This is a genomic window from Paracoccus ferrooxidans, assembly GCF_029909815.1.
Lineage (GTDB): Bacteria > Pseudomonadota > Alphaproteobacteria > Rhodobacterales > Rhodobacteraceae > Paracoccus > Paracoccus versutus.
On record NZ_CP038202.1, the window covers coordinates 1,186,779 to 1,242,937 of the forward strand.

The window sequence follows — 56,159 nt, forward strand, 5'->3', positions numbered from 1 at the left end:
GGAGCTGATGCAGACCGACAGCGTGATCTCGATCCAGGACATGGGCGCGGCCGGGCTGACCTGCTCGGCGGTCGAGATGGGCGACAAGGGGGGCCTGGGCATCAAGCTGGTGCTGGACGCCGTGCCGCAGCGCGAAACCGCCATGACCGCCTATGAGATGATGCTGTCCGAGTCGCAGGAACGCATGCTCATGGTGCTGAAGCCCGAGAAGGAGGCCGAGGCGCGGGCGATCTTCGAGAAATGGGACCTGGACTTCGCCATCGTCGGCGAGACCATCGCCGAGGACCGTTTCCTGATCGTCCACGGCAACGAGGTCAAGGCCGACCTGCCGCTGTCCAAGCTTTCCTCCAGCGCGCCGGAATACGACCGTCCCTGGGTGGAAACGCCCGCCGCGGCCGAGATGCCCGCCCTGCCCGCCATCGGCCCGATCGCGGCGCTGAAGGCGCTGATCGGCAGCCCCAGCTACGCCCACAAGGGCTGGGTCTGGGAACAATACGACACCCAGGTCGGCGCCGATACCATCCGCCGCCCCGGCCTGGGCGCCGGCGTGGTGCGGGTGCATGGCACGAAGAAGGCGCTGGCCTTCACCAGCGACGTGACCCCGCGCTATGTCCGGGCGAACCCCTATGAGGGCGGCAAGCAGGCGGTGGCCGAGGCTTACCGCAACCTGACCGCCTGCGGCGCCCTGCCGCTGGCCACCACCGACAACCTGAACTTCGGCAACCCGGAAAAGCCCGAGATCATGGGCCAGCTGGTCGGCGCCATCAAGGGCATCGGCGAGGCCTGCGCGGCGCTGGATTTCCCCATCGTCTCGGGCAACGTCTCGCTTTACAACGAGACCGACGGCAAGGGCATCCTGCCCACGCCCACCATCGGCGGCGTCGGGCTGATCGCCGACCTGGACGGGCTGATCGCCGGCCTGCCGGCCGAGGGCGACCTGGCGCTGGTCATCGGCGAGACGCGGGGCCACCTGGGCCAGTCGGCGCTGGCCGCCGAGGCCTTCGGCATCGAGGCCGGCGACGCGCCGCCCGTGGACCTGGCCGCCGAGCGCCGCAATGGCGAATTCCTGCGCGCGCATGGCGGGCTGGTCCGGGCCGCGGCCGACCTGTCGGATGGCGGGCTGGCGCTGGCGGCCTTCGAACTGGCCGAGGCGGCAGGCCTGGGCGTGACGCTGGACAGCGCCGGGATCGCCCAGCTTTTCGGCGAGGACCAGGCGCGCTACCTGGTCGCCTGCACCGCCGGGAACGCGGCCAAGCTGGCCGAGGCGGCCGCGGCGGCCGGCGTGCCGCTGGCGACGGCCGGCAGCTTCGGCGGCGAGACGGTGGTCCTTGGCGGCGATGCCGCGGCCCTGGCCGAGCTGTCGCAGCTTTATCGCACCGCCTTCGAGAAAAGCCTCAACCTGGAACTCGCCTGAGCCCGGAAAGCGGCCCTTGGCCGCTGCCTCCGGCGGGGAGTATTTGGGGAACAGAGAAAGCGCTAGCCGGCGGTTTCGTCGTGCCGGCGCCGGCCCCTGGCAGGCTGCTGCGTGCGATGGGAGAGCTTGGGCCGGGAACCGGGAAAGTCGCCTCAATCCTGCCGAAAATGCCCGGTTTTCAGGCCGGTCGCCGCCGAATCCAGAACGAATTCCGCCACGGGGCCCCGCCAAAACCCTTTTTTCAGCGGCCTTCTAGAAGACGAAGGGCTCGACGATCCGGCGGCTGCCGAGGGTGAATGCGTCGGCGGTCAGGACCATGGGGGAGAGGTCCACGTCGGAGGCGCCCTTGCGCACCAGCGCCGCCATGCGGGCGTAGAGCGCCGGGTATTCGCCCATGATGCTGGCCTCGCCCGTCGTCGGGCGGCCGTCGATCTCCAGCAGGTTGCCGCCCAAGCGCAGCGCCAGCTGGCCGGCGTCGGTCTGGAACTCCATGTCCCAGGTCTGCGGGCCCTGCTGGCGGAAGTCGAAATCGGCCGCGATCCCATGCGACAGGCTCAGCCGCGCGGCGATGGGGGCCTGGCGGTTCTGCGGAAAGTCCAGCTCGGCCGCGGTGACATGCACCGGCATCGGCAGGATCTCGGTCAGGATCGACAGCGCGTTGATGCCGGGGTCGAAGACGCCCATGCCGCCGGCCTGAAAGATCCAGTCCTGGCCGGGATGCCATTTGCGCACGTCCTCGCGCCAGGTGATCCGGCCCTCGTGGATCACGCGGCCGGCCAGCCACGCCTTGGCCGCCGCCACCGCATGGGCCATGCGCGAATGCCAGCTGGCATACAGCGTCACGCCCTGCGCCTGCGCCAGGTCGCGCAGGATATGCACCTCGGAGAGCGTCGCGCCGGGGGGCTTTTCCAGCATCAGGTGCCGGCCGGCGCGCAAGACCGCCTGCGCCGCCTGAAACCGCGGCACGGGCGGCAGGCACAGGCTGACCGCGCCGATATCGGGGCGGGCCTCCAGCATGTCCTCGATGCGCGCAAAACCCTCGACCCCCTCGACCCTTCCATGGCGGCTGACGGTCGCTGCCAGCTCCCAGTCGGGGCTGGCCGCCAGCGCCGGGACGTGCTGGTCCAGCGCGATCTTGCCGATGCCGACGAGCGCGATCCGCATCAGTGGCTGTCCTTTCCGACCGGGTTGCCGCGGCAGCCGCGCAGGAAATCCAGGTCCGCGCCGGTATCCGCGCCCATGACATGCTGCTGGTGCAGCCAGGCATAGCCGCTGGCGGGCTGGTCGGGCAGCGGCCGCCATTCGGCCAGCCGCGCCGCCAGTTCCGCGTCGGGAATGTCCAGGTGCAGCCGGCGGTTCGGCACGTCGAGCGCGATCATGTCGCCGTCGCGCACCACGGCCAGCGGCCCGCCCGCCGCCGCCTCGGGCGAGGTGTGCAGGACCACGGTGCCATAGGCGGTGCCCGACATGCGCGCATCGGACACCCGCACCATGTCGGTGATGCCCTTGCGCAGCACCTTGGGCGGCAGGCCCATGTTGCCGACCTCGGCCATGCCGGGATAGCCCCTGGGCCCGCAGTTCTTCAGCACCATGACGCAGGTCTCGTCGATGTCCAGCGCCTCGTCCTCGATCCTGGCCTTGTAGTCGTCGATGTCCTCGAAGACGACCGCCCGGCCGCGATGCACCATCAGGTGCGGGCTGGCGGCCGAGGGCTTCAGCACCGCCCCGTTCGGCGCCAGGTTGCCGCGCAGCACGGCGATGCCGCCCTGGCCGGTCAGCGGCCGGTCGGCGGGCAGGATCACCTCCTCGTTCCAGTTCACCACCTCCTTGACCTCGTCCCAGATCGTGGCGCCGCTGACGGTCAGCGCGTCCTTGTGCAGCTGCCCGGCCTCGCCCAGCCGCTTGATGACCACCGGCAACCCGCCGGCATGGAAGAACTCCTCCATCAGGTATTTCCCCGAGGGCATCAGGTTCACGATGGTCTTGACGTCGCGCCCCAGCCGGTCCCAGTCCGCCAGCGTCACATCGACCCCGACCCGGCCGGCCAGCGCCAGCAGATGCACCACCGCGTTGGTCGAGCCGCCGATGGCGCCATTGGTGCGGATCGCGTTCTCGAAGGCCTGCTTGGTCAGGATGTCGCTGGGCTTCAGGTCGTCCTTGACCATCTGCACGATGCGCCGGCCCGACAGCTGCGCCATGGTGCGGCGGCGCGAATCCACCGCCGGGATCGCGGCATTGCCCGACAGCGCCATCCCCAGCGCCTCGGCCATGCTGGCCATGGTCGAGGCGGTGCCCATGGTGTTGCAGGTCCCGGATGAGCGCGACATGCTCGCCTCGGCCTCGAGGAACTCGGCCTGGGTCATCTCGCCGGCCTTCACGGCCTCGGAAAACTTCCACAGATGCGTCCCCGAGCCGATGCGCTCGCCCCGGAACCAGCCGTTCAGCATCGGCCCGCCGGTGACGACGATCGAGGGAATGTCGGTCGAGGCCGCCGCCATCAACAGGCTGGGCGTGGTCTTGTCGCAGCCCACCAGCAGCACCGCCCCGTCGATGGGCTGGCCGCGGATCGTCTCTTCGATGGCCAGCGCCGCGAGGTTGCGAAACATCATCGCGGTCGGGCGGAAGGTGTTCTCGCTGGCCGAGAACACCGGCACCTCGACCGGAAAGCCGCCGGCCTCCCACACGCCCGCCTTCACCTTTTCCGCCAGCTCGCGCAGGTGGCCGTTGCAGGGCGTCAGGTCCGACCAGGTGTTCAGGATGCCGATCACCGGGCGGCCGTCGAACAGGTCATGCGGATAGCCCTGGTTCTTCATCCAGCCGCGGTGATAGATCGTGTCGCGCGAATTGCCGCCATACCAATGCTGCGAGCGCAGCTTGCGCGGCCATGGGGCGGGGGTAAAGGACGGGGTGCTGGACGACATGGGCGACCTCTAGAGAGTGGCGACGGCGACCGGCGCCGCATCGTTGGGCAGCTGGACCAGCGGGTTGCGCAGCGGCAGGCCGAGCGCGGGGGCCTCGATCTGGAACACGTCGCCCGGCCGGGCATGGACGCCGTCGGCAAAGGACAGCGTCGCCGTGCCGAAGAAATGCACATGCACGTCGCCCGGCTGGCGGAACAGCGCATATTTGAAATGATGGTGTTCCAGGTTGGCGATGCTGTGGCTCATGTTCGCCTCGCCCGACAGGAAGGGCCTTTCCCAAAGCGTGGCGCCGTCGCGCAGGATGCGGCTGCTGCCCTCGACATGCCGCGGCAGCGCGCCCAGCAGCATCTCGGGGCCGAAGCTGGCCGGGCGCAGCTTGGAATGGGCGAGCCAGAGGTAGTTGCCCCGTTCGGTCACATGGTCCGAGAACTCGTTGCCAAGCGCAAAGCCCAGGCGAAAGGGCGTGCCGTCGGGGCCGATCAGGTAGAGCCCGGCGATCTCGGGCTCTTCGCCCGCGTCGAGCGCGAAGGCGGGCGAGGCAAGCGGCGCGCCCGGCGCCACGGCGGCATGGCCGTTGCCCTTGTAGAACCATTCGGGCTGCACCCCCGCCTCGCCCGGACGCGGCTTGCCGCCCTCGAGCCCCATGCGGAACATCTTCATGCTGTCGGTCAGCTCGCCCGCATCGGGCGCGCCATGCATCGCATCCCGCGTCGCGGCCGAGCCCAGATGCGTCAGCCCGGTGCCGGTCAGGTGCAGATGCGCGGGGTCGGGATGGTCGACGGGCGGCAGCACCCGCCCCTCGGCCAGGGCCTGGGCCAGGTCGACCGGCGCGCCGCGACCGCGGCCGGCCGCCTCCTCGGCCAGCCCGTGGCCGGCAGCGATGGCGGCCTGCGCCAGGGCGCGGGTGCTGTCCACGCCCGGAACCAGATGCGCGGCATCGCCTTCGCGCAAGGCAACCCCGCGCCCGCCACCCGGCAAAAGCAATTGCGACAGAAACATGGCATGGTCCCCCGCGCAGATCGGCCAGGCGGCGCCGCGCAGCCTGGCGGTTGCGCTTGATCTAGCCATGAAACGACATAATGGTAAAATTACATCGCCTGCAGTCTGCATATCGGAATCGTCATGTCGTTACCCCCTGCCCGCCTGATGCTGAAGCCCGCGCAATTGCGGCTGATCCAGCAGATCGCCGAAACCGGCCAGCTGCAGCTGGCGGCCGAGCGGGTCGGCATGACCCAGCCTGCCGCCTCGCGCATGCTGGCCGAGATCGAGAACCAGGTCGGCGCGCAGCTGTTCCTGCGCCAGCCCAAGGGCATGGAGCCGACCGAGATCGGCCGCGCCGTGCTGCGCCGCGCCCGCGTCATCCTGCGCGAGATGTTCAGCATGGCCTCGGAGGTGCAGGCGCTGCGCGAGGGCTTCGGCGGCGCGCTGCGGGTGGGGGCGGTGACGGGGCCGGCGGTCAGCTACCTGGTCTCGGCCATCCGCGAGATCAAGCAGGGCGCGCCGGATGCCGACATCACCGTGGACGTCATGCCCTCGCGCGAGTTGCTGCTGCACCTGGCGGCCGGAGAGATGGATTTCGTCCTGGCCCGCATCCTGCCGGAATTCGACAGCCAGGATTTCAACATCCTGCCGATGCGGGACGAGAAGGTGGCCTTCCTCGTGCGGTCGAGCCACCCGCTGGGCCGCGCCGCCCCGGTCACGCTGACCGAGCTGGCCGGGCAGGAATGGATCATGCAGCAACGCGGCGCGCCGATCCGCGAGGCGGCGCTGGCGGCCTTTGCCGATGTCGGCCTGTCCGAGCCGAAGAACATCGTCAACAGCCCCTCGCTGCTGCTGACCATCGCCTATCTGGCGCAAAGCGACGCGGTGGCGCCGATGTCCGAGGAGGTGGCGGAGCTGTTGATCCGGCCGCCGGTCGGGGCGGGCTTCGCCATGCTGCAGGTGCCGCATGAGATCCGCGTCTCGCCCTATTACCTCCTGGACCTGAAGCGCCGGCCGCTGTCGCCCTTGGCGCTGCGGCTGCGCGAGAAGCTGGTGGCGCTGTCGAAAAGCCCGGTGCGGGACGCATTCGGCTGAACCGGCGACAGCGCGCGCCGTCGCATGGGTATTTGGGGAACGAAGAAGCCCGGCGCCGCGCCTGCGGGCGGCGCCGGAGCGTCGTCAGGCGTTTTGCAGGCCGCGCTCTTCCCGGCTTTGCAGGACGGCCTTGTCGGTCTGGCCGAGGATCTGCGAGGTGACGGTGCCCGCCGTCATCGAGCCCGAGACGTTGAGCGCCGTGCGCCCCATGTCGATCAGCGGCTCGACCGAGATCAGCAGCGCCACCAGCGTCACCGGCAGGCCCATGGCCGGCAGCACGATCAGCGCCGCCATGGTGGCGCCGCCGCCCACGCCCGCGACCCCGGCCGAGGACAGCGTGACGATGGCCAGCAGCGTCATGATCCAGGCCGGGTCCAGCGGGTTGATGCCGACCGTCGGCGCCACCATCACCGCCAGCATCGCCGGATAGAGCCCGGCGCAGCCGTTCTGGCCGATGGTCGCCCCGAAGGAGGCCGAGAAGGACGCGATGGTCTGCGGCACGCCCAGCCGGCGGGTCTGGATCTCGACATTGAGCGGGATGGTCGCGGCGCTGGAGCGGCTGGAGAAGGCGAAGGTCAGCGCCGGGACGATCTTGCGAAAGAAGGTCAGCGGGTTCACCCCGGTCAGCGTCAGCAGCACGGCATGCACCCCGAACATGATCGCGAGGCCCAGGTAGGAGGCGACGACGAACTTGCCCAGGTTCAGGATATCGGCCGCATTCGAGGTCGCCGCCATCTTGGTCATCAGCGCCATAACGCCATAGGGGGTCAGCACCATGATCAGCCGCACCAGCTGGCCGATCCAGGCCTGCAGGATGTCGATCAGGTTCAGCAGGCTGCGGCCCTTTTCGGGATCGCGGCGCAGCAGGCGGATGGCGGCGACGCCGAGGAAGGCGGCAAAGACCACCACCGCGATGATCGAGGTCGGGTTCGCCCCGGTCAGCTCGGCAAAGGGGTTCCTGGGGATGAAGGACAACAGCAGCTGCGGCACCGTCAGGTCGGCGACGCGCGGGGCATAGGTGGTCTCGAGCGCGGTCAGCCGGGCGGTCTCGGCCGCGCCCTGGGCCAGGCCCTCGGCGGTCAGGCCGAAGGCCAGCGACATGACCACGCCGACGAAGGCCGCGATCGCGGTGGTGCCAAGCAGCGTGCCCAGGGTCAGCACCGAGATCCGGCCGAGCGCCGAGGCGTCGTGCAGCCGCGCCACCGCGCTGAGGATCGCCGCGAAGACCAGCGGCATCACCACCATCTGCAACAGCTGCACATAGCCGTTGCCCACCACGTTGATCCAGTCGATCGTGGTTTGCAGCGCCGGCGCGCCGGTGCCATGGACGAGTTGCAGCCCGATCCCGAACAGCGTGCCCAGGACAAGGGCGATGAAGACCCGCACCGACAGCGTCAGCTGCCCGCCCTGCAGGCGGACCAGCACGACGATCAGCGCGGCAAAGATCACAAGGTTGATGAGGACGGATGCCATCGCGCGTCTCCGGCAATTTCAGATTGACCCATCAAGCCACAATGCACGTCCGGCGTATAGACCATCGGCCGCGCGGCTCTGCGGTCCTTGGCCGATAAAGCCAGGCGGGGCGCGCGCCGCAAGGCCCTTTGGCCGCGGTTCGGGCGGTTATTTCCACGAAATATTGAAACAGCATTCGGATATTCTAGATTATTTTCGCTGCGCCGCCGCGATACCCTTTGCGAAACCGATCCCTGCGGCCGCTTGGGATCGCGCCGCCGGCGCCGGGTCCAATCGCAACAGCAAGGCAGGCCATGCACAAGCTTCTGGCGATCCTGTTCGCATTCGTCCTGGGCGCCGCCAGCCCCTTGCCCGTCCAGGCACAGACCATGCAGGAGACCGCCCTGTTCACCGCCGCGGCCGATGGCGATGCCGCGGCCATCCGCGCACTTCTGGCCCGCGGCGTGCCCGTGGATCCGCGCGACGCCAAGGGGCGCACGCCCTTGCTGTTGGCGACCCATGCCAACCGGGTCGAGGCGGCGCGGGCTCTGGTCGAGGCCGGCGCCGACGTGAACGCCAGGGATGCCATCGAGGACAGCCCCTATCTTTATGCCGGGGCGCGCGGGCATCTGGAGATCCTGGAGCTGACGCTGGCCCATGGCGCCGACCTGGCCAGCACCAACCGCTTCGGCGGCACGGCGCTGATCCCGGCGGCCGAGCGCGGCCATGTCGAGACCGTCCGCCGGCTGATCCAGGCCGGGGTCGAGGTCGATCACGTCAACCGGCTGGGCTGGACCGCGCTGCTGGAGGCGATCATCCTGGGCGATGGCGGCCCGCGCCAGCAGCAGGTCGTCGACCTGCTGGTCGCGGCCGGGGCCGATGTGAACCTGCCCGATGGCGAGGGGGTCTCGGCGCTGGCCCATGCCCGCCGCATGGGCTTCGACGCGATCGCGGCCCGGCTGGTTGCCGCCGGCGCAAGATGAGGGGAAAGGCGATGACCGACAAGGCGAGGCACTATCTGGAACAGGCGGTGATGCTGGCGCATCGCAACGCGCAGGCGGGCGGGCGGCCCTTTGGCGCGGTGGTGGTGCGGGGCGGCGAGGTGCTGGCCACCGGCGTCAACGAAACCGTCGCCACCCACGACCCGACCGCCCATGCCGAGCTGGTGGCGCTGCGCGCCGCCGCGCTGCAATTGGGCTCGCCCGATCTTGCCGGCTGCGCGGTCTACGCCAGCGGCCAGCCCTGCCCGATGTGCCTGGCCGCCATGCGGCTGGCGGGCGTCGCCGATGTGCATTACGCCTATTCGAACCAGGACGGCGCGCCCTATGGCCTGTCCACGGCCGCGCTCTACGAAGAGATGGCAAGGCCCCTGGAACAGCAATCCATCGCCATCCGCTACCTGCCCGTGCGGCCCGAGGGCGCGGGCGACCTATATGCAGGCTGGAAGGCACGGCAGGACCAGGCGTGACGAACCGGCAGCCGCTGATGCTGGCCGTGGTGGCCCTGGTCGGGCTGGCGCTGCGGCCCTTCCTGACCGGGGTCGGCCCGCTGGCGGCGCCGATCTCGGCCGAGACCGGCCTGACCATGCAGGGCCTCTCGGCGCTGACGCTGCTGCCGATCCTGCTGATGGGGGCGGGCGCCTTCCTGGGGCCGGCGATCCAGGCGCGGCTTGGGGCGAAACGCGCCGCCGTGCTGGCGCTGCTGGTGCTGGGCCTGGGCTCGAGCCTGCGGCTGGGGGCGCATTCGGCGCTGGACATGCTGGGCTCGGCCGTGCTGCTGGGCGCGGGCGCGGCGGTGGTTCAGGCAGTGTTCCCGACCATCATCAAGCGCGAATTCCCGCGCGGCATCAACCTGGCCATGGGGCTTTACGCCGCGATGATGATGGGCGGCGGCGCCTTTGGCGCACAGGCCGCCCCGCTGATCGCCGCCTGGTCGGGCAGCTGGCGGCTGGCGCTTGGCTGGCTGGCGCTGCCCGCCGCGCTGACCGCGCTGCTGGTGGCGCTGGCCCTGCCGCCCGAGGCGCGCGCCCCGCAGGGCAGCCGGCAGGGGTTGTGGCACTGGCTGCGCCTGCCGCGGGTCTGGCTGCTGATGGCCTGTTTCGGGCTGATCAACGGCGGCTATTCCTCGTCCGTCGCCTGGCTTGCGCCTGCGTTCCAGGATCTGGGCTGGTCGGCGGGCGCCAGCGGCGGGCTGCTGGCGGTGCTGGCGGTGGGTCAGGCGGTCTCGGCGCTGGCGACGCCGGTCCTGGCCAGCCGCGGTAGCGACCGGCGGCCCTGGCTGGGGATCTGCCTGGCCATGCAGGCGCTCGGCTTCGCCATGCTGGTCCTGCGCCCCGAGGCCGCGCCCTATCCCATCGCCTTCCTGCTGGGCGCCGGGCTGGGCGGCTGCTTTTCGCTGATGATGATCGTGGCGCTGGATCACCTGCCCGATCCCGCCCAGGCCGGGGCGCTGGCGGCGCTGATGCAGGGCGGAGGCTTCCTGCTGGCCGCGATCCCGCCCTGGATCCTGGCGCTGCTGCACGACCTGACCGGCAGCTTCACCCTCGGCTGGGCGCTGCATCTGGCCGCCGTGCTTGCGGTCTGCGCGCTGGCGCTGCGCCTGTCGCCGGCCAGCTACCGCGGCGCCCTGCACCGGCCCGGCCCGCAGCGCAGCGGCGGCGCACCGGCCGAGTGAACGATTTTCGACAAGGAGGAGGAGAAACCATGCTGACCATCACCCGACTGGACCAGGCCGATGCCCGCCTGCTGATCGCCGGCGCCGAGGCCCATGCCCGCGAGATCGGCGTGCCCATGTGCATCGCCGTCACCGACGAAAGCGGCCAGCTTTTGGCCTTTTGCCGCATGGACGGCGGCAAGGTCACGTCGGCGACCATCGCCATCGACAAGGCCTTCACCGCCGCCGCCGCGCGCAAGGCCACGCATGAATACGGCGCCGCCAGCCAGCCGGGCGCCCCGGCCTGGGGCATCTCCTCGGCCATCGGCGGGCGGCTGATGGTGGTGGGCGGCGGCCTGCCGGTCGATCACGACGGCCAGACCGTCGGCGGCATCGGCGTATCCTCGGGAACGCCCGCGCAGGACCAGGCGGTGGCGCAGGCCGGCATCGACCATTGGCGGGCGCATCGCGCCTGACCGCACCCCTTCCGGCCGGTTGCACTTGCGCCCGGCCCCGCAAAAGGCTAGCAGCGCGGGCTTTGCGGACAGGGGCACGGGGATGCTGGACGACAGGCTTGCCATCGATTTCGGAACCTCGAACTCGGCCGCCGCGATCCTGCACGACGGCCGGCCCCGGCGCATCGCCATCGAGCCGGGGGCCGAGACCCTGCCGACCGCCGTCTTCTTCCCGGCGCAGGGCGGCGCCATGCGCATCGGCGCGGCAGCGGCCGAGGCGCTGGTCCAGGGCGCCGAGGGCCGCTACATGCGGGCGCTGAAAAGCGTGCTCGGGACGGCGCTTTTCCACGAATCGCGGCTGATCGCCGGCAAGCGCCGCACGCTTTGCGACATCGTCGCCGCCTTCCTCGCCACCCTGCGCGAGCGGGCCGAGGCGGCGGCGGGCCGGCGCTTTCGCCGCGCGCTTTCCGGCCGGCCGGTGCATTTCCATTCGAACGACCCCGCCCGCGACGCCCAGGCCGAGGCGGACCTGCGCGGCTGCTACCTGGCGGCCGGCTTCGACGAGGTCGCCTTCCTGCCCGAACCCGAGGCGGCGGCGCTGGCCAGCCACGGCCTGGGCCGCGCGGGCGGGATCGGGCTGATCGTCGACATCGGCGGCGGCACCTCGGATTTCTCGGTCTTTCGCAGCAGCGGCGCGGGGGTGCAGATCCTTGCCAATCACGGCATCCGGCTGGGGGGCACGGATTTCGACCAGCAGGTCTCGCTCTGCCATGCGATGCCGGCCCTGGGCCACGGCGGGCAGCTGCGCCGCGCCATGGGGCCGGGGCTGCTGCCGGTACCGAATGCGATCTATGTCGACCTGGCGACCTGGGCCAGGATCCCCTTTCTCTACGTGCCCGAGACGCGGCGCATGGCCGCCGGGATGGCCCGCATGGCGGTGGACCGCAAGGCGATGGACCGCCTCGTCGCGGTGCTGGACGAGGAACTGGGCCATGAGCTGGCCTTTGCCGTCGAGCGCGGCAAGATCGCCGCCAATGCCGGCGAGGGCGCGCGCATCGCCATGGGCTTCGTCGAGCCGGGGCTGGCGCCGGAAATCTCGCCCGCCTCGCTGGAGGCGGCGCTGTCGGATTGCCGCGGGGATCTCGCGCAAGCCGCGGCCGAAACGCTGCGGCTGGCCGGCATCGCGCCCGGACAGGTGGGCAGCGTGATCCTGGTCGGCGGCTCCAGCATGATGGGCTTCGTCGCCGCCGAGGCGCTGCGGCTTTGCCCCGGCGCGCAGCTGCGGCGCGCGGGGGCGTTCACCGCGGTGGTGGACGGGCTGGCGCTGGCGACGGCGGCCTAGCGCTTGCCGGGCTTCGGCCCGGCGCGAAAGGGCCTGTCGCCGCCCTTGCCCGACCCGCCGGCCGCAGGCTTGTGCGACTTGAAGCCGGCGGCGCGCCGGGGACGCGCCTCGGCGCCGTCGCCACGCGCGGGACGGTCGTCGCGCGCCGCGCCGCCATGCGTCTTGAAGCCCGCCGATTTCCCCTCCGCACGCGGAGCGGTTTTCGGCGCAGCCTTGTGCGCCTGCTTCTTCTCGGCGCTCCAGCGGGCCTTGCGCGGGGCTTCAGCCGCCGCTTCCGGCGCGGCGTCGCGGTTGGGCACGGCACGGGGGGCGGGCTTTACCTGCTCCGGGTCGAGCAGCGCCGGACGCCGGGCCGGCTTGGGCTTCGGCTCGGACCTGGGCCCATCTTCCGACCACGCGGGGCGCGCCGCGGGCTGGCCGCGATGCGGCTTCCTGTCCCGCAGGGGCGCGTCGGATGTTTCTCCGTTGTCCAAATACCCATTCCGGCCGGGCCGCCTGTCGCGCACGGGGCCGGTCTCGAAAACCGGCTCGCCCTCGATCCGGCGCATGGCCAGGCCCGGCTCCAGCTCCACCCGCTCGCCGAAATTCGGCGCGGCGGGCGCGGCAATCTGCACGAAGGTCTGGTCGGTCTTGACCCGGATCGCGCCGATCGCGTCGCGGGTGATGCCGCCCGCCTCGCAGATCTTGGGCAAAAGCCAGCGGGCCTCGGCCCGGCCGGAATGGCCGACCGAAAGCAGGAACCAGACCGCCGGCCCGAACTCGCCCCGCTCGCGCGGCGCGGCAGGCGCGGGGGCCACGTTTTCCGACAGCTCCTCGGGCGCCGGGCGCCCCTCGCGCCACAGCCGCACGAAGGCCGAGGCGACACGCTCGGCACCGAAACGGTCGAGCAGCGCGGCGGCCAGTCCCGCCTCGTCGCCCGGCGCCTCGGCCAGGGCGGGATGGTCCAGCATCCGCGCGTCGTCGCGGGCCTGCACCTCGTCGGCCGAGGGGGCCTTGCCCCATTCCGCGACCAGCTTGGCGCGCTGGAGCAGGCGCTGCGCCCGCTTGTATTCCGCCGCCGGCACGATCAGCACCGAGGTGCCCTTGGCCCCGGCCCGGCCGGTGCGGCCGGAACGGTGCAGCAGCGTGTCGGGATTGGTCGGCAGGTCGGCATGAATCACCAGCTCCAGCCCCGGCAGGTCGATGCCGCGCGCCGCCACGTCGGTGGCGATGCAGACCCGCGCCCGGCCGTCGCGCAGCGCTTGCAGGGCGTGGCTGCGTTCCTGCTGGGACAGCTCGCCCGACAGCGCCACCACCTTGAAGCCGCGATTGCCCATGCGCGCCAGCAGGTGGTTCACGTTGGCGCGGGTCTTGCAGAAGATGATCGCCCGGCTGGCCTCGTAGAAGCGCAGGGTGTTGAAGATGGCATGCTCCCGGTCGCGGGTCGTCACCGACAGGGCGCGATAGTCGATGTCGCCGTGCTGGCGCGCCTCGCCCATGGCCTGGATGCGCAGGGCGTCGCGCTGGAAGTCGCGGGCCAGCGCCTCGATGGCCGGCGGCACGGTGGCCGAGAACATCAGCGTGCGCCGTTCCTCGGGCGCGCTGCCCAGGATGAACTCCAGATCCTCGCGGAAACCCAGGTCCAGCATCTCGTCCGCCTCGTCCAGCACGCAGGCGCGCAGGGCGGTCAGGTCCAGCGAGCCGCGCTCGATATGGTCTCGCAAGCGGCCGGGGGTGCCGACGACGATATGGGCGCCGCGCTCCAGCGCCCGGCGCTCGGTGCGATAGTCCATGCCGCCGACGCAGGTGGCGATGCGCGCGCCCGCCTGTTCGTAAAGCCAGCCCAGTTCGCGCGCCACCTGCAAGGCCAGCTCGCGCGTGGGTGCGATGGCCAGCGCCAGCGGCTGCTCTGCGTCCGGCAGCGTGTCGCCCGCAAGGATGTCGCCGGCCATGGCCAGGCCGAAGGCCACGGTCTTGCCCGAACCGGTCTGGGCCGAGACCAGCACGTCGCGACCCCGCGCCTCGGGCGCGAGCGCCGCTTCCTGCACCGAGGTCAGGCTGGCATAGCCCTTGGCCGCCAGCGCCGCGGCCAAGGGCGCGGCAATATCATGTTCGTTCATCTTCTTCGCCAGAAAGGGGATGCGGGAACGCATCCGGTGAAAGGCACCATCCCCTTTGCGGCCGGGCCCTCCCATGGCCCGCCGGCCCGGAATGCGGAGCCAAGCCGCCCGCCTATCCTGTCCCGGCCCGCAAGTCAAAGCGAAACTAGGGCCGCATCAGCTGATCCTCGGTCCAGCCGAGCCGCGCCATGTCCTCGGCCCGCGCCGCCGCATCGTCGCCGACGATGAATTCGTCCAGCTGCGGCGGGACCACGCCGGCCTGCGACAGCAGGCCATGCACCTGCCCGCGATGATGGGTCTGGTGCTGGAACAGATGCGACAGCAGGTCGTCGCGGCGGTCGTGCTGCATGCGCGAGCCGCGATCCACCGGCACGATTTCCGCCAGGGCTTCGGGCGTCAGCGCCGCGACCAGCGCCAGCAGGCGGTCGTCCTCGTGCCCCTGCCATTCGGCCAGCCGCGCAAGGTCCGGGCAGTCCCCCGCCTCGGCCAGCGCGGCCTCGTCCAGCGGCCGGCCCGCCAGCGCATCGATATAGAAGCGGTCGACCAGCAGGACATGGTTCAGCGTGGCGCGGATCGAGCCGAAGAAGGACGGGCGCGGCGCCTCGTATCCGCCGGGCGGCAGGGCGGCGCAGGCGCGATGCAGCCGGGCATTGGCCAGCCGGTTCATCTGCGCCAGCTTGCGCAGCATGCGCAGCATCTCGGTCATCGGGCACCTCCGGTCGCGATGATGCCGCGCGGCCCCCGCCGGGTCGAGCCCTCAGCGCGCCGGCCCGGCCGGATCGTGGCCCAGGCTGCGGCGGATCTCGGCCAGGAACAGCTGCAGCGCCGGCACCGGGTCGCGGTGGTGATAGACGATATAGACCTCGGAAACCGGCGGGTCGGGCCGGATCGGCAGGAAGGTCAGCGGCCCCGCCGTCAGCCTGGCGATGCCCGCCGGCACGATGCTGACCCCGAAGCCCGCCACGATCAGGCTGGGGACCGACTGCGCGTCCACCACCTGCTGCGAGACCCGCGGCCGATAGCCCGAGGCGACGATGCAGGCCATGACATAGGCCGCGAAATCGGAACTGTCGGGGCGCAGCACGACATGCTGGTCCTCGCGCAGGTCGTCGATCGAGACGCAGGTGCGCCCGGCCAGCCGGTGGTCGCTGCGCACCAGCGCCACCATCTCTTCGCGCCAGCCGTATTCATAGGCCAGTTCCTCGTCGCGCGGCACCGAGCGGTTGAAGCTGACGTCGGTGCGCCGGCTCAGCACCTCGGTCAGCTGCGCGGCCGGGGTCTGTTCGTGGACGCGCAGGGTGATTCGCGGGTGCAGCCGGGCGAAATGCGCCAGCAACTCGGCCAGGCCGCCGCGCAGGATCGAGCCGGTTGCCCCGATTTCCAGCAATCCGTCCTGGCCCTGCTGGATTTCACGGATCTCCTGCAGGCTGCGTTCATACTGGTCCAGCATGTTGCGCGCCCTGGGCAGGAACAGCGCGCCCGCCCGCGTCAGCGCCACCTTGCGGCTGGTGCGGCTGATGAGTTCGGCGCCGACCTCGCGCTCAAGTGTCTGGATTTGCGTGCTCAGCGGCGGCTGCGACATGTTCAGCCGCCGGGCGGCGCGGGTGAAGTTCAGCTCTTCGGCCAGAACGACGAAGCAGCGAAGCTGGCGCATTCTCATATCGTCACCCTATGGATTAACGGTAAATCAATATTAGACACGGATGTGCCCTTGGCCAACACTCTTCGGCATGAGGGGACCGGCCGCGGCCATGCGCCCGATGCGCGAGGAGATGCATCGGGCGCATCGCGGCCCCCCTTCCGTCACAGGGAGGAACAGAAAACACATGCCGAATTGGTCCAGGTCCTTGTTTGGACAGGTTTGCGTGGCGCTGGTGCTGGGGATCGTCGCCGGCTTCTTCGCGCCCGAATTCGCCGCCAAGATGAAACCGCTGGGAGACGGGTTCATCAAGCTCATCAAGATGCTGATACCCGTCATCGTGTTCTGCGTCGTCGTGCATGGCATCGCCGGCGCGGGCGACCTGAAAAAGGTCGGCAAGGTCGGCGTCCGCGCCATCGTCTATTTCGAGATCATCACCACCATCGCCCTGGCCCTGGGCATCGCGGTCGCCTATCTGTTCGGCCCCGGCCACGGCATGAACATCGACGTGAGCCAGCTCGACGCCTCGGCGTTGTCGGCCTATGTGGACCGCGCGCATGAAGTCAGCAGCGGCGGCACCGTCGAGTTCCTGATGAAGCTGATCCCGACCACGATGATCAGCGGCTTCGCCCAGGGCGACATCCTGCAGGTTCTGCTGGTCGCGATCCTGTTCGGCTGCGCCCTGTCGCTGGTGGGCGAGCGCGGCAAGCCGCTTTTGCACATGATCGAGCTGACCGGGGACGTCACCTTCAAGATCATGTATTTCATCGTCCGGCTGGCGCCCCTTGGCGTGTTCGGCGCCATCGCCTTCACCGTCGGGCAATACGGCATCGGCTCGCTGGCGCAGCTGGGCTACCTGGTCGGGCTGTTCTATGTCACCATCGCCATCTTCGTCTTCGTGATCCTGGGCTTCGTGCTGCGGCTGGCGGGCTTCAGCATCTTCAAGCTGCTGCGCTACCTGCGCACCGAGGTCGGCATCGTCGCCGGCACCGCCAGCAGCGACGCCGTGCTGCCGCAGACCATGCGCAAGCTGGAACACCTGGGCATCAAGGACTCGACCGTGGGGCTGGTGGTGCCGACGGGCTATTCCTTCAACCTCGACGCCTTCTCGATCTACCTGACGCTGGCGGCGGTCTTCATCGCCCAGGCCACGAACACGCCGCTGTCCACCACCGACCTTCTGGCCATCCTGGGCGTGGCGCTGGTGACGTCCAAGGGCGCGCATGGGGTGCCGGGCTCGGCCATCGTGATCCTGGCCGCGACGCTGGCCGCGATCCCGGCCATCCCCGCCATCGGGCTGGTGCTGGTGCTGTCGGTCGACTGGTTCATGGGCATCGCCCGCGCCTTGGGGAACTACCTGGGCAATTGCGTCGCCACCGTGGTCGTCGCCTCCTGGGTGGGGGACATCGACCGCGACCGCGCCCGCCGCATCCTCGAGGGCGAGGACGTGCCGACGCTGGACGTGCTGGACGAGGACGCGCCGATGTCGCAGCCCCAGCATGGCTGACGAAGTCGCCTCGCGGGGCTGAACGGGGCCCGCGCGACCGGCCCCGCCAGCCCCCGAGAAGACGGCCTGCGCCTTCCCTCCCGATGGCGCAGGCCATTTCACGTCAGGGGATGCCGGCGGCGAAGCCCTCGTCCGTCAGGATCTCGTCCGTCAGGATCCCGATCAGCGCCTGCTGCGCCCGCGTGCGATAGCGCTGCGGATTGGTCAGCAGCGAGAACGGCCGCTCTGCCCCCGGCAGCGGCAGGGTGCGGATCCAGCCGGCGGCGGCGGGCCGCGCCACCGCGCGTTGCGACAGCGCGGCAAGGCATTGGCTGGCGGCCACCGCGTTCAGCACCGCCTCGTTCGAGGGCAGTTCCAGCGCCAGGGGCAGCCCGGCCACGGAAAGCCCCTGCCCGGCCATCCAGGTCTCGAACTCGGACCGGGTGCCCGAGCCCGGCTCGCGCAGGATCCAGTTCTGCGCCGCCAGCCCGGCCAGGGGCACGGCGTCGCGCCCGGCCCAGGGGTGATCGGTCGCCATGACCAGCACCAGCCGGTCGCGCGCCACCACCTGCCGGTGCAACTCGCCATGCGCCACCGCGCCCTCGACCAGCCCCAGGTCGGCGCCGCCCTCCTGCACCGCATCGGCGACCTGGGTGGTGTTGCTGACGGTCAGCCGCAGCTCGATCCCCGGATGCATCTCGCGCAGCGCGACCAGCCGCGGCGGCAGCCAGTAGCTGGCGACGGTCTGGCTGGCATGGACCCGCAGCCGCCCGCGCGGCTCGCGCGCCAGATCCTCCAGCACCATCTCGGCCGTCTCGGCGCGGTCCAGCACCGCGCGCGCCTCGGCCATGAAGGCTTCGCCGGTCTCGGTCAGCACGATGCGCCGCCCCACCCGGTCGAAGAAACGCACGCCATGCCGCGCCTCCAGCGCCGAGACGGCGGCGCTGACCGCCGATTGCGTCAGGTTCAGCGCCTCGGCCGCGCGGGTGACATGCTGCCGCTCGGCCACGGCAAGGAAGATGCGGAGCTGTTCCAGCGTCATGGCCAACTGATAAGTAAAATCGAACGATATGGCAAATATAATGCGATGGATTGAACGTGCATCCGGGACCATGTTCCGCCTTGCAAGCAAGGAAACGCGATCATGTCCTCGACCGAGCAGAACCAGCAAACATCTTCCGCGATCACGGCCTGGCTTTCCGCCACGCTGCCGGGGCTGGGGCTGACCTTCGGCATCGCGGTCCTGGCGACGGCGGTGCAGCGCTTCTCGGGCATCCCGGCGCTCAGCCCGCTGGTGGTGGCCATGGTGCTGGGCATGGCGCTGCGCAACCTGGCCGGCACGCCCGAGGCGGCGCGGCCGGGCATCGGCTTTTCGCTGCGCCGCGTCTTGCGTTTCGCCATCGTGCTGCTGGGCTTCCAGCTGACGCTGGAGCAGTTGCGCGCCGTGGGCCTGCCGGGGGTAGCGGTGATCGCGGTGGTGCTGGCCGCGACCTTCGTCTTCACCAAATGGGCCGGGCGGGCGCTGGGGGTCGAGGCGCGGCTGGCCGAGCTGATCGCGGCCGGCACCTCGGTCTGCGGCGCCTCGGCGGTGATCGCGACGAACACGGTCACGCGCGGCACGGACGAGGACGTGGCCTATGCCATCGCCTGCGTGACGGTCTTCGGCTCGCTCTCGATGATCGCCATGCCGCTGCTGGGCGAGATGATGGCGATGGGGCCTTCGCATTACGGCATCTGGGTCGGCGCCACCGTGCATGAGGTGGCGCAGGTCGTCGGCGCCGGTTTCCAGCATGGCGCCGAGGCCGGGCAGGCCGCGACCGTGGCCAAGCTGAGCCGGGTGATGCTGCTGGCGCCGCTGATCCTGGTGCTGGGCGCGCTGGCGCGCCGCGGCGGCAAGGCCGCGCATGGCTCGGCGCCGACGCCCTGGTTCGTGCTGGGCTTCATCGCCGTCGTGCTGCTGAACAGCGCCCTGCCCTTGCCCGAGGCGCTGCATACCGAGGTGGTCGGCCTGACCGCCTTTCTGCTGACCATGGCGCTGGCGGCGATGGGGCTCGAAACCGACATCCGCAAGCTGCGCGCCAAGGGCGTCCGGCCGCTGGCGCTTGGCGCGCTGGCCTGGCTGTTCATCTCGACCCTGGGCCTGGGGCTGGTCGCGCTGCTGTGACGGCGCGGCATTGAGCCGCCCCGCCGCGATGCCTAGATTGGGCGCGATCCGCCAAAGGACCGCGCCCATGGCCCTAAAGCCCGCCGACCCCCGTCCGATGACCCGGCGCGAGACCGAGGTCCGCCGCTTCGTCCGCGCCCGCTATGGCCCGCGCGGCACGCTGGCGCTGCATCGCCACGCGCTCGGCCTCGACCTGCTGCGTGCGCCGGTGAACGTCATGCTGTCGCCGCTGTTCCTGCTGGTGCGGCTGGCCGCGCCGCTTCTGCGCCGGATCGGGCTGCGGCGCGCTGGCGACTGGCTGTCGCGCCGGCAGATCTTCCTGAAATCCGACGTGGCGCAAAGGATCGAGGCGGACCTGGCCCATTTCATTGACGACCTGGCCGAAAAGGGGCTGGCGCCCCGGGCCGCGCCGCAAAGCGTCGCCCGCGCCGTCTCGGACTATGCCGAGACCCGCAATGCGGTCTCCGAGATCACCACCTCGGTCCTGGTGCTGGGCTCGGGGCTCTTGCTGTTCCACCGCGCCACGCCGGGGGTGATCTCGCTGGCCGGGCCGGTCGCGCATCTGCGGGCGCAGGCGCAGGCGGTCGAGGATTTCGCGCTGGGAAGCTGGGCCGGCCGCATGTGGTATGGCGCCTTCCCACGAGAGCTTTCCAGCGTGGATCTGCTGCTGACCGGGGTGGTGCTGGCCATGCTCGCCTCGGTCCTGACCACCTTTGCCGGGCTGGCCGCCGATCCGGTCCAGCTTTGGACCGGCATCCACAAGCGCCGGGTGCTGCGGCTGCTGCGCCGGCTGGACCGGGCCGAGGACGGGCCGGGGCTGGGGCGCGAACATGTGCTGGCCCGGCTGGGCGACCTGTCGGATGCGGCGCTGAGCCTGTGGCGCAGCTTCAAGGGCTAGGCCAAAGCACGGTTCCATCGATCCCGGCCAGGTCGCGGCGTCCGGTCAGGGCCATGGCGACCTCCAGCTCGGCGCGCAGGATGGTCAGCATATGCGCGACCCCCGCCGCGCCGCCCACCGCCAGGGCATGGATCTGCGGCCGCCCGACCAGCACCGCCGCGGCGCCCGGGCCAGGGCCTTCAGCGCATCGGTGCCGCGGCGGATTCCGCCGTCGCACAGCACCGGAATGCGCCCGGCGACCTGGCGGGCGACGACCGGCAGAGCCTCGGCCCTCGCCGGCAGCGTGTCGAGCGCCCGGCCGCCGTGGTTCGAGACGATCACCCCGTCCGCACCCACCGCCACGGCGCGCTCGGCATCATGCGCCGACATGATGCCCTTCAGGATCACCGGCAACCGGGTCTGCGACTTCCGCCGCGCTCTTTGATCTGGCGCGCGGTCACGACGGTGACGGTCCGTGGCGTGTCGAGCAGCGGCGGGGTGATCTTGTCCGAGGCGCTTTCGGTGGTCTTGTAGCTGGTCTCGGCCTCGCTGCCCTGCTGGCGGCGGATGACCGCCGTGTCCAGCGTCACGGTGTCCTGCGCCTGGGCGGGGCCGCCGACCCCCGCGAAAATGGCAAGGACCGGAAGCAGGCCCAGGGTCGGCAGCAATTGCGCGGCAGACCCCGAGGCTGGCGGTTTGGGATGGGTTTTGTTCATGGGTTATCCCGGCACAAAGATGCCCCGCCTTCCGCCAGCAGGCAGAGGCGACATTAAGTGATGTTTTATCAATAGCTTGCGCTTTATCGCGCCAGAACGGGAACGGGAACGGGAACCCCGGCTCACGTGCGCGCGATCCACGCAAGAGGGCGAATTGTCGCTTTGTCAAACGACGCGACGTCATTCCATGCCATGTCCCCGCGCCTGTTGCCATATTCCAACAGGCCCGCAGGTGGGGCGGTCCGTGGCCGCAGCCCGTCCACCGCCATGGCCCGGCGGCAAATCGAGCCCCTGGCGCGATCCGGGAACCCCACCAGATATTCCGGGCGCGGCCCGGCCATCCACTAAATATGGATTGACCCGGCCCGTGACCCGTGGCTAACTGCCGGGGTCATGGTTGCCCTGGGGCCGACTCGGGGATGAAAAGGGAAGCCGGTGAAAAGCCGGCACTGCCCCCGCAGCTGTAAGCGGCGAGCGACGCTGGAATGCCACTGGGGCCAAGGCTCCGGGAAGGCCGGCTAAGCCGAGACCCGCAAGTCAGAAGACCTGCCATGGCGCGAAAGGACGAAACCGTGCGGCGGGCGCGGGGCTGGAACAGGGTCCGGTGGCACGCCCATCGGCCCGGCCCCCTCTTGCCGACAGAACAGAAGGAGCCGAGCCATGTCCATCACCGTTTACTCCAAGCCCGCCTGCGTGCAATGCACCGCCACCACGCGGGCGCTCGACGCGCGCGGCCTGGCCTATCAACTGATCGACCTGACCGAGGACGACGCGGCGATGGAACTGGTCGTCTCGCTGGGCTATCGCCAGGCCCCGGTGGTCGTCGCCGGCGATGCGCATTGGGCGGGCTTCCGGCCCGACATGATCGGCCGGCTGTCCTGACCGGCGCCATGGGCGGGCTGGTCTATTATTCCTCGGCCTCGGGGAACACCGCGCGCTTCGTGGCGCGGCTGGGGCTGGCGGCCGGGCGCATCCCGGTCTCGCCGTGCGATCCGCTGCCCGAGGCGGCAACGCCCTATGTGCTGATCTGCCCGACCTATGCCGACGGGACCGGCCGGGGCGCGGTGCCCAAGCAGGTGATCCGCTTCCTGAACGATCCCGCCCGCCGCGCCGGCCTGCGCGGCGTCATCGCCGCCGGCAACCGCAATTTCGGGGCGACCTATGCCTTGGCCGGCCGGGTGATTTCTGACAAGTGCAACGTCCCCGTGCTGTATCGATTCGAGCTGGCGGGGACTGATCTGGACATTTCCCGCGTGCAGGCGGGGCTTGAGAAATTCTGGGGGACGGAATGCTTGACGATGGCGTAAAGGCCGAGCTGGACTATCACGCGCTGAACGCGATGCTGAACCTTTACGACGGCGAGGGCCGCATCCGCTTCGACGCGGATCGCAAGGCCGCGCGGCAGTATTTCCTGCAGCATGTCAACCAGAACACCGTCTTCTTCCACTCGCTGGACGAGAAGCTGGGCTACCTGGTGGACGAAGGCTATTACGAGGCCGAAGTCCTGGACCAGTATCCGCGCGCCTTCCTGCACCGGATCTGGGACGCGGCCTATGCGCGCAAGTTCCGCTTTCCGACCTTCCTGGGCGCCTTCAAGTATTATACCAGCTACACGCTGAAGACCCGCGACGGGCGGCGCTATCTGGAACGCTACGAGGACAGGGTGGTCATGGTCGCGCTGGCCTTGGCGCGCGGCGACGAGGATCTCGCCATGCGCTTCATGGAGGAAATCCTGTCGGGCCGGTTCCAGCCCGCGACGCCGACCTTCCTGAACGCCGGCAAGAAATCGCGCGGCGAACTGATCTCGTGCTTCCTGCTGCGGCTGGAGGACAACATGGAAAGCATCGGCCGCGGCATCAATTCGGCGCTGCAGCTTTCCAAGCGCGGCGGCGGCGTCGCCCTGATGCTGACCAACCTGCGCGAGGCCGGGGCGCCGATCAAGGGGATCGAGAACCAGTCCTCGGGCGTCATCCCGGTGATGAAACTGCTGGAGGACAGCTTTTCCTATGCCAACCAGCTGGGCGCGCGGCAAGGCGCGGGGGCGGTCTACCTGAACGCGCATCACCCCGACATCCTGCGCTTCCTGGACACCAAGCGCGAGAATGCCGACGAGAAGATCCGCATCAAGACGCTGTCGCTCGGCGTGGTGATCCCGGACGTGACCTTCGAACTGGCCAAGAAGAACGAGGACATGTACCTGTTCTCGCCCCATGACGTGGAAAAGGTCTATGGCATGGCCTTCTCGGAGATTTCCGTCACCGAGAAATATGCCGAGATGGTGGACGACAAGCGCATCCGCAAGAAAAAGATCAACGCCCGCGCCTTCTTCCAGACCCTGGCCGAGATCCAGTTCGAAAGCGGCTATCCCTATATCATGTTCGAGGACACGGTGAACCGCGCCAACCCGGTCGCCGGCCGCATCAGCATGTCGAACCTGTGCAGCGAGATCCTGCAGGTCAACGAGGCCAGCACCTTCGACGAGGATCTGAGCTATCGCCACCTCGGCACGGATATTTCCTGCAACCTCGGCTCGCTCAACATCGCCGCGACCATGGACGGGCCGGATTTCGGCGCCACGGTCGAGGCGGCGATCCGGGCGCTGACCGCGGTGTCGGAAATGTCGGCGATCGAGGCCGTGCCCTCGATCCGGCGCGGCAACGACGAGGCCCATGCGGTGGGGCTGGGCCAGATGAACCTGCACGGGTTCCTGGCGCGCGAGCGCATCCATTACGGCAGCCCCGAGGGGATCGAGTTCACCTCGGTCTATTTCGCCGCCGTCGCCTATCACGCCATCCGCGCCTCAAACCTGTTGGCGCAGGAAAAGGGCCGCAGCTTCAAGGATTTCGAGACGTCGAAATATGCCGACGGCACGTTCTTCGACAAATACGTGACGCGCGACTGGCTGCCGACGCTGCCCGATGTCGCGCGGGTGTTCGAGGGTGTCGCGCTGCCCACGCGCGAGGACTGGGCCGCGCTGCGGGACGCGGTGATGCGGCATGGGCTTTACAACCGCAACCTGCAGGCGGTGCCGCCCACCGGCTCGATCAGCTATATCAACAACTCGACCAGCTCGATCCACCCGATCGTCGCCAAGATCGAGATCCGCAAGGAAGGCAAGATCGGCCGGGTCTATTACCCCGCCGCCTTCATGTCGAACGAGAACCTGGACTATTACCGCGACGCCTACGAGATCGGCCCCGAGGCGATCATCGACACCTATGCGGCGGCGACCGAACATGTCGACCAGGGCCTGTCGCTGACGCTGTTCTTCCCGGCCGAGGCCACGACGCGCGACATCAACCGCGCCCAGATCCATGCCTGGAAGAAGGGCATCAAGACGATCTATTACATCCGGCTGCGCCAGACCGCGCTGGAGGGCACCGAGGTGCAGGGCTGCGTTTCCTGCACGCTTTGAGGCGGGGGCTGTCTGCCCCCGCACCCCCGAGGATATTTGGACACGAAAGAAAGGGTCTTCGGATGAAGGACCATGCGCCGCGCACGCCCCTGCGGGCCATCAACTGGAACCGGCTGGAGGACGAGAAGGACCTGGAGGTCTGGAACCGGCTGACGGTGAATTTCTGGCTGCCCGAGAAGGTGCCGCTGTCGAACGACGTGCAGAGCTGGGCCACGCTGCGCCCCGAGGAGCGCGAGCTGACCATCCGCGTCTTTACCGGGCTGACGCTTCTGGACACGATCCAGAACACCCTGGGCGCGCCGGCGATGATGCCCGATGCGATCACCCCGCATGAGGAGGCGGTGCTGTCCAACATCGCCTTCATGGAGGCGGTGCATGCGCGCAGCTATTCCTCGATCTTCTCGACCCTGTGCCTGACGCCCGAGGTGGACGCGGCCTTTCGCTGGGCCGAGGAGAACCCGCACCTGCAGCAGAAGGCGCGGCTGGTGCTGGAGGAATACAAGGCCGGCTCGGACCCGCTGAAGCGCAAGATCGCCAGCGTGTTCCTGGAAAGCTTCCTGTTCTATTCCGGCTTCTACCTGCCGATGTACTGGTCGAGCCGCGCCAAGCTGACCAATACTGCCGACCTGATCCGGCTGATCATCCGCGACGAGGCGGTGCATGGCTATTATATCGGCTACAAGTACCAGCGCGGGCTGGAGCGGCTGGGCGAGGCCGAGCGCGCGGCGCTGAAGGATTTCGCCTTCTCGCTGATCTTCGATCTCTACGACGTCGAGGCGAAATACACCGCCGAGCTTTACGACGGCATCGGCCTGACCGAGGACGTGAAGGCTTTCCTGCATTACAATGCCAACAAGGCGCTGCAGAACCTGGGCTACGAGGCACTGTTCCCGCCCCAGGCCTGCGAGGTCAACCCGGCGATCCTGGCCGCGCTGTCGCCCGACAGCGAGAACCACGATTTCTTCAGCGGCTCGGGGTCGAGCTATGTCATCGGCAAGGCGGTCGCAACCGAGGACGAGGACTGGGACTTCTAGGCACGCGGGTTGCGCGCCAGCCGCTGCGCGATGGCCGAGCAGACCAGCAGCTGCGTCATGTGATAGACCATCACCGGCAGCACGATCGCCCCCACCGCCGCGGCCGGGAAGATCGCCGTGGCGATGGGCAGCCCGCTGGCGAGGCTCTTGGTCGAGCCGCAGAAGAACAGCACCGCCCGGTCCTGGGGCGGCAGGCGGAACAGCCGCCCGGCACCGAGCATGGCGCCCATGACCAGCGCCAGCAGCAGCGCCGTGACCAGGAAGCACAGCACCAGCCCCGGCAGCGGGATCGCCGACCAGATGCCCGCCACGGTGCCGGCGCCGAAGGCGGAATAGACGATGAGCAGGATCGAGCCGCGGTCCACCAGCATGGTCAGCAGCCGGTGGCGCTGGACGAAGCCGCCGATCCAGCGCCGCAGCAATTGCCCGGCGACGAAGGGCAAGAGGATCTGCACCGCGATCTTCTGGATGGCGTCGAGGCTGGCGCCGCCGCCGTCGTGGTGCAGCAGATGCGTGACCAGCAGCGGCGTCAGCACCACCCCCACCAGGTTCGACAGCGAGGCCGCGCAGATCGCCGCCGGCACGTTGCCGCCCGCGATCGAGGTGAAGGCGATCGAGCTTTGCACCGTCGAGGGCAGTACGGCCAAAAACAGCAGCCCCAGCGTCAGCTCGGGGCCCAGGACGCCGCCGAACAGCGCGGCCAGCGCGATGCCCAGCACGGGAAACAGCGCATAGGTCGCGCCGAAGGTCAGGCCCTGGAGCCTGAGGTTCAAGAGCCCCGCCCGGACCGAAGCCGCGTCGAGCTTGGCGCCGTAGAGGAAGAACAGCAGCGTCACCGCCCAGAAGGTCGCGCCGCGCAGGGCCTCGGCCGCCATGCCGCGGGCGGGCAGGAACACCCCCAGCAGCACCATGCCGACCAGCAGCAGCATGTAGGTGTCGATGCCGATCCGTTTCAATGCCTGCATGGTCTTCCCCGTCGCGCGCCAGCCCCCTGTCTGATATACATCGCCGCCGGGCACAAGCCGGGCCCGGCCGGGCGCCATGAGGCTTGCCCTGTTGGCGAAAAACGGTCACAGCAGGATCATGCCCGACCAAACCGTTCCGACCATGCGCCCCGCTTTTGCCCCCTGGCTGTCCCGCAGCAACGACGTGACCTCGGTCTTTCTGGCGGCGGGCCAGGTGCCCGGCCTGGTCAACCTTGCCGGCGGGCTGCCCGAGCCCTCGGTCTGGCCGGTCGCGGAACTGGCCGGACTGGCGGCCGAGGCGATCCGCAGCCACCCCGACGAAACGCTGGGCTATGGCCCGATCCCCGGCCTGCCGGCGCTGCGCGACCTGATCGCCGCCCGCTTCTCGACCGATGCGCTGCGGCTTTCGCGCGAAAACGTGCTGATCACCACCGGCGGCATGCAGGCGCTGGAGCTGATGGGCAAGGTGCTGCTGCAGCCCGGCGGGCTGGTCGCGGCACAGAGCCCGGCCTATCTGGGCGCGCTCGACGCCTGGATGCCGCATGCGCCGCGCTATCGCCCGATGCGGATCGAGGGCAACGATTTCGACCCCCATGCCGCGCTGGTGGGGGCGCAATTCGCCTATACGGTGCCGAATTTCTCGAATCCCAGCGGCCGGCTGGTGGCCCTGCCCGAGCGGCAGGCGCTGGTCGCCGCCGCCCATGCCACCGGCACCTGGCTGATCGAGGACGACCCTTACGGCGCGCTCTACTACGAAGGCGAGCCCCTGCCCCGACTGCTCGAACTGTCGGCGGGGGCGCAGCCCGGCCCCTATGACGGGCCGGTGGTCTACATGGGGTCGCTGTCCAAGGAGCTGGCGCCGGGGCTGCGCATCGGCTGGGTGATCGCCGCGCCCGAGATGATCGCGGCGCTGGCCACCGCCAAGCAGGGCTCGGACATGTGTTCCAGCGGCTTGTCGCAGATGCTGGCGCTGCGCGCGCTGCAGGCGGGGATCACCGACCGCATCCGCCCCGAGGTGCTGGCGATCTATCGCGCCCGGCGCGACGCGCTGTGCGCCGCCATGCAGGCGCATCTGGCGGGCGACCTGGACTGGCAGGTGCCGGTGGGCGGCATGTTCGTCTGGGCCACGGCGCGCGATCCGCGGCTGGACACCGACCGGCTGCTGCATCATGCGATGGCCGAGGGGGTCTGCATCTCGCCCTCCAGCGTCTTCGACCCCGAGGGGCTGGACCGCCGTTCGCTGCGGCTGAACTTTACCCTGAACCCGCCCGAGCGGCTGGAAGAGGGCTGCCGCCGCCTGGCCCGCGCCATCCGCGCCGCGCTGGCCGAGACGGGCTGAACCGGCCCGTCACACGGCCCGTCAGACCGCCCGTCAGACCGGCCAGACCAGCAGGATCAGCGGCACGCCGGTCAGCACCACCAGCGCCGACAGCGGCGCCCCCAGCCGGGCGTAGTCGCCAAAGCGATAGCCGCCCGGCCCCATCACCAGCGTGTTGCACTGATGCCCGATGGGGGTCAGGAAATCGCAGCCTGCGCCCACCGCCACCGCCATCAGGAAGGCATCGGGCCGATAGCCGAGCTGGTCGGCAAAGGTCGCGGCGATGGGGGCCATGACCAGCACGGTCGCGGCATTGTTCAGGAAGGGCGTGACCGCCATGGCCGTGACCAGGATCAGCGTCACCGCGCCCCAGACCGGCAGGCCCGTCGCCGCCTGCGACAGCCACGCGCCCAGCAGGTCGGTCACGCCGGTCTTTTGCAGCGCCTCGCTGACCGGGATCAGCGCGCCCAGCATGATCAGGATCGGCCATTCGATGGCCTCATAGGCTTCCTCGGCGCTGATCGCGCCGGTCAGGATCATCAGCACGGCGGCGGCGAAGAAGGCGACGGCGACCGGCACCAGCCCCGCCGCCGTCGCCGCCATGGCGACCGCCAGGATCAGCACCGGCAGCAATTGCTTGCGCACCCCGCCCAGCCGGATATGGCGCTCGGCCAGGGGCAGCAGGCCCAGCACGCGCATCCGCTCGGGCAACAGCTCGATCGGCCCCTGCACCAGCAGCACGTCGCCCGCCGCCAGCACCGTCCGGCTGAGCCGCTGCGTCATGCGATGCCCGGCGCGCGAAATCGCGATCAGGTTCACGCCATGCTGGTCGAACAGCGCGATCCGCCCCACCGTCTGGCCGACCAGAAGCGAGGCCGGAGCGATCACCGCCTCGATCACGCCGATCTTGTCGGCCGGCAGCCCCTCTTCGGCCGCCGCATCCTGCCGGGTCAGCTCCATGCCCAGCTTGGTCACGGCGCGTTCCAGCGCATTCGGCTCGCCGCGCAACAGCAGCGTGTCGCCCATCTCGATCACCGTGTCGGGCAGCGTCACCGCGCGGCGCGCGCCGCCGCGGATCAGCCCGGTCACGGCCACCTCGCCATCGACGGCGCTGAGATACTCGCCCACCGTCATGCCGACGATGCCGGCGCCCTCGGGGACGGTGGCCTCGGTGTGATAGTCGCTGATGTTCACCGCCTCGCTCAGCGAGGCCGTCGCACGGCGGTCGCGCGGCAGCAGCCGATGGGCGAAAAGCAGGAAGACCAGCCCCACCAGCGACAGGCCGAGGCCGACCGGCGCATAGTCGAACATGGTGAAGGGCTGGCCCGTCATCTGCTCGCGCACCCGCGAGACGATGATGTTGGGCGAGGTGCCGACCAGCGTGATCAGCCCGCCCAGGAGCGAGCCGAAGGCCATCGGCATCAGATAGGCCGAGGGCGAATGCCCCGAGCGCCGCGCCATCTTCAGCGCCGCCGGCATCAGCATGGCCAGCGCGCCGATGTTCTTGACCAGCGCCGACAGGCCCGTGACCGAGCCGACCAGCACCAGAAGCTGCCAGCGCAGGGTCCGCAACCGCCCCAGCATCCGGCGCATCACCGCCTCGATCACGCCCGAGCGCGAGATGCCGGCGCTGACCACCAGCGCGCTGCCGACGATGATGACGATGTCGTCGCTGAAGCCGCGGAACGCCTCCTCCGGCTTGACCGTGCCGGCCAGCAGCGAAGCCAGCAGCGCGATCATCGCCACCACGTCGTAGCGCAGCCGCCCCCAGACGAACAGCGCCATCATCGCGCAAAGGATCAGCACGGCCAGGATCTGCGGCATGGCCATCGCTTGACCTTCCCTTCCGTCGGATACCTGACCCAATGCCGCGGCCCGGCGGGCGGTTCCGCGGCCGCGTTCCCGGACAGGTTGTCGCGGCGGCCGGGCGCAGGGCGCATTGCCGCTTGACAGCCGGCGCCCGGCTGCGGCAATGCGGGGCCGCTACGGTTCCGGCGGGCTTGCGCGCCGGATGAAAAGGGAACACCGGTGCGCCCGCCGGCCGCGATGCGGCCAGGGCAAGGCCGGGGCTGCCCCCGCAACTGTAAGCGGTGAGCGACGGTCGAACGTGCCACTGGGATCTCCTGGGAAGGCCGGCCTGAGCAGCGATCCGCAAGCCAGGAGACCTGCCGTGGCGATCACCCATTTCCGGCGCGGGGCGCGTCTGGAAAGCGGCCGTTCCGCAGAGGTGACGATCGTCGTCCTGCGGTCGGGCCTGCCAGCCTTTCCGCAGGGCATTTCTGCAAATCGCGGGCCGCGGGCCCGTGCTGGAAAGGCTTTGGAATGTTCAGAACTCCGGTTTCCCTGCTGGCCGCCACCGCCGCCCTGCTGCCGGCGGCCGCCACCGGCCAGGAAGGCTATCGCCTGGACGAGGTGGTGATCTCGGGCGGGCTGACCGCCGTGGCCGAGGGCGGCTATGCCCGCGCCCATACCGTGCTGACCGCCGCCGAGATCGAGGCCAGGGGCATCGCCACCGTGCAGGACGCGCTGCGCGCCGTGCCGGGGGTTTCGGTCTCGGCCACCGGCTCGACCTTCACCCAGGTCCGCATCCGCGGCGGCGAGGGCAACCACACGCTGATCCTGATCGACGGGATCGAGGCGACGGGCGGGGCCGACGAATACATCCTGTCCGGGCTGGAGACCGCCAATATCGAGCGCATCGAGGTGCTGCGCGGGCCGCAATCGGTCTATTACGGCTCGAACGCCTCGGCGGGCGTCATCAATATCATCACCCGCAGGGGCGGGCCGGGGCTGCATTACGGCGGCTCGGTCGAGCTGGGCAACGGCGCCGCCGCCTCGGCCCATGTCAGCCAGCGCGGCGCGCAGGGCGGGATCGCGCTGACCCTCTCGGCGCGGGACGACCACGGCTATGACCAGTCGGGCGACGGCGGCGAAAAGGACGGGACCAACCGCAAGACCATCGGGCTTTCGGGCGACTGGCAGATCGGCGAGGATCTGCGCCTGGGCACCACCCTGCGCCGCGCGAAGGAGAAATACGATTACGATTCCACCAGCTGGTCCGCGACCAGCGCGCAGGAATATGTGGTGGACGACCCGCACAAATACAGCGAACGCGACGAGTTCCAGGGCGGGATCTGGGCCGAATATTCCATGCTGGGCGGCCGGCTGACGCATCGGCTGGACTATCAGGACACGATCTACAAGCAAAGCTACGAGGGCGGCCCGGTCACGCGCGGCGAGACGCGCAAGCTGAAATACCGCGGCAGCTTCGGCATCGACGGCACGGTGGCCGAGGCGTCGCACCTGCTGAACGTGCTGGCCGAGCGGCAAAGGGACGAAAGCTCCTCGGCCCCGGAAAACCGGCGCGAGATGACCTCGGTCGCGCTGGAGTATCGCGGCTTTCTGGACAACGGGCTGGATGTCCAGGCCGGTGTCCGCCACGACGGCAACAAGGTGTTCGAGGACTTCACCAGCTGGAACCTGGGCCTGTCCTGGCACGTGCCGGACCGGCCCTTCCGCCTGCACGCCTCGGCCGGGACCGGGCTGGTCAACCCGTCCTATTTCGAGCTTTACGCCAATGCGGATTATGGCTCTTCGGTCTACCTGGGCAATCCGAACCTGAAGCCCGAAAAGAACCGCGGATTCGACCTGGGCGTCGAGGCGCAACTTCCCAATGGCATGGGCGTGGTCGACGTCACCTATTTCAACGAAAAGCTGCGCGACGAGATCGAAAGCTATCTGGTCCGCGCCGAGGGCGGCACCAGCTATTACAGCTATCGCAACCAGGCCGGCGAAAGCCCGCGCGAAGGGGTCGAGGTGACGGCCCGCATCAAGGCGACCGACAGCCTGGATGTCGCGCTGAACTACACCTATCTGGACGCCCGCAACCCGGACGGCTCGGTCGAGGTGCGCCGGCCCCGGCATGAACTGGGCCTGTCGGCGACGCTGGCCGTCCTGGAAGGGCGTGGCACCGTCACGGCGGACATTCGCCATGTCTCGGGCAATTGGGATACGCAATATTGGGGTGCCTACCCGACCCGCGAACTGCCCGCCCATACCGTGGTCAACCTGGCGGCGGGCTACGACCTGACCGCGAATCTCCGCGTGACCGGCCGCGTCGTGAACCTGTTCGACAAGGAATATTCCGATGTCTGGGGCTATGCCTCGCAGGGCCGCACCCTTTACGCCGGCCTGACGGCGAAATGGTAAGGCGGCTCGGCCTTGTCGCCGGCCTTCTGGCCGGCCTGATCCTGCCGGGATTTTTCCAGCCCGCCGCGGCCGAGCCGCCGCGCCGAGTGCTGTCGATGAACCTCTGCACCGACCAGCTGGCGATGATGCTGGCGGCGCCGGGCCAGCTGGTATCGGTTTCCTATCTGGCGCAGGATCCCAGCGCTTCGGCCATGGCGGCCGAGGCCGGCCGCCTGCCCGTCAACCATGGCCTGGCCGAGGAAATCTTCCTGATGCGGCCCGACCTGGTGCTGGCCGGGGCCTGGACCACGCCCGAGACCGTCCGGCTGTTGCGCCGGCTGGATATCCCGGTCGAGGTCTTTCCGATCGAAAGCGACCTGGCGGGCATCCGCGCCAATATCCGCCGCATGGGCGCGGTGCTGGGCCGCGAGGCCCAGGCCCGCGCCATGCTCGCGCGCTTCGACGCCGACCTGGCGCGGCTTTCGGATGCGCAGGGCCCGCGGCCGCGCGCCGCGCTCTATGCCGCGAACGGCTACAGCTCGGGCTCGGACAGCCTGGCGGGCGAGATCGTGGCGCTGGCCGGCTTCGACAATGTCGCCGACGAACTCGGCCTGCCCTCGGGCGGGGTGCTGCCGCTGGAAACGCTGCTGCTTTCCGACCCCGACCTGCTGGTCGAGGGCCGCCGCTATGCCGGGCATGCCCGCGCGCAGGAGGTGCTGGACCACCCGGCGCTGAAGGCGCTGGCCCGCGGCAGGCCGGCCGAGGTCATGTCCGATCCCGACTGGGTCTGCGGCAATCCGCATATCCTGCGCGCCGTCTCGCAGCTGCGCGACGCGCGCCTTGCCTTGCAGGCCCGGCCATGACCGGGCCGCGCTATCCGCTGCTGATGGCCGCGCTGTCCGCGCTGGTCGCGGCCCTGTTCCTGGCCTCGCTGCTGACCGGCCCGGCGGGGATCGGGCCGGGCGAAAGCCTGGCCGCGCTGTTTCACGGCGGCGATGACCTGCTGGCGCTGGTCATGCGCGAATTGCGCCTGCCGCGCGCCATCCTGGGCCTGCTGGTGGGCGCGGCGCTGGGGATGGCCGGGGCGGTGCTGCAGGGCTTCCTGCGCAACCCGCTGGCCGAGCCGGGGCTGATCGGCACCAGCGCCTCGGCCGCGCTGGGGGCGGTGCTGGCGATCCAGACCGGGCTTTCCGCCGCCTTTCCCCTGGGCCTGCCGCTGGCGGCGCTGGCGGGGGCCGCGCTGTCGGTGCTGCTGGTGCTTATGCTTGCCGGGCCGCGCGGCGGCACGCTGGCGCTGATCCTGGCCGGCATCGCCATTTCGGCGCTGGCGGGGGCGGCGACCTCGCTGGTGCTGAACCTGTCGCCCAACCCCTTTGCCATCAACGAGATCGTGTTCTGGATGATGGGCTCGCTGGCCGACCGCTCGATGCTGCATGTCTGGATCGCGGCGCCCTTCATGGGCTTGGGCTTCGTGCTGATCTGGCCCATGTGCCGCGCGCTGAATGCGCTGACGCTGGGCGAGGACGCGGCGGCATCCAGCGGCGTGCATCTGGGCCGGCTGCGGCTGATGCTGGTCGCGGGCATCGCCGCGCTGATCGGCGGCGCCACGGCGGTCGCCGGCACCGTGGGCTTCGTCGGGCTGGTGGTGCCGCATGTGCTGCGCCGCGCGGTCGGCGCCAGCCCGGCGCAGCTGGTCCCGGCGGCGGCGCTGGGGGGCGCGGCGGTGGTTCTGGCCGCCGACATCGCGGTGCGGCTGATCGCGCCGGGCCGCGACCTCAAGCTCGGGGTGCTGACGGCGCTGGTCGGTGCGCCCTTCTTCCTGCACCTGATCCTGAAAACCCGGCGCGAGGGGCTGTGACCATGCTCGAGCTTCGCGCCCTTTCGTTCCACCGCGGCGGCCAGGCGGTGCTGGACGGCATCGACCTCAGCATCGGCGTGGGCGAGTTCGTGGGCCTTCTGGGTCCGAACGGCGCCGGCAAGACCACGCTTCTGCGCGCGGCGCTGGGGCTTTTACCGGCACGGGGGCACAGCTCGCTGGCGCGGCTTTCGGCGCGCGAACGCGCCCGCGCCGCCGCCTACATGCCGCAGGGCCGCGAGATCGCCTGGCCGATGCCGGTCGAGGCGCTGGTGGCGCTTGGCCGCATCGCCCATCCGCATTCCGCCGGCGCAACCGACCGCGCCGCCATCGAGCGCGCCATCGCCGCGCTGCGCCTGGATCCCTTGCGCCACCGCCGCGCCACCGAACTGTCGGGGGGCGAGCAGGCCCGCACCCTGATCGCCCGCGCCCTGGCCCAGGAAACCCCGCTTCTGATCGCGGACGAGCCCATCGCCGGGCTCGACCCGGCGGCGCAGATCGACGCGATGCGGCTGTTTCGCCGGCTGGCCGGACAGGGCCATGCGGTGCTGGCCTCGCTGCACGACCTGGGGCTGGCGGCGCGGCATTGCACGCGGCTGATCCTGCTGCACCAGGGCCGGATCGCCGCCGACGGCCCGCCTCAGGCGGTGCTGACCGCCGCGAACCTGGCCCGCGTCTTCGGCATCACCGCCCATCTGGCGCAGGGCCCCGGCGGCATCCTGTTCCAGCCGCTCGACACCATTGAGGGAGAAGACCGATGACCGACATGCTGACCGCCCGGCTTGCCGCGGCGCTGACCGATACCGGCGCCGGCTGGTCCATGGGCTCGTTCGGGGCCATTGCCGAGTTCCACCATGTCGCGGGCGATCCGCCGCCCCAGCCCCTGGGCGAATGCGGCATCGTCACCGCCCGCGGCGGGCTGCGGCTGGACGACCTGGCCGAGGTGATCCCGGTGGCGTGGGAGGCGCTGAGCCCACGGCCGCATCGCTGGCAGCAGGGCGTCTCGCTCTGCCTGCCCCAGGGGCGGCTGGGCACGGCGCGGCGCCAGGTGCTGACCGAGCTTGGCCCCGACGCGGGCGCGCTGCGCGACCAGGATCGCGGGGCGGTGCTGTTCGACCTGGGGCTGGACCAGCCGCAGGTCGATTTCTGCATCCGCAGCGACGATCCGGTGCTGGTCGCGCGGCTGCGGGCGGAATGCGGCCGCTCGGTCCTCGACCCCGAAAGCCGCGCCATGGCGGCGATCCTGCCCGCCCATCCGCATCGCGTGGCGCTGAGCCGCATCGGCCGGATCGAGGTCTACCAGAAGATCGGCGGGCCGGATACCGGCGGCGTCTCGCCCGTCGGGCCGCATACGCATATCCTGCCGCCGCTGCTGCGCGCCGGCCGCACCCATTCGGCGAATACGCCGATCCCACCCGGTCTGGTGCCGGTCGCGGGGCTCCACCCGGCCAGCCCGGTCATGGACAGCCTGGGCCAGGACCGCGATTTCGACGCCGCCACCTTCGCCGGGTTCCAGGCCATGCTGGCCGATTGGGGCGATGCCGAGCGTCATGCGCTGAAGGCGCGGGTCTGGGCGGCGCTGGCGGCGGGCGAGCCGCCCTCGGCCCTGGCCGAGCCGGCCGACCGCCATGCCCGCGCCGCGCTGCGCATCGCCCTGCGCCAGGCCGAGCGGCGGGACGGGCCCTCGGCCCTGCTGTCGCAATGGCGCGCGGCGTTCGACCGCGAGGCGGCTCCGGCGGATGAGGACGCGCCGGGTCATTGACCGCGGCGCGGGCCGATCAGCCGGCCACCTCCATCGTCGCCCTGACGGCGGTTTTCCACCTTGCGTATCGGGCCTCGCGCTCGGGCGCGGGCATGGCGGGGGCGAAGCGGCGCTCCAGCGACCAGGCGCGGGCGAATTCCTCGGGCGGCGGGCACAGCCCCGCCTGCAACCCCGCCAGGTAGCCCGCACCAAGCGCCGTCGTCTCGGTCACCGCCGGACGGTCCACCGGCGCCCCCAGGATGTCAGCCAGGAACTGCATCGTCCAGCCGCTCGACGCCATGCCGCCGTCCACCCGCAACACCCCGCCCGCATCCGGCCAGTCCGCCCGCATCGCCTCCAGAAGGTCGCGGGTCTGGAAACCCACGCTCTCCAGCGCCGCACGCGCCAGCTCCGCCGGGCCCGAATTCCGCGTCAGCCCGAAGACCGCCCCCCGGCACTCCGGCCGCCAATAGGGCGCCCCGAGCCCGGTGAAGGCCGGCACCAGCACCAGGTCCTGGCCGGGATCGGCCGCCTCGGCCAGCGCCTGCGTCTCGGACGCGTGCCGGATCAGCCCCAGGCCGTCGCGCAGCCATTGCACCACCGCCCCGGCGATGAAGATCGAGCCCTCCAGCGCATAGGTCGTCCGGCCCCCCAGCCGGTAGGCGATGGTCGTCAGCAGGCGGTTGCTCGAGGCCACCCGGTCCGCGCCGGTGTTCAGCAGCGCAAAGCAGCCGGTGCCATAGGTCGATTTCATCATGCCAGGCGAAAAGCAGGCCTGGCCCACCGTCGCCGCCTGCTGGTCGCCGGCCACGCCCAGGATCGGGATCTCGCGCCCGAACAGGTCGGCCCGCGTGGCGCCGTAATCGGCGGCGCAGTCCCTGACCTCGGGCAGAAGCTGCATCGGGATGTCGAAAAGCGCGCAGATATCCTCGTCCCAGCGGTTCTCGGCGATGTTGAAAAGCAGCGTGCGCGCGGCGTTGGTGGCGTCGGTGGCATGCACCCGGCCGCCGGTCAGGTTCCAGATCAGCCAGCTGTCGACGGTGCCGAAGGCCAGCTCGCCGCGCCGGGCGCGGGCGCGGGCGCCGTCGACATGGTCGAGCAGCCATTGCAGCTTGGAGCCCGAGAAATACGGGTCGAGCAGCAGCCCGGTGCGGGCGGCGACCATCGGCTCGTGCCCCTCGGCCCTGAGCCGGGCGCAGAGGTCGGCGGTGCGGCGGTCCTGCCAGACGATGGCGCGGTGCAGCGGCTGGCCGGTCCTGCGGTCCCAGAGCAGCGTGGTCTCGCGCTGGTTGGTGATGCCGATGCCGGCGATGTCGCGGGCAGGGATCCCGGCCTTCTCGACCGCGGCCCGCGCCACGCCGGCCACGCTGACCCACAGGTCCGAGGGGTCGTGCTCGACCCAGCCCGAGGCCGGGTAGTGCTGCGGGAATTCGTGCTGCGCCGAGGCGAGCGGCCGCAAACCCGCGTCGAAGACGATCGCCCGAGACGACGTCGTCCCCTGGTCGATCGAAAGAAGATGGGGCATCGGCGGCCTCCGGCCTGTCCTGGTCGCTGGCGGTTCGGCGGAAAGGGGGCGGGGCCCAAGGGCCCCGCCCCCGCAAGGCATCACTGCCAGGACTTGATCAGCTCGTCATAGGAGATCGTCTCGCCCTGCGGCTTTTCGTTCTCCAGCGGGCCGACGGGCGAGCCCTCGGCGGCCAGCCATTCCTGCGGATCCTTTTCCTCGTTCATCTTGGGCCCCAGGTCGCCCTGTACGCCGGCGCGCTCCAGCCGCTCCAGCACCCGCTCCTGCTCGGCGCAAAGCGCGTCCAGCGCCTCCTGCGGGGTCTTGGCGCCGGAAAGCGCGTCGCCGATGTTCTGCCACCAGAGCTGCGCGAGCTTGGGATAATCCGGGATGTTGGTCCCGGTCGGCGACCATTGCACGCGGGCGGGCGAGCGATAGAACTCGACCAGGCCGCCCAGCTGCGGCGCGCGTTCGGTGAAGGACTGGTCCTGGATGGTCGATTCGCGGATGAAGGTCAGCCCGACATGGGATTTCTTCACGTCCACGGTCTTCGAGGTCACGAATTGCGCATAGAGCCAGGCGGCCTGCGCGCGGTCCACCGGCGTCGATTTCATCAGCGTCCAGGAACCCACGTCCTGATAGCCGATCTTGGTGCCCTCGGACCAATAGGCGCCGTGCGGGCTGGGGGCCATGCGCCATTTCGGCGTCCCGTCCTCGTTCATGACCGGGGTGCCGGGCTTGACCATATCGGCGGTGAAGGCGGTATACCAGAACATCTGCTGGGCGATGTCGCCGCGCGCCGGGACCGGCCCCGCCTCGCCGAAGGTCATGCCCATGGCCTCGGGCGGGGTGTATTTCTGCAGCCAGTCGATGGCCTTGGTCACGGCATAGACCGCCGCGGCATCGTTGGTCGCGCCGCCCCGCGCCACGCACGAACCGACGGGGCGGCTGTTCTCGTCGACGCGGATGCCCCATTCGTCCACCGGCAGCCCGTTCGGCTCGCCCTTGTCACCCATGCCGGCCATGGACATCCAGGCATCGGTATAGCGCCAGCCCAGGCTGGGATCCTTCTTGCCATAGTCCATGTTGCCCCAGGCCTTCGCCGGGCCGCCCTCGACATAGGACATGTCGCGGCCGGTGAAGAATTCGGCGATGTCCTCATAGGCGGACCAGTTCACCGGCACGCCCAGGTCGTAGCCGTATTTCGCCTTGAAATCCTCTTGCGTCTTCTGGTCGTTGAACCAGTCGTAGCGGAACCAGTAGAGGTTGGCGAATTGCTGGTCGGGCAGCTGATACAGCTCGCCGTCCGGGGCGGTGGTGAACTTCAGCCCGATGAAATCGTCGAGGTCCAGCGTCGGGCTGGTGAAGTCCTTGCCCTCCTCGGCCATCCACTTGGTCAGGCTGCGCGCCTGCTGATAGCGCCAATGCGTGCCGATCAGGTCGCTGTCGTTGACATAGGCGTCATAGATGTTCTCGCCGGTCTGCATCTGGGTCTGCAGCTTCTCGACCACGTCGCCCTCGCCGATCAGGTCGTGCGTGACCTTGATCCCGGTGATGGCGGTGAAGGCGGGCGCCAGCACCTTGGCCTCGTATTCATGCGTGGTGATGGTTTCCGAGACCACCTTGATCTCCATCCCCGCCAGCGGCTGCGCGGCGTCGATGAACCATTGCATCTCCTTTTCCTGGTCCTCGCGCGAAAGCGAGGACAGATCGCCGATCTCGGCGTCGAGGAATTTCTTCGCCGCCTCCATGTCCGCCCAGGCGGGCGCGCCCATGACCACAAGCGCAAGCGCCATGGCCGTGGTCCTTTGCATCGGTCTCATGTTTTCCTCCCTGATGAGACACCGTTTCCCGATCCCCGTCAGACCCAGCGAAACACCGCCGCGGCATGGACGAGGCAGAGCGCGAGCCCCCACCACAGCGGGGGGCCTACGAAGAACAGCCAGCCCAGGCAGATGAAGGCCGAGCCGAGAAGCGAGATGAACAGCCGGTCGCCGCGCGTCGTCTCGATGCGCAGGATGCCGCGGCGCGGGGTTTCCGGGAAGCGGATGGCCAGGATGGTGAACAGCACCAGCAGGCCCGCGATCACCCAGAAGAACAGCGCCACCGGAAAGGTCCAGGCCATCCAGCCGCCGGGAACCATCGGCGCGGTCCAGTCCCTGGCCCCTTCCTTGACCGGCGTGGCCCAGACCAGCAGGGCCAGGACGGCGCCCATCAGCAGGGCGGCCAGGGCATAGATCGCCGGCCAGGCGATGCGCTTGTGCGTCGGGATGGCGGCGTCGGACATCAGACCCTCCCCAGGGCAAAGCCCTTGGCGATGTAGTTGCGCACGAACCAGATCACCAAGGCGCCGGGGATGATGGTCAGCACCCCCGCCGCCGCCAGCACGCCCCAGTCCATGCCGCTGGCGGAAACCGTGCGCGTCATCGTCGCCGCGATGGGCTTGGCGTTCACCGAGGTCAGCGTGCGGGACAAGAGCAGCTCGACCCAGCTGAACATGAAGCAGAAGAAGGCGGCGACCCCGATGCCGCTGGCGATCAGCGGCATGAAGATCCTGACGAAGAAGCGCGGGAAACTGTAGCCGTCGATATAGGCGGTCTCGTCGATCTCCTTGGGGACGCCGCGCATGAAGCCTTCCAGGATCCAGACCGCCAGCGGCACGTTGAACAGGCAATGCGCCAGCGCCACGGCGATATGCGTGTCGAAAAGCCCGACCGAGGAGTAGAGCTGGAAGAAGGGCAGCGCAAAGACCGCCGGCGGCGACATGCGGTTGGTCAGCAGCCAGAAGAACAGGTGCTTGTCGCCCATGAAGCTGTAGCGGCTGAAGGCATAGGCGGCCGGCAGCGCCACGGCGACGGAAATCACCGTGTTCATCACCACGTAGATGATCGAGTTCACATAGCCCATGTACCAGCTGGGATCGGTCAGGATCACCCGATAGTTCCGCAGGGTCAGGTTGTGCGGGTAAAGGCTGAAGGTGCCGGTGATCTCGGCATTGGTCTTGAGGCTCATGTTCACCAGCCAGTAGATCGGCACCAGCAGGAACAGCAGGTAGATCAGCATCACCAGGGCCGAGGGCTTCAGGCGCATCACATGCCCTCCGGGATGTCGGCCTGGCTGCGGTCGATATTGGTCATGACGGTGTAGAACACCCAGCTGACCAGCAGGATCACCAGGAAATACATGATCGAGAAGGCGGCGGCGGGGCCGAGGTCGAACTGCCCGACCGCCATCTTCACCAGGTCTATGGACAGGAAGGTGGTCGAGTTGCCGGGACCGCCGCCGGTGACGACGAAGGGCTCGGTATAGATCATGAAGCTGTCCATGAAGCGCAGAAGCACGGCGATCAGCAGCACGCCCTTCATCTTGGGCAGCTCGATATGGCGGAACACCGCCCAGCGGCTGGCCTGGTCGATCTTGGCGGCCTGGTAATAGGCCTGCGGGATGGATTGCAGCCCGGCATAGCAAAGCAGCGCGACCAGGCTGGTCCAGTGCCAGACATCCATCACGATCACGGTGATCCAGGCGTCCAGCGGGTCGTTGGTATAGTTGTAGTCCAGCCCCAGCGCCTTGAGCCCGCGGCCCAGAAGCCCGATGTCGGTGCGGCCGAAGATCTGCCAGATGGTGCCGACGACGTTGAAGGGGATCAGCAGCGGCAGCGCCATCAGCACCAGCACCAGGCTGGACCAGAAGCCCTTTTTCGGCATGTTCAGCGCCACGAAGATGCCCAGCGGCACCTCGATCGCCAGGATGATGGCGGAAAACAGCGCCTGCCGCCCCAGCGCCCCGTGCAGGCGGCGCGAATGCACCATCTCGTCGAACCATTCGAGGCCCGCCCAGAAGAAGGCGTTGTTGCCGAACGTGTCGTTCACCGAATAGTTCACCACCGTCATCAGCGGGATCACCGCCGAGAAGGCGACGACGACCAGCACCGGCAGGACCAGGAACCAGGCCTTGTTGTTCTGGGTCTTTTCCATCAGCCGCCCCCCTGTTCCAACGGCGCCACGCGCCAGTCGTCGGCATAGACGTTGATCTTGCCCGGCGCGAAGGCGACCTGCGGCAGGCCGCCGACCGCCATCCCCTCGGGCATGACCACGTTCAGCGGCCGGCCAGCGACCTCGCCGCGCACCAGCCGGTGGCGGCCCAGATCCTCGATCCGGCGGATGGTCAGCGGCAGCCCGCCGCTGGCGACCAGCCTGGCATGTTCGGGGCGGATGCCGATCTGCACCCGGCCGGCGACCGGGGGATAATGCGCCCCCAGCGCCACCACCTCGCCGCCGGGCAGCAGGGCTTGGTCGCCCCGCAGCTCCTCGGCATCGAGGAAGTTCATGCCGGGCGAGCCGATGAAATAGCCCACGAAGCTGTGGGCGGGCTTTTCGAACAGCTCCTCGGGCGTGCCCATCTGCACCACGCGGCCCTCGTGCATGACCACGACCTGCTGGGCAAAGGTCAGCGCCTCGGTCTGGTCGTGGGTGACGTAGATCATGGTATGGCCGAACTGGCGGTGCAGTTCCTTGAGCTGGGTGCGCAGCTCCCATTTCATCTGCGGGTCGATGACGGTCAGCGGCTCGTCGAAGAGGATCGCGTTCACGTCCTCGCGCACCATGCCGCGGCCAAGGCTGATCTTCTGCTTGGCATCGGCGGTCAGCCCCTGCGCCTTGCGGTTCAGCCATGCCTCCATGCCGATCATGCGCGCGATCCGTTCCACCCGCGCCTTGACATAGGCGGCGTCCTTGCCGCGGTTCCTCAGCGGGAAGGCCAGGTTGTCGCGCACGGTCATGGTGTCGTAGACCACCGGGAACTGGAACACCTGGGCGATGTTGCGCTCGGCCGTGGGGGCCGCGGTCACGTCGCGGTCGCCGAACAGCACCCGGCCCTGGCTGGGGGTCAGAAGCCCCGAGATGATGTTCAGAAGCGTGGTCTTGCCGCAGCCCGAGGCGCCCAGCAGCGCATAGGCGCCGCCGTCCTGCCAGACATGGTCCATCCGTTTCAGGGCGAAATCCGCATCGGACCGCGGATGGGGCAGGTAGCTGTGGGCCAGGTTCTGCAGGGTGATCCGCGCCATGTCAGGCCGCCTTCGCATAGGCGGCCGGGGCGGCAAGCCGCCCGGACGCGTCGAACAGGTAGACATGCGCCGGGTCCAGCCAGACCGAAAGCGGCTGGCCGGGGGTCAGCAGATGCACGCCCTCGACCAGCCCGACCCAGCGGTCGGCGCCATGCTCGACATGGACGAAGGTTTCCGAGCCGGTGATCTCGGTCCCGGCCAGCGTGCAGGCGAACGCCACCGCCGCCGGGCCGTGCCGGGCCAGCGACAGGTGGTTGGCGCGGAACCCGGCCAGATAGGCGCCATCCGGCAGGTCGGCGAAACTACCTGCGGCCAGCACGCTGTCGCCGAAGGTGACGGCATCGCCCTGCTTGCGGGCGGCGACGAAATTCATCGGCGGGTCGCTGAACACCCGCGCCGTGGTCGCATCCACCGGCTGGCGATAGACCGTCGGCGTCGGGCCGAATTGCGTCACCCGGCCCTGCCACAGCGTCGCGGTATGGCCGCCCAGCAGCAGCGCCTCCTCGGGCTCGGTGGTGGCATAGACGAAGATCGCGCCCGACGCCTCGAAGATGCGCGGGATCTCGACCCGCAGCTCTTCGCGCAGCTTGTAGTCGAGGTTCGCCAAGGGCTCGTCCAGCAGCACCAGCCCGGCGCCCTTGACCAGCGCGCGGGCCAGGGCGCAGCGTTGCTGCTGGCCGCCCGAAAGCTCCAGCGGCTTGCGCGCCAGCATCGGCGTCAGGTGCAGCATCTCGGCAGTCTCGCGCACCTTGCGGTCGATCTCGTCCCGCGGCCGGCGCAGGATGCGCAGGGGCGAGGCGATGTTTTCATAGACCGAGAGGCCGGGATAGTTGATGAACTGCTGGTAGACCATGGCAATGCCGCGGTCCTGCACCCGCTGGCCGGTCACGTCCCGCCCGTCCCAGAGGATGCGGCCGGTCGTCGGCTGGTCCAGCCCCGCCATCAGCCGCATCAGGCTGGTCTTGCCGGAAAGCGTCGGGCCCAGCAGCACGTTCATGCTGCCCCTTTGCAGGGTCAGGCTGGTGGGGTGGACATGCACCCTGCCCCCGACCGACCGCGATACGCCCTGCAGTTCCAGCAAAGCCTTACCCTCCCCTATTCCGCAGCCGAATGGGCGGCATGGTGCCTGTCCACGAAGGCCGCCAGCTCGCGGCGCTGCGCCTCGGTCATGTGCAGGCCCAGCTTGGTGCGGCGCCACAGGATGTCCTCGGCGGTGGCGGCGAATTCATGGCGGATCAGCCAGATTACCTCGGCCTCGGTCAGCCCGGCGCCGAAATCGCGCCCCAGCGCCGCCATGCTGCCGGCGCCGTCGAGCAGCAGGAACGCCTCGGTGCCATAGGTGCGCACCAGCCGGCGCGACAGGCGCGGCGACAGGAACGGGTGGCGCGCCTGCAACTGGGCCAGCAGATCCTCGACCCAGTCCACCGGGAAGTCGCCACCCGGCAGCGGCACCCGCGCGGTCCAGTCCCCGCCCGCCTGCGGAAAGTAGGGCGCAAGCCTGGCCAGCGCGCCCTCGGCCAGCCGGCGGTAGGTGGTGATCTTGCCGCCGAAGACGTTGAGCAGCGGCGCCCCGCCCGCCTCGCCGTCCTGCAGGCTGAGGACATAGTCCCGCGTCGCCGCCGTGGCCGATTTCGCGCCGTCGTCGTAAAGCGGCCGCACCCCGGAATAGGTCCAGACCACCTGATCGGGCGTCACCGGCCGGGCGAAATAGCGGCTGGCGAAGGCGCAAAGGTAATCGCGCTCTTCCTCGGTGCAGCGCGCCTCGCCGGGGGGACCGCGATGGTCCATGTCGGTGGTGCCGATCAGGGTGAAATCCTCTTCGAAGGGGATCGCGAAGATGATCCGCCCGTCCGTGCCCTGGAAGAAATAGCAGCGGTCGTGGTCGTAAAGCCGCGGCACGACGATGTGGCTGCCGCGCACCAGCCGCACCCCTTCGACCGAGGGGATATGCGCGACGTTGCGGATCACGTCCTCGACCCATGGCCCGCCGGCATTGACCAGCGCGCGGGCGTAGTGGATGCGCGTGCCCCCCGCCCCCTCGGTGGTGATGCGCCACAGCCCGTCCGCGCGCTCGGCATGGGTGACGCGGGTGCGGGTCAGGATGGTGGCGCCGCGGGCCTGCGCGTCGCGGGCGTTCAGCACCACCAGCCGCGAATCCTGTACCCAGCAGTCGGAATATTCCCAGCCCCGCCGGAAGCCCGGCTTCAGCGGCCGGCCCAGCGGGTCGCGGGACAGGTCCAGCCGCCTGGTCCCCGGCAGGATCCTGCGGCCGCCCAGATTGTCGTAAAGGAACAGCCCCAGCCGGATCAGCCAGGCCGGGCGGCGGCCGCGCAGCCAGGGCATCGCCAGCGACAGGATGCGCGAGGTCGGCGTGTCGGCCTCGAAGCGCATGTCGGGCGACCAGGGCAACACGAAACGCATCGGCCAGGAGATATGCGGCATCGCGGCCAGCAGCGTCTCGCGTTCCTCCAGCGCCTCGCGCACCAGCCGGAACTCGAAGAACTCCAGGTAGCGCAGCCCGCCATGGAACAGCTTGGTCGAGGCCGATGAGGTCGCCTGCGCCAGGTCGCCCATCTCGGCCAGCGTGACCGCAAGCCCGCGCCCCGCCGCATCCCGCGCGATGCCGCAGCCGTTGATTCCTCCGCCGATGATGAAAAGGTCGGCCTGGGGCCGCACTGGTGCCGACACGCCGATCCCTCCCCGTCGCTGCGCGTCCGTCGATAGCCGAAAGGTGTAACGGCTTCGTGACCCCGGTCAAGCGAAAATTTTCGTTTATGATCGCTTTTGGAAAAAACGAATGAACATGCGCGGCATTGCAGCATGATCCGCAGGAAAACAGTGCAGATGCAGCAAGAAACCCAGGACAGGATGCGCGGTTTTTCTTGCGCCGCAAGAACGGCGAGCCGCCGTCAAGGCCAAAATCGAACTAAAACGAACATTCGGAAGCGCCGAGAGCGCGGCAACCGCAGGTAGAAAGGCATTTCCACGCCGCCGCGCAGCCATCCGCGACTGCCCGCCGTTGCCGCAATGCAGCAATTTCGCCGTCCATGCGGCAAAGGGACGCCGTTTCCGCCGCGCCGGGCTTGGTCTCGGCGGGAAAATCTGGCAAGGACGGCGCATCCTAAGAACAAGGGCCATCCAGATGAACAGCCAATCCGTCATACATACCGGGGGTCAGGTGGCCACGCTGACCCATCTTCAAAGGCTTGAAGCCGAAAGCATCCAGATCATGCGCGAGGTCGTGGCGGCGGCCGACAACCCGGTGATGCTCTATTCGGTCGGCAAGGATTCGGCCTGCATGCTGCATCTGGCGAAGAAGGCGTTCTACCCGGCCCCGCCGCCCTTCCCGCTGCTGCATGTCGACACCACCTGGAAATTCCGCGCCATGTACGAGCTGCGCGACCGCGCCGCGGCGCAGGCGGGCATGGAGCTGATCGTCCACCACAATCCCGAGGCGATGGAAAAGGGCATCAACCCCTTCGACCACGGCAGCCTGCATACGGACATGTGGAAGACCGACGGGCTGAAGCAGGCGCTGACCAAGTTCAATTTCGACGTGGCCTTCGGCGGCGCGCGCCGCGACGAGGAAAAGTCGCGCGCCAAGGAACGGGTGTTCTCGTTCCGCTCGGCCAACCACCGCTGGGATCCCAAGAACCAGCGCCCCGAGCTGTGGAAGCTCTACAACACCCGCAAGGGCAAGGGCGAATCGATCCGGGTCTTCCCGCTGTCGAACTGGACCGAGCTGGACATCTGGCAGTATATCCACCTGGAAAACATCGACATCGTGCCGCTGTATTTCTCGGACCTGCGGCCGGTGGTGGAACGCGACGGCCTGCTCATCATGGTCGACGACGACCGCTTCCGCCTGCGCGAGGGCGAGCAGCCGATGATGAAATCCGTGCGCTTCCGCACGCTGGGCTGCTATCCGCTGACCGGCGCGGTGGAATCGAACGCCAAGACCCTGCCCGAGGTCATCCAGGAAATGCTGCTGACCACCACGTCCGAGCGGCAGGGCCGCGCCATCGACCACGACCAGTCGGCCTCGATGGAGAAGAAGAAGCAAGAGGGGTATTTCTGAGATGAACCACGAGATGAAAAGCCCCGTCTATGTCACGGACACGCTGATCTCCCAGGATATCGACGCCTATCTGCTGAAGCACCAGCACAAGACCATGCTGCGCTTCATCACCTGCGGCTCGGTCGACGACGGCAAGTCCACGCTGATCGGCCGGCTGCTCTATGACAGCAAGATGATCTTCGAGGACCAACTGGCGAGCCTGGAAAGCGATTCCAAGGTCGTGGGCACCCAGGGCGGCGAGATCGACTTCGCCCTGCTGGTCGACGGCCTGGCGGCGGAACGCGAACAGGGCATCACCATCGACGTGGCCTATCGCTTCTTTGCCACCGACAAGCGCAAGTTCATCGTCGCCGACACGCCCGGCCACGAGCAATATACCCGCAACATGGTCACCGGCGCCTCGACCGCCGACCTTGCCGTGATCCTGATCGACGCGCGCCAGGGCGTGCTGACCCAGACCCGGCGGCACAGCTACCTGGTGAACCTGCTGGGCATCCAGAACGTGGTGCTGGCGGTGAACAAGATGGACCTGGTCGATTACTCGGCCGAGCGGTTCTACGACATCGTCGCGGATTATTCGCATTTCGCCAAGCAGATCGGCATGGACAGCTTCCTGCCGATCCCGATCTCGGGGCTCAAGGGCGACAATATCGTCGAGAAAAGCCCGAACATGCATTGGTACCAGGGCCCGACGCTGCTGGGCCACCTGGAAGAGGCGCCGGTCAGCGACACCCGCATGCTGGACCAGCCCTTCCGCATGGCGGTGCAATGGGTGAACCGGCCGAACCTGGACTTCCGCGGCTTTGCCGGCCAGATCGGCGCGGGCATGGTGCGGCCGGGCGACGCCATCCGGGTGCTGCCCTCGGGCAAGACCACCACGGTCAAGTCGATCGTCACCTATGACGGCGACCTGGACCTGGCCGTCGCCGGCCAGTCGGTGACGCTGACCTTCGCCGACGAGATCGACTGCTCGCGCGGCGATATGATCGTGCAATCCGACCAGCCCTGCGAGGTCGCCGACCAGTTCGAGGCGACGGTGGTCTGGATGGCCGAGCAGGAGATGCTGCCGGGCCGCCCCTACCTGCTGAAGATCGGCACCCAGACCGTCACCGCGACCGTGACCGAGCCCAAGTATGAGGTCAACGTCAACACGCTGGAGCATCTGGCCAGCAAGACGCTGGGGCTGAATGCCATCGGGGTGGTCAATATCTCGACCGACCGGCCGATCCCGTTCGAGGCCTACGCCCAGAACCCCGACCTGGGCGGCTTCATCCTGATCGACCGCATGACCAATGCCACGGTGGCGGCGGGCATGATCCATTTCGCGCTGCGCCGGTCGCAGAACATCCACTGGCAGGCGCTGGACGTGAACCGCGATGCCCATGCGGCGCTGAAGAACCAGAAGCCCGCCGTGGTCTGGTTCACCGGCCTGTCGGGCTCGGGCAAGTCCACCATCGCCAATATCGTCGAGAAGAAGCTGCATGCCCTGGGCAAGCACACCTTCCTGCTGGACGGCGACAACATCCGCCACGGGCTGAACCGCGACCTGGGCTTTACCGATGCCGACCGGGTGGAAAACATCCGCCGCGTGGGCGAGGTGGCGCGGCTGATGACCGATGCCGGGCTGATCGTGCTGACCGCCTTCATCTCGCCCTTCCGCTCGGAACGGCAGATGGTGCGCGACCTGATGGCGCCGGGCGAGTTCGTCGAGGTCTTCGTCGACACGCCCCTGGAGGTGGCCGAGGCGCGCGACGTCAAGGGCCTGTACAAAAAGGCGCGGTCGGGCCAGCTGAAGAACTTCACCGGCATCGACAGCCCCTATGAGCAGCCGCAGAACGCCGAGCTGACCGTGAACACGGTCGAGCTGACGCCCGAGGACGCGGCCGAGCGCATCGTGCAATACGTGCTGCGCGAGATGAGCTGACGCCCCGCCCCTTCGCGGATGAGACAAAAGAACGGCGGCCGGGTTGCGGCCGCCGTTCGCATGTCGGGGTCGGGCTTTTCCTAGCGGCGGCGCTAGGCCCTGTCCGCCAGCGCCCGCGGCCTTGGCCCGCCGGTGGCCCAGTCGAGCAATTCGGCCGTATGGACGACCGGCACCCCGGTGCCCGAGCCGATCTGCATCATGCAGCCGATATTGCCGGCGCTGATCACCTGCGGGGTCAGCGCCTCCAGCGTCTCGACCTTGCGGCGCTTCAGCTCGGCCGAGATCGCCGGCTGCATCAGGTTGTAGGTGCCGGCCGAGCCGCAGCAGATATGCGCGTCCCTGGGCTCCAGCACGGTAAAGCCGGCAGCGGCCAGCAATTCCTTGGGCGCGCTGCGGATCTGCTGGCCGTGCTGCAACGAACAGGCGGCGTGATAGCCGACGCGCAGCGGCTCGGCATGGCCGGGCTCGCGCAAGCCCAGCTCGGCCATGACCTCGGTGATGTCCTTGGCCAGGCCGGCCACCCGCGCGGCATCCGCGGCCAGCGGATCATGCGCGAACATGTGCCCGTAGTCCTTGACCGTGGTGCCGCAGCCCGAGGTGTTGATGACCACCGCGTCCAGCCCCTCGCCCGCGATCTCGGCCATCAGCGCACGGATATTGGCGGCGGCCATGGCGTGGCTTTCGTCGGTCTTGCCCATGTGATGGGTCAGTGCGCCGCAGCAGCCCAGGCCGCGCGGGATCACCACCTCGCAGCCATGCCGGCGCAGAAGCCGGATGGTCGCGTCGTTGATGTCGGTGTTCAGCGCCCTTTGCGCGCAGCCGACCAGCAGCGCCACCCGCTTGCGGCGCGGCCCCTCGGCGGCAAAGACCTGCGGGCGGTCGTTCAGGCTGGGCGGCGGGATGTCGCGCGGCGCCATGTCCAGCATCGCCCGCAGCCGCGCATCCGGCAGCAGCCGGCGAAAGGGCCGCGCGATCTTCGCGCCCATCAGCGCCAGTCGGAAGCGCCCCGGATAGGGCAGGATGCGCGCCAAGAGCCAGCGCAGCGCCCGCTCGCCCAGGGGGCGGCGATAGGTCTTTTCGATATATTCGCGGGCGTGATCGACCAGGTGCATGTAATGCACGCCCGAGGGGCAGGTGGTCATGCAGGAAAGGCAGCTGAGGCAGCGGTCGATGTGGCCGACGGTCTTGGCATCGGGGATCTTGCCGTTCTCCAGCATGTCCTTGATCAGGTAGATGCGGCCGCGCGGGCTGTCCAGCTCGTCGCCCAGCACCTTGTAGGTCGGGCAGGTCGCGGTGCAGAAGCCGCAATGGACGCAGCTGCGCAGGATCTCGTTGGCGCGGGCCGTGCCGGGGTCGGCCAATTGCCGAGGCGTGAAATTGGTCTGCATGTCAGCTGTCCATCAGGCCGGGATTGAGGATGCCGGCGGGGTCGAACCTGTGGCGCAACCCGGCCGAGAGCCGGGCGACGGCCGGGGCCTCGGGCGGAAAGGCCGGGCCGTCCAGCCCGCCGCGCCGGACCAGCGTGGCATGGGGGGCGACCTGCCGCACCGCCTGGGCCGTCCCCGGCCCGCAATACCAGACGAGCCCGCCGCCCCAGTCGAGCGACGCCTCGCCCCCCAGCGCCTGCAAGGCCCGCGCCGCGGCCGGGGCGTCGCTGGGCTTGACCAGCACCCGCCAGAGTGGCGCGTCCGCGCCGGCGAAATGCGCCAGGTCGCGCAGCTCGGGCCACAGGGCCAGGGTGGCGGCATCGTCCAGCACCTCGGCCTCGCGCGGTGCCAGCAGCGCCAGCAGCCGGTCGCGGCGATAGGTCATCTGCGGCCCCAGCCCCTCGACCCGCAGCCAGGCCGAGCCGTCGCGGAAGGCGGCGCCCGAGACCTCGAAAGGCGTCGCCAGCGCGGCCGAGAAGATCGCCACCGCCTCTTCGACCGTGACGCCGTGAAAGCCCAGCGTGCAGCGGTCGGGCAGGTGCGGCAGGGTCTTCAGCGCCACCTCGGTCAGCACGCCCAGCGTGCCATGCGCGCCGCAAAAGAGCTTGCCCAGGTCGAGGCCGGTCACGTTCTTCATCACCCGGCCGCCGTTCTTCAGCACCCGGCCCTGGCCGTCGACGAAGCGCACCCCCAGCAGATGGTCGCGGCAGGCCCCGGCCAGCAGCCGGCGCGGGCCGCTGGCATTGGCCGCGACCACGCCGCCGATGGTCGGCGTGCCGTTACGGCCCAGCACGCCGCGCATGTCGGCGGGCTCGAAGGCCAGCGCCTGGCCCTCGGCGGCCAGCATGGCCCGGATCTGGTCCAGGGGCGTGCCGGCGCGGGCGATCAGCGTCATCTCGCCCGGCTCATAGGTCACGACGCCGCCGATCGCGGCAGTGGACAGCAGCTCGCCCGGCACGGCGCCGGTCTCGACCCGCGTGCCGCCGCCAGCGATGCGCAGGGGCAGACGGGCGGCGAAACGCTCGGCGATCAGGGCGGCAAGCTCGGCCTCGCTGGCGGGGCTCAGCCCCGCGCCGCTGGGGTTGTCGGGGGTCATCGGGCGGCTGCCTCCTCGCGCCAGGGCTGGCTTGCGTCCAGCGGAAAGACCTTGGCCGGGTTGAGCAGCCAGCGCGGGTCGAAAGCGTCCTTGACCGCCATCTGGATCTCCAGGTCGGGGCCGTCATATTGCTTGCCCATCAGGTCGCGCTTTTCGATGCCCACGCCATGCTCGCCGGTCAGGCAGCCGCCGACATCGACGCAAAGCCGCAGGATGTCGTTGCCGAAAGCCTCGGCCCGCTCCAGGTCGCCGGGCTTGTTGGCGTTGAACAGGATCAGCGGGTGCATGTTGCCGTCGCCGGCATGGAAGACATTCGCGACCTCCAGCCCGTGCTGGCGCGAAAGCTCGCCGATCATCTTCAGCGTATAGGGCAGCTGGCCCACCGGCACGGTGCCGTCCAGGCAGATATAGTCGCCCAGCCGGCCCATGGCGCCAAAGGCCGACTTGCGGCCCTTCCAGATCGCCATGGCTTCGTCGGCATTGCGGCTTTCGCGGAACTCGACCGGGTTCAGGGCACCCGCGATCTCGCGGATGCGGGCGATCTGGTGGTCGATCTCGGCCGGCGAGCCCTCGACCTCGACGATCAGCACCGCGGCGCAATCGGGATAGCCGGCATGGGCAAAGGCCTCGACCGCGCGCAGGCAGACGTCGTCCATGTATTCGATGGCGACCGGCAGCACGCCCGAGCGGATGATGCGCGCCACGCATTCGCCGGCCACCTCGGCGCCGTCGAATCCGATCAGCACCGGGCGCGCACCCTCGGGGCGCGGCAGGATGCGCAAGGTGGCCTCGGTCACGATGCCCAGCTGCCCTTCCGAGCCGCAGATCAGCCCCATCAGGTCCAGGCCCATCGGCCCCATCTCGGGCCCGCCCAGCTCGACCACCTCGCCGGTGGTCAGCACCACGGTGGCGCCCATCAGGTTATTGGTGGTGACGCCGTATTTCAGGCAATGCGCCCCGCCCGAGTTCATCGCGATATTGCCGGCGATGGTGCAGGCCAGCTGCGAGGACGGGTCGGGCGCATAGAAGAAGCCATGCGGCTCCAACTCGGCGCTGACCGACAGGTTGGTCACGCCGGTCTGCACGCGAATGATGCGGTTCGCGGTGTCGATCTCCAGCACCTCGCGCAGGCGCAGGGTGGCGATGATGACCGAATCGGCCGTGGGCAGCGCGCCCCCGGCCAGCGAGGTTCCCGCACCGCGCGGCACCACCGGCACCCGCATCTCGTGGCAGATGCGCATGGCGGCCGCGACTTCCTCGGTCGTGCGCGGCAGCACCACGGCCAGCGGCGGGCAGCGATAGGCGGTCAGCGCGTCGCATTCATAGGCCCGCGTCTCCTCGGGGTCCGAGATCACGGCATCCGCGGGCAGGACGTCGCGCAGGGCGGCGACGATCTGCGGCGCGCGCGCAAGGATGGCCGCATCGGGGCTGGGCATGGCGATACCGGACAAGCTCTCCTCCCTTGGTGGCGGGGCCGTCCTCTGCCCCTGCATTCTTGGTATAATTTTCAGACCACATTCGTCAATCGGTATTTTTCTGGACCAATGCGCCGGATTTGTGCTTACATGGCAGCGATCCGACAAAATCGCACGAGCGCCCATGACCAACGCTTCCGTAAAATCCGAACGCGCCGCCGAGGCCGTGGCCCAGCATCTCGAATCGCTGATCCTTGAGGGCTCGCTGCGCCCCGACGAGCGGCTCTTGCCCGAGCGCGAGCTGGCCGAGCGGCTGAACGTCTCGCGCTCGACCCTGCGCAACGGGCTGAAGATCCTGGAGGAACGCGGGCTGCTGACCAGCGCCGGCGGGCGCGGCAGCCGGGTGGCGGCCCTGGGCAGCGCGGCGATCACCGATCCGCTGATCGCCATGCTGGCCCGCCATGCCGAGGCGGCGGACGATTACCTGGAGTTCCGCGGCATCGTCGAAAGCGCGGCCGCCGGGCTGGCCGCGCAGCGCGCCACCGAGATCGAGCTGGCGCGCATCCGCGACTGCCTTGGCCGCATCGACCGCGCCCATGCCCGCGCCGATACCGGCGAGGAGGCCGAGGCGGATGCCGAGTTGCATCTGCTGATCTATGAGGCGAGCCATAACCTGACGCTCTTGCAGATCATGCAGGCGCTGGCGGGCGTGCTGCGTTCGGACGTGATCCAGAACCGCAGCCGGCTGTTCGCGGTGCCGGCCATCCGCGAATTGCTGCGCCAGCAGCACCGCGCCATCGCCGAGGCGATCCTTGCCCGCGATGCCGAGGCCGCCCGGCAGGCAGCGGGCGAGCATATCGGCTATCTGCGCCAGGCCAGCCGCGAGATCCGCGAGGCCGAGGCGCGGCTGGACCTGTCGCTGCGCCGGCTGAACGGCGGCGGCGCCGGCACGCGCGCGGCCGGCGCCAGATCATCCGCCCCCGCCGCAGGGGGCTAGGGGCGAAAGGGCCGGGTTCCGGCCCTTTTATCCCCGCTCAGTCCAGGCTGACATTGGCGTCGCGGACCACCGGCTCCCATTTCGCCATCTCGGCCTTGACATGCTCGGCCAGCTCCTCGGGGGTCGAGGCGACGATGGTGGCCGAGAACTCCTTCATCCGCTCGGCCACCGCCGGGTCGGCCATGGCGGCCAGCGCGGCCTTGTTCAGCGCCTCGACCGCCTCGGGCGGCGTGCCGGCGGGGGCGAAAAGCGCGTTCCAGGTATAGGTTTCGTATCCCGGCAGGGTCTCGGCGATGGCCGGGATGTCGGGGAAGCTGGGCGCGCGTTCGGCGGTGGTCACGCCAAGCGCCCGCAGCTTGCCCGAGGCGATATGCCCCGAGGCCGAGGGCAGGTTGTCGAAGATGATCGGCACCTGGTTGCCCAGAACGTCGGTCAGCGCCGGGCCCGAGCCCTTGTAGGGGATATGGGTGATGTCCACCCCGGCCATGGCCTTGAACAGCTCGCCCGACAGGTGCAGCGGCGTGCCGTTGCCTGACGAGGCATAGGCCAGCGGCTCGGCCTTGGCGAGGTCGATCAGTTCCTGCACCGTGTTCACCGGCAGCTCCGGGTTCACCGCCAGCACGTTCGGCACCAGCACCAACAGCGACACCGGCGCGAAATCCGCGACCGGGTCGTAGGGTTTTTGCTTCAGGATCAGCGGGTTCAGCGCATGGGTGGCGACGGTGGCCATCAGGATCGTGTAGCCGTCGGGATCGGCCTTGGCGACCTGGCCCGCGCCCAGGCTGCCGCCGGCGCCGCCGACGTTCTGCACGATGACCTGCTGGCCCAGCTCCTGGCTCATCCGTTCGGCGACGATGCGCCCGACCACGTCGGTCGAGCCGCCGGCGGCAAAGGGGATGACCAGGGTGATCGGGCGATCCGGGTATTCGGCGGCGGCGGCGCCGGCCAGGCCAAGCGCCATGGCGGCGCCCAGCAGCAGGCGGCGGGTGATGGATGCGGTCATGGTTTCCTCCCAGTTGAATGTTCAGGCGTCGCTTTCGGTAAAGACCTCGTCCCGGCGCTTGCGGATCTGCGGCATGAAGACCAGCACCAGAACGATCAGCGACATCACCAGCAGGGTGGCGCTGATCGGGCGGGTCAGGAAGGTCGTGGGATCGCCGCGCGACAGGATCATCGCCCGGCGCAGGTTTTCCTCCAGCAGCGGGCCCAGGACAAAGCCCAGCAGCAGCGGCGCCGGCTCGCAGCGCAGCTTGGACATGACATAGCCAAGCAGGCCGAAGAAGGCGACAGCGAACAGGTCGTAGCTGTTCGAGTTCACCGAATAGACCCCGATCGAGCACATGGCCATGATGATCGGGAACAGCACGTAATAGGGCACGCTCAGCAGCTTGACCCACAGCCCGATCAGCGGCAGGTTCAGCACCACCAGCATCAGGTTGCCGATCCACATGCTGGCCACGATGCCCCAGAACAGCGCGGGCTGTTCGCTGACCACGTTCGGCCCCGGCACGATGCCCTGGATGATCATGGCGCCGATCATCAGCGCCATCACCGGGTTCGCCGGAATCCCCAGCGTCAAGAGCGGGATGAAGCTGGTCTGCGCCCCGGCATTGTTGGCGCTCTCCGGCCCGGCGACGCCGGCCAGCGCGCCCTTGCCGAACTCCTCGGGGTGGCGGGAGACCTTCTTCTCGATCGTGTAGCTGGCGAAACTGGCCAGGATCGCCCCGCCCCCCGGCAGGATGCCCAGGATCGAGCCGATGCCGGTGCCGCGCAGGACGGGGCCGATCATCTGGCGCAGCTCCTCGCGCGTCGGGAACAGCCGGTTGATGTTCTTGGTCATGACCTGGCGGTCATGCTCGTCCTCGAGGTTGCGCAGGATCTCGGCGATGCCGAAGACCCCCACGGCGACGGCGACGAAGTTCAGCCCGTCGGCGAATTGCGTGATCCCCAGGGTGAAGCGCGGCGCGCCGGTATAGATGTCGGTGCCGACCATGCCCAGAAGCAGGCCCAGCACCACCATGGCCAGCGCCTTGAGAACCGAGCCATGCGCCAGCGCCACCGACATCACCAGGCCCAGCACCATCAGGCTGAAATACTCGGCCGCGCCGAATTTCAGCGCCACCGCGGTCAGCGGCGGGGCGAACAGCGCCACCAGGAAGGTCGAGACCGAGCCGGCGAAGAACGACCCCAGCGCCGCCAGCGCCAGCGCAGTGCCGGCCTTGCCCTTGCGGGCCATCTGGTAGCCGTCGATGGCGGTGACGGCCGACGAGCTTTCGCCCGGCATGTTGATCAGGATCGCCGTGGTCGAGCCGCCGTATTGCGCGCCGTAATAGATGCCGGCCAGCATGATGAGCGAGCTGACGGGCTCCAGCTGGAAGGTGATCGGCAAGAGCATGGCGATGGTCGCCGTGGCGCCGATGCCGGGCAGCACGCCGATCAGCGTGCCGAGCAGCACCCCGATCAGGCAGAAGGCCAGGTTCTCCAGCGAGGAGGCGACCGAAAAGCCAAGGGCGAGATTGCTGAAAAGTTCCATCGCGCCCTCACATGCCCAGCCAGGGGCCGAAGCGCCGGAAGGGCAGGCCAAGGCCGTAGCTGAAGATCAGCGTGGACAGGATCGTCACCGCCACCGCCAGGATCAGCGCCGCCAGCGGCCGCATGCGCATCGAGGCCTGCGAGGCGATCAGCGTGGTGAAGAACAGCGCCGGCACGAAGCCGAGGCCGCGCACCGTCAGGCCAAAGAAGATCGGCGCCGGCAGGATGAACAGCAGCCCGCGCCAGGCGACCTTGCCGAAGGGCTCGTCATCCTCGCGCCCGAAGGATCTCAGCAGGATGATCAGCCCCAGA

At 69.3% G+C, this 56,159-nt stretch carries 48 protein-coding genes, 1 pseudogene and 2 riboswitches (2 of these 51 cut by a window edge); of the genes and pseudogenes, 23 read left to right on the forward strand and 26 right to left on the reverse strand.

Going from position 1 to position 56,159, the window contains the following annotated elements; translation table 11 throughout:
* Nucleotides 1-1,414: the 3' portion of a phosphoribosylformylglycinamidine synthase subunit PurL gene (gene purL, locus E3U26_RS22815; protein ID WP_214274519.1), read on the forward strand. Its footprint begins 758 nt before the window's first position; the window shows 1,414 of its 2,172 coding nt (coding positions 759-2,172); the start codon falls outside the window, past its left edge; its stop codon occupies nt 1,412-1,414.
* A gap of 252 nt (nt 1,415-1,666) precedes the next feature.
* Here the strand turns inward: purL and E3U26_RS22820 are convergent, their stop codons facing one another.
* The 3 genes from E3U26_RS22820 to araD1 are packed head-to-tail and all read right to left on the reverse strand — an operon-like array spanning nt 1,667 to nt 5,334.
* The gene (locus E3U26_RS22820) at nt 1,667-2,578 is read right to left on the reverse strand and encodes a Gfo/Idh/MocA family protein (protein WP_499106734.1); all 912 of its coding nucleotides are present in this window, start codon (nt 2,576-2,578) and stop codon (nt 1,667-1,669) included.
* The gene (araD, locus tag E3U26_RS22825) at nt 2,578-4,335 is read right to left on the reverse strand and encodes an IlvD/Edd family dehydratase (protein ID WP_499106735.1); all 1,758 of its coding nucleotides are present in this window, start codon (nt 4,333-4,335) and stop codon (nt 2,578-2,580) included. Before araD ends, E3U26_RS22820 begins: the two co-directional genes overlap by 1 nt.
* A gap of 9 nt (nt 4,336-4,344) precedes the next feature.
* The gene (gene araD1 / locus E3U26_RS22830) at nt 4,345-5,334 is read right to left on the reverse strand and encodes an FAA hydrolase family protein (protein WP_499107528.1); all 990 of its coding nucleotides are present in this window, start codon (nt 5,332-5,334) and stop codon (nt 4,345-4,347) included.
* Between the two features lie 123 nt (nt 5,335-5,457).
* Here araD1 and E3U26_RS22835 point away from each other — a divergent pair, with 123 nt between their 5' ends.
* Complete coding sequence (locus E3U26_RS22835; protein ID WP_036759231.1) at nt 5,458-6,411, forward strand: LysR family transcriptional regulator; 954 nt, start codon at nt 5,458-5,460, stop codon at nt 6,409-6,411.
* A gap of 84 nt (nt 6,412-6,495) precedes the next feature.
* Here the strand turns inward: E3U26_RS22835 and E3U26_RS22840 are convergent, their stop codons facing one another.
* Nucleotides 6,496-7,884 carry an L-cystine transporter gene (locus tag E3U26_RS22840; protein WP_072463756.1) on the reverse strand — a complete coding sequence of 463 codons (1,389 nt, stop codon included), beginning with the start codon at nt 7,882-7,884 and terminating at the stop codon, nt 6,496-6,498.
* 293 nt (nt 7,885-8,177) lie between these two features.
* On the opposite strand from E3U26_RS22840, the gene E3U26_RS22845 reads away from it, so the two are divergent.
* The 5 genes from E3U26_RS22845 to E3U26_RS22865 all read left to right on the forward strand — a co-directional run bounded on the left by E3U26_RS22845 (nt 8,178) and on the right by E3U26_RS22865 (nt 12,312).
* Nucleotides 8,178-8,846: an ankyrin repeat domain-containing protein gene (locus E3U26_RS22845; protein ID WP_499106736.1), complete on the forward strand. Its 669-nt coding sequence runs from the start codon at nt 8,178-8,180 to the stop codon at nt 8,844-8,846.
* A gap of 11 nt (nt 8,847-8,857) precedes the next feature.
* Nucleotides 8,858-9,331, forward strand: coding sequence for a nucleoside deaminase (locus E3U26_RS22850; RefSeq protein WP_072463758.1), 474 nt, complete (start codon nt 8,858-8,860; stop codon nt 9,329-9,331).
* Between the two features lie 17 nt (nt 9,332-9,348).
* Entirely contained in the window at nt 9,349-10,536 is a 1,188-nt protein-coding gene (locus tag E3U26_RS22855) for an MFS transporter (protein WP_499107530.1), read from the forward strand.
* A 29-nt stretch (nt 10,537-10,565) separates the two neighbouring features.
* Nucleotides 10,566-10,991 (forward strand): GlcG/HbpS family heme-binding protein, encoded by a 426-nt coding sequence (locus tag E3U26_RS22860; protein ID WP_072463759.1) that lies wholly within the window; start codon nt 10,566-10,568, stop codon nt 10,989-10,991.
* Between the two features lie 82 nt (nt 10,992-11,073).
* Complete coding sequence (locus E3U26_RS22865; protein WP_499106737.1) at nt 11,074-12,312, forward strand: Hsp70 family protein; 1,239 nt, start codon at nt 11,074-11,076, stop codon at nt 12,310-12,312.
* On the opposite strand, the gene E3U26_RS22870 is transcribed toward E3U26_RS22865, so the two are convergent.
* From E3U26_RS22870 to E3U26_RS22880, 3 genes are all read right to left on the reverse strand, one after another.
* Complete coding sequence (locus tag E3U26_RS22870; protein WP_499106739.1) at nt 12,309-14,411, reverse strand: DEAD/DEAH box helicase; 2,103 nt, start codon at nt 14,409-14,411, stop codon at nt 12,309-12,311. The two genes, E3U26_RS22865 and E3U26_RS22870, sit on opposite strands and share 4 nt — an antisense overlap.
* A gap of 145 nt (nt 14,412-14,556) precedes the next feature.
* On the reverse strand, nt 14,557-15,117 hold the full coding sequence (locus E3U26_RS22875; RefSeq protein ID WP_499106741.1) for a DinB family protein: 561 nt from the start codon (nt 15,115-15,117) through the stop codon (nt 14,557-14,559).
* A gap of 51 nt (nt 15,118-15,168) precedes the next feature.
* Nucleotides 15,169-16,065 carry a LysR family transcriptional regulator gene (locus tag E3U26_RS22880; RefSeq protein ID WP_052096186.1) on the reverse strand — a complete coding sequence of 299 codons (897 nt, stop codon included), beginning with the start codon at nt 16,063-16,065 and terminating at the stop codon, nt 15,169-15,171.
* A 172-nt stretch (nt 16,066-16,237) separates the two neighbouring features.
* Between E3U26_RS22880 and E3U26_RS22885 the strand changes: the two genes are divergently transcribed.
* Nucleotides 16,238-17,557 carry a C4-dicarboxylate transporter DctA gene (locus tag E3U26_RS22885; RefSeq protein ID WP_036759250.1) on the forward strand — a complete coding sequence of 440 codons (1,320 nt, stop codon included), beginning with the start codon at nt 16,238-16,240 and terminating at the stop codon, nt 17,555-17,557.
* A gap of 103 nt (nt 17,558-17,660) precedes the next feature.
* On the opposite strand, the gene E3U26_RS22890 is transcribed toward E3U26_RS22885, so the two are convergent.
* Nucleotides 17,661-18,578 (reverse strand): LysR family transcriptional regulator, encoded by a 918-nt coding sequence (locus E3U26_RS22890; RefSeq protein WP_499106744.1) that lies wholly within the window; start codon nt 18,576-18,578, stop codon nt 17,661-17,663.
* A 102-nt stretch (nt 18,579-18,680) separates the two neighbouring features.
* On the opposite strand from E3U26_RS22890, the gene E3U26_RS22895 reads away from it, so the two are divergent.
* On the forward strand, nt 18,681-19,700 hold the full coding sequence (locus tag E3U26_RS22895; protein ID WP_276242963.1) for a YeiH family protein: 1,020 nt from the start codon (nt 18,681-18,683) through the stop codon (nt 19,698-19,700).
* A 67-nt stretch (nt 19,701-19,767) separates the two neighbouring features.
* Complete coding sequence (locus E3U26_RS22900) at nt 19,768-20,598, forward strand: DUF6635 family protein (RefSeq protein ID WP_499106746.1); 831 nt, start codon at nt 19,768-19,770, stop codon at nt 20,596-20,598.
* Here the strand turns inward: E3U26_RS22900 and E3U26_RS22905 are convergent.
* A pseudogene (locus E3U26_RS22905) lies at nt 20,588-21,507 on the reverse strand (alpha-hydroxy-acid oxidizing protein). The gene E3U26_RS22900 and the pseudogene E3U26_RS22905 overlap by 11 nt on opposite strands.
* A gap of 163 nt (nt 21,508-21,670) precedes the next feature.
* Nucleotides 21,671-21,861: riboswitch (cobalamin riboswitch) on the forward strand.
* 92 nt (nt 21,862-21,953) lie between these two features.
* Between E3U26_RS22905 and nrdH the strand changes: the two are divergent.
* The 4 genes from nrdH to nrdF all read left to right on the forward strand — a co-directional run bounded on the left by nrdH (nt 21,954) and on the right by nrdF (nt 25,742).
* Nucleotides 21,954-22,175, forward strand: a complete 222-nt coding sequence (gene nrdH / locus E3U26_RS22910; RefSeq protein WP_036759261.1) for a glutaredoxin-like protein NrdH — start codon at nt 21,954-21,956, stop codon at nt 22,173-22,175.
* Nucleotides 22,176-22,183: 8 nt separating this feature from the next.
* Nucleotides 22,184-22,600, forward strand: coding sequence for a class Ib ribonucleoside-diphosphate reductase assembly flavoprotein NrdI (gene nrdI, locus E3U26_RS22915; RefSeq protein WP_036759264.1), 417 nt, complete (start codon nt 22,184-22,186; stop codon nt 22,598-22,600).
* Nucleotides 22,582-24,708, forward strand: a complete 2,127-nt coding sequence (nrdE, locus tag E3U26_RS22920) for a class 1b ribonucleoside-diphosphate reductase subunit alpha (protein ID WP_036759266.1) — start codon at nt 22,582-22,584, stop codon at nt 24,706-24,708. The genes nrdI and nrdE overlap by 19 nt, the downstream gene beginning before the upstream one ends.
* Nucleotides 24,709-24,770: 62 nt before the next feature.
* Entirely contained in the window at nt 24,771-25,742 is a 972-nt protein-coding gene (nrdF, locus tag E3U26_RS22925; protein ID WP_036759269.1) for a class 1b ribonucleoside-diphosphate reductase subunit beta, read from the forward strand.
* On the opposite strand, the gene E3U26_RS22930 is transcribed toward nrdF, so the two are convergent.
* Nucleotides 25,739-26,707 carry a bile acid:sodium symporter family protein gene (locus E3U26_RS22930; protein WP_499106749.1) on the reverse strand — a complete coding sequence of 323 codons (969 nt, stop codon included), beginning with the start codon at nt 26,705-26,707 and terminating at the stop codon, nt 25,739-25,741. The two genes, nrdF and E3U26_RS22930, sit on opposite strands and share 4 nt — an antisense overlap.
* 118 nt (nt 26,708-26,825) lie before the next feature.
* Here E3U26_RS22930 and E3U26_RS22935 point away from each other — a divergent pair, with 118 nt between their 5' ends.
* The gene (locus tag E3U26_RS22935; RefSeq protein WP_499106751.1) at nt 26,826-28,046 is read left to right on the forward strand and encodes an aminotransferase-like domain-containing protein; all 1,221 of its coding nucleotides are present in this window, start codon (nt 26,826-26,828) and stop codon (nt 28,044-28,046) included.
* 33 nt (nt 28,047-28,079) lie between these two features.
* On the opposite strand, the gene E3U26_RS22940 is transcribed toward E3U26_RS22935, so the two are convergent.
* On the reverse strand, nt 28,080-29,855 hold the full coding sequence (locus E3U26_RS22940) for an SLC13 family permease (RefSeq protein WP_072463769.1): 1,776 nt from the start codon (nt 29,853-29,855) through the stop codon (nt 28,080-28,082).
* Between the two features lie 139 nt (nt 29,856-29,994).
* Nucleotides 29,995-30,212, forward strand: a riboswitch (cobalamin riboswitch).
* A 135-nt stretch (nt 30,213-30,347) separates the two neighbouring features.
* On the opposite strand from E3U26_RS22940, the gene E3U26_RS22945 reads away from it, so the two are divergent.
* From E3U26_RS22945 to E3U26_RS22965, 5 genes are read left to right on the forward strand one after another with little or no spacing between them, the layout of a single operon-like run.
* A complete protein-coding gene (locus E3U26_RS22945; RefSeq protein WP_499106753.1) occupies nt 30,348-32,234 on the forward strand; it encodes a TonB-dependent receptor plug domain-containing protein in 1,887 nt (628 codons plus the stop codon).
* A complete protein-coding gene (locus E3U26_RS22950; RefSeq protein WP_499106755.1) occupies nt 32,228-33,076 on the forward strand; it encodes an ABC transporter substrate-binding protein in 849 nt (282 codons plus the stop codon). Before E3U26_RS22945 ends, E3U26_RS22950 begins: the two co-directional genes overlap by 7 nt.
* Nucleotides 33,073-34,071, forward strand: a complete 999-nt coding sequence (locus tag E3U26_RS22955; RefSeq protein ID WP_499106757.1) for a FecCD family ABC transporter permease — start codon at nt 33,073-33,075, stop codon at nt 34,069-34,071. The genes E3U26_RS22950 and E3U26_RS22955 overlap by 4 nt, the downstream gene beginning before the upstream one ends.
* The gene (locus E3U26_RS22960; RefSeq protein WP_499106759.1) at nt 34,068-34,829 is read left to right on the forward strand and encodes an ABC transporter ATP-binding protein; all 762 of its coding nucleotides are present in this window, start codon (nt 34,068-34,070) and stop codon (nt 34,827-34,829) included. Before E3U26_RS22955 ends, E3U26_RS22960 begins: the two co-directional genes overlap by 4 nt.
* A complete protein-coding gene (locus tag E3U26_RS22965; RefSeq protein WP_499106760.1) occupies nt 34,826-35,830 on the forward strand; it encodes a DUF6925 family protein in 1,005 nt (334 codons plus the stop codon). Before E3U26_RS22960 ends, E3U26_RS22965 begins: the two co-directional genes overlap by 4 nt.
* A gap of 16 nt (nt 35,831-35,846) precedes the next feature.
* Here E3U26_RS22965 and glpK read toward each other — a convergent pair whose 3' ends face one another.
* The 9 genes from glpK to E3U26_RS23010 all read right to left on the reverse strand — a co-directional run bounded on the left by glpK (nt 35,847) and on the right by E3U26_RS23010 (nt 45,540).
* Nucleotides 35,847-37,334 carry an FGGY family carbohydrate kinase gene (gene glpK, locus E3U26_RS22970; protein ID WP_499106763.1) on the reverse strand — a complete coding sequence of 496 codons (1,488 nt, stop codon included), beginning with the start codon at nt 37,332-37,334 and terminating at the stop codon, nt 35,847-35,849.
* 80 nt (nt 37,335-37,414) lie between these two features.
* The gene (locus E3U26_RS22975; protein WP_036753277.1) at nt 37,415-39,136 is read right to left on the reverse strand and encodes an ABC transporter substrate-binding protein; all 1,722 of its coding nucleotides are present in this window, start codon (nt 39,134-39,136) and stop codon (nt 37,415-37,417) included.
* Between the two features lie 38 nt (nt 39,137-39,174).
* Nucleotides 39,175-39,600, reverse strand: a complete 426-nt coding sequence (locus E3U26_RS22980; RefSeq protein ID WP_499106765.1) for a DUF2160 domain-containing protein — start codon at nt 39,598-39,600, stop codon at nt 39,175-39,177.
* Nucleotides 39,600-40,403 (reverse strand): carbohydrate ABC transporter permease, encoded by an 804-nt coding sequence (locus tag E3U26_RS22985; RefSeq protein WP_036753280.1) that lies wholly within the window; start codon nt 40,401-40,403, stop codon nt 39,600-39,602. Before E3U26_RS22985 ends, E3U26_RS22980 begins: the two co-directional genes overlap by 1 nt.
* Nucleotides 40,403-41,290, reverse strand: coding sequence for a carbohydrate ABC transporter permease (locus E3U26_RS22990; RefSeq protein ID WP_036753283.1), 888 nt, complete (start codon nt 41,288-41,290; stop codon nt 40,403-40,405). The genes E3U26_RS22985 and E3U26_RS22990 overlap by 1 nt, the downstream gene beginning before the upstream one ends.
* Nucleotides 41,290-42,378 (reverse strand): ABC transporter ATP-binding protein, encoded by a 1,089-nt coding sequence (locus tag E3U26_RS22995; protein ID WP_499106768.1) that lies wholly within the window; start codon nt 42,376-42,378, stop codon nt 41,290-41,292. Before E3U26_RS22995 ends, E3U26_RS22990 begins: the two co-directional genes overlap by 1 nt.
* Nucleotide 42,379: 1 nt before the next feature.
* Nucleotides 42,380-43,459 (reverse strand): ABC transporter ATP-binding protein, encoded by a 1,080-nt coding sequence (locus tag E3U26_RS23000; RefSeq protein ID WP_499106769.1) that lies wholly within the window; start codon nt 43,457-43,459, stop codon nt 42,380-42,382.
* 14 nt (nt 43,460-43,473) lie between these two features.
* The gene (glpD, locus tag E3U26_RS23005) at nt 43,474-45,066 is read right to left on the reverse strand and encodes a glycerol-3-phosphate dehydrogenase (protein ID WP_499106771.1); all 1,593 of its coding nucleotides are present in this window, start codon (nt 45,064-45,066) and stop codon (nt 43,474-43,476) included.
* 84 nt (nt 45,067-45,150) lie between these two features.
* Nucleotides 45,151-45,540 carry a hypothetical protein gene (locus E3U26_RS23010; RefSeq protein ID WP_499107538.1) on the reverse strand — a complete coding sequence of 130 codons (390 nt, stop codon included), beginning with the start codon at nt 45,538-45,540 and terminating at the stop codon, nt 45,151-45,153.
* Between E3U26_RS23010 and cysD the strand changes: the two genes are divergently transcribed.
* Together cysD and cysN are read left to right on the forward strand one after the other, a co-directional pair.
* The gene (gene cysD / locus E3U26_RS23015) at nt 45,521-46,456 is read left to right on the forward strand and encodes a sulfate adenylyltransferase subunit CysD (RefSeq protein ID WP_214274494.1); all 936 of its coding nucleotides are present in this window, start codon (nt 45,521-45,523) and stop codon (nt 46,454-46,456) included. The two genes, E3U26_RS23010 and cysD, sit on opposite strands and share 20 nt — an antisense overlap.
* 1 nt (nt 46,457) lies before the next feature.
* Nucleotides 46,458-48,380 carry a sulfate adenylyltransferase subunit CysN gene (cysN, locus tag E3U26_RS23020; protein WP_036753300.1) on the forward strand — a complete coding sequence of 641 codons (1,923 nt, stop codon included), beginning with the start codon at nt 46,458-46,460 and terminating at the stop codon, nt 48,378-48,380.
* Nucleotides 48,381-48,472: 92 nt separating this feature from the next.
* Here the strand turns inward: cysN and glcF are convergent, their stop codons facing one another.
* From glcF to E3U26_RS23035, 3 genes are read right to left on the reverse strand one after another with little or no spacing between them, the layout of a single operon-like run.
* Nucleotides 48,473-49,768 carry a (Fe-S)-binding protein gene (gene glcF / locus E3U26_RS23025; protein WP_499106774.1) on the reverse strand — a complete coding sequence of 432 codons (1,296 nt, stop codon included), beginning with the start codon at nt 49,766-49,768 and terminating at the stop codon, nt 48,473-48,475.
* Nucleotide 49,769: 1 nt separating this feature from the next.
* Nucleotides 49,770-50,903, reverse strand: a complete 1,134-nt coding sequence (locus E3U26_RS23030) for a glycolate oxidase subunit GlcE family protein (RefSeq protein WP_499106776.1) — start codon at nt 50,901-50,903, stop codon at nt 49,770-49,772.
* Nucleotides 50,900-52,354 carry an FAD-linked oxidase C-terminal domain-containing protein gene (locus E3U26_RS23035; RefSeq protein WP_072462221.1) on the reverse strand — a complete coding sequence of 485 codons (1,455 nt, stop codon included), beginning with the start codon at nt 52,352-52,354 and terminating at the stop codon, nt 50,900-50,902. The genes E3U26_RS23030 and E3U26_RS23035 overlap by 4 nt, the downstream gene beginning before the upstream one ends.
* Before the next feature lie 148 nt (nt 52,355-52,502).
* Between E3U26_RS23035 and E3U26_RS23040 the strand changes: the two genes are divergently transcribed.
* On the forward strand, nt 52,503-53,315 hold the full coding sequence (locus E3U26_RS23040) for an FCD domain-containing protein (protein WP_499106778.1): 813 nt from the start codon (nt 52,503-52,505) through the stop codon (nt 53,313-53,315).
* A gap of 37 nt (nt 53,316-53,352) precedes the next feature.
* Here the strand turns inward: E3U26_RS23040 and E3U26_RS23045 are convergent, their stop codons facing one another.
* The 3 genes in view from E3U26_RS23045 to E3U26_RS23055 are tightly spaced (at most 21 nt apart) and all read right to left on the reverse strand, a layout consistent with a single transcriptional unit that may run on beyond the window.
* Nucleotides 53,353-54,318, reverse strand: coding sequence for a Bug family tripartite tricarboxylate transporter substrate binding protein (locus tag E3U26_RS23045; RefSeq protein WP_072462223.1), 966 nt, complete (start codon nt 54,316-54,318; stop codon nt 53,353-53,355).
* A 21-nt stretch (nt 54,319-54,339) separates the two neighbouring features.
* On the reverse strand, nt 54,340-55,848 hold the full coding sequence (locus E3U26_RS23050) for a tripartite tricarboxylate transporter permease (protein ID WP_036753319.1): 1,509 nt from the start codon (nt 55,846-55,848) through the stop codon (nt 54,340-54,342).
* A gap of 7 nt (nt 55,849-55,855) precedes the next feature.
* A protein-coding gene (locus E3U26_RS23055; RefSeq protein ID WP_036753322.1) for a tripartite tricarboxylate transporter TctB family protein crosses the window boundary here: on the reverse strand, nt 55,856-56,159 show its 3' portion. 161 nt of this gene lie beyond the right edge of the window; only the last 304 of its 465 coding nucleotides appear in the window; its start codon lies off the right edge, out of view; its stop codon occupies nt 55,856-55,858.

Bases quoted from the DNA above. Each gene is read 5' to 3' on its own strand.
- E3U26_RS22820 (WP_499106734.1), bottom strand. From the start codon at position 2,578: ATGCGGATCGCGCTCGTCGGCATCGGCAAGATCGCGCTGGACCAGCAC.
- araD (WP_499106735.1), bottom strand. From the start codon at position 4,335: ATGTCGTCCAGCACCCCGTCCTTTACCCCCGCCCCATGGCCGCGCAAG.
- araD1 (WP_499107528.1), bottom strand. From the start codon at position 5,334: ATGTTTCTGTCGCAATTGCTTTTGCCGGGTGGCGGGCGCGGGGTTGCC.
- E3U26_RS22835 (WP_036759231.1), top strand. From the start codon at position 5,458: ATGTCGTTACCCCCTGCCCGCCTGATGCTGAAGCCCGCGCAATTGCGG.
- E3U26_RS22840 (WP_072463756.1), bottom strand. From the start codon at position 7,884: ATGGCATCCGTCCTCATCAACCTTGTGATCTTTGCCGCGCTGATCGTC.
- E3U26_RS22845 (WP_499106736.1), top strand. From the start codon at position 8,178: ATGCACAAGCTTCTGGCGATCCTGTTCGCATTCGTCCTGGGCGCCGCC.
- E3U26_RS22850 (WP_072463758.1), top strand. From the start codon at position 8,858: ATGACCGACAAGGCGAGGCACTATCTGGAACAGGCGGTGATGCTGGCG.
- E3U26_RS22855 (WP_499107530.1), top strand. From the start codon at position 9,349: ATGCTGGCCGTGGTGGCCCTGGTCGGGCTGGCGCTGCGGCCCTTCCTG.
- E3U26_RS22860 (WP_072463759.1), top strand. From the start codon at position 10,566: ATGCTGACCATCACCCGACTGGACCAGGCCGATGCCCGCCTGCTGATC.
- E3U26_RS22865 (WP_499106737.1), top strand. From the start codon at position 11,074: ATGCTGGACGACAGGCTTGCCATCGATTTCGGAACCTCGAACTCGGCC.
- E3U26_RS22870 (WP_499106739.1), bottom strand. From the start codon at position 14,411: ATGAACGAACATGATATTGCCGCGCCCTTGGCCGCGGCGCTGGCGGCC.
- E3U26_RS22875 (WP_499106741.1), bottom strand. From the start codon at position 15,117: ATGACCGAGATGCTGCGCATGCTGCGCAAGCTGGCGCAGATGAACCGG.
- E3U26_RS22880 (WP_052096186.1), bottom strand. From the start codon at position 16,065: ATGCGCCAGCTTCGCTGCTTCGTCGTTCTGGCCGAAGAGCTGAACTTC.
- E3U26_RS22885 (WP_036759250.1), top strand. From the start codon at position 16,238: ATGCCGAATTGGTCCAGGTCCTTGTTTGGACAGGTTTGCGTGGCGCTG.
- E3U26_RS22890 (WP_499106744.1), bottom strand. From the start codon at position 18,578: ATGACGCTGGAACAGCTCCGCATCTTCCTTGCCGTGGCCGAGCGGCAG.
- E3U26_RS22895 (WP_276242963.1), top strand. From the start codon at position 18,681: ATGTCCTCGACCGAGCAGAACCAGCAAACATCTTCCGCGATCACGGCC.
- E3U26_RS22900 (WP_499106746.1), top strand. From the start codon at position 19,768: ATGGCCCTAAAGCCCGCCGACCCCCGTCCGATGACCCGGCGCGAGACC.
- nrdH (WP_036759261.1), top strand. From the start codon at position 21,954: ATGTCCATCACCGTTTACTCCAAGCCCGCCTGCGTGCAATGCACCGCC.
- nrdI (WP_036759264.1), top strand. From the start codon at position 22,184: ATGGGCGGGCTGGTCTATTATTCCTCGGCCTCGGGGAACACCGCGCGC.
- nrdE (WP_036759266.1), top strand. From the start codon at position 22,582: ATGCTTGACGATGGCGTAAAGGCCGAGCTGGACTATCACGCGCTGAAC.
- nrdF (WP_036759269.1), top strand. From the start codon at position 24,771: ATGAAGGACCATGCGCCGCGCACGCCCCTGCGGGCCATCAACTGGAAC.
- E3U26_RS22930 (WP_499106749.1), bottom strand. From the start codon at position 26,707: ATGCAGGCATTGAAACGGATCGGCATCGACACCTACATGCTGCTGCTG.
- E3U26_RS22935 (WP_499106751.1), top strand. From the start codon at position 26,826: ATGCCCGACCAAACCGTTCCGACCATGCGCCCCGCTTTTGCCCCCTGG.
- E3U26_RS22940 (WP_072463769.1), bottom strand. From the start codon at position 29,855: ATGGCCATGCCGCAGATCCTGGCCGTGCTGATCCTTTGCGCGATGATG.
- E3U26_RS22945 (WP_499106753.1), top strand. From the start codon at position 30,348: ATGTTCAGAACTCCGGTTTCCCTGCTGGCCGCCACCGCCGCCCTGCTG.
- E3U26_RS22950 (WP_499106755.1), top strand. From the start codon at position 32,228: ATGGTAAGGCGGCTCGGCCTTGTCGCCGGCCTTCTGGCCGGCCTGATC.
- E3U26_RS22955 (WP_499106757.1), top strand. From the start codon at position 33,073: ATGACCGGGCCGCGCTATCCGCTGCTGATGGCCGCGCTGTCCGCGCTG.
- E3U26_RS22965 (WP_499106760.1), top strand. From the start codon at position 34,826: ATGACCGACATGCTGACCGCCCGGCTTGCCGCGGCGCTGACCGATACC.
- glpK (WP_499106763.1), bottom strand. From the start codon at position 37,334: ATGCCCCATCTTCTTTCGATCGACCAGGGGACGACGTCGTCTCGGGCG.
- E3U26_RS22975 (WP_036753277.1), bottom strand. From the start codon at position 39,136: ATGAGACCGATGCAAAGGACCACGGCCATGGCGCTTGCGCTTGTGGTC.
- E3U26_RS22980 (WP_499106765.1), bottom strand. From the start codon at position 39,600: ATGTCCGACGCCGCCATCCCGACGCACAAGCGCATCGCCTGGCCGGCG.
- E3U26_RS22985 (WP_036753280.1), bottom strand. From the start codon at position 40,403: ATGCGCCTGAAGCCCTCGGCCCTGGTGATGCTGATCTACCTGCTGTTC.
- E3U26_RS22990 (WP_036753283.1), bottom strand. From the start codon at position 41,290: ATGGAAAAGACCCAGAACAACAAGGCCTGGTTCCTGGTCCTGCCGGTG.
- E3U26_RS22995 (WP_499106768.1), bottom strand. From the start codon at position 42,378: ATGGCGCGGATCACCCTGCAGAACCTGGCCCACAGCTACCTGCCCCAT.
- cysD (WP_214274494.1), top strand. From the start codon at position 45,521: ATGAACAGCCAATCCGTCATACATACCGGGGGTCAGGTGGCCACGCTG.
- E3U26_RS23010 (WP_499107538.1), bottom strand. From the start codon at position 45,540: ATGACGGATTGGCTGTTCATCTGGATGGCCCTTGTTCTTAGGATGCGC.
- cysN (WP_036753300.1), top strand. From the start codon at position 46,458: ATGAACCACGAGATGAAAAGCCCCGTCTATGTCACGGACACGCTGATC.
- glcF (WP_499106774.1), bottom strand. From the start codon at position 49,768: ATGCAGACCAATTTCACGCCTCGGCAATTGGCCGACCCCGGCACGGCC.
- E3U26_RS23030 (WP_499106776.1), bottom strand. From the start codon at position 50,903: ATGACCCCCGACAACCCCAGCGGCGCGGGGCTGAGCCCCGCCAGCGAG.
- E3U26_RS23040 (WP_499106778.1), top strand. From the start codon at position 52,503: ATGACCAACGCTTCCGTAAAATCCGAACGCGCCGCCGAGGCCGTGGCC.
- E3U26_RS23045 (WP_072462223.1), bottom strand. From the start codon at position 54,318: ATGACCGCATCCATCACCCGCCGCCTGCTGCTGGGCGCCGCCATGGCG.
- E3U26_RS23050 (WP_036753319.1), bottom strand. From the start codon at position 55,848: ATGGAACTTTTCAGCAATCTCGCCCTTGGCTTTTCGGTCGCCTCCTCG.